Here is a 56706-nt window from a genome sequence, read left to right as displayed (position 1 = left end):
CGTGGGGGGTGGGCTCGGGGCCGTCGGTCAGCCTGCCGATGAGCACGCCCGTGAACAGCACGGCGAGGAGGCAGGTCAGCACGCCCAGACGGCTCCGGCGCTGAAGGCCGCGCTGGGTTTGCCGGGTGTGAGAGTTCCGCCACATACCGCCGCTAACGATAGAGATGTCTGGTCCTGAGAAAGAAGGGGTCCCAGGGAAACGAAATCGAACCGTTCTACGTCAGGTAGACTCAGCCAGGGTTACCGGTCTTTTGACCTGCACGCCTCCGGGCGGGTAGCTTAGGTTCGTTGTGTGCATAGGTCCAGCGTGACCAATGCGCGGCGCGTCCGGCGTCATCTCCCGTGGTGAGGGAGACGGAAGGTCCGGGCCGTCGTGTGCCCGCACCGACCGACCAATGTAGCTGTCGCATCCGACAGCGCCGAAGACGCGAGCATAAAGAAGGCTACGACCGTGCGCACGTACTCACCGAAGCCCGCCGACGTCCAGCGTCAGTGGTACGTCATCGACGCGACCGATGTCGTGCTGGGCCGGCTGGCCAGCCACGTCGCGATCCTGCTCCGCGGCAAGCACAAGCCGATCTTCGCCAACCACGTCGACACCGGTGACTTCGTCATCGTCATCAACGCGGACAAGATCGCGCTCAGTGGCAACAAGCTTGAGCAGAAGAAGGCCTACCGCCACTCGGGCTACCCGGGCGGTCTGCGTTCCGTCACCTATGGCGAGCTCATGGAGAAGCGGCCGGACAAGGCAGTCGAGAAGGCCGTCAAGGGCATGCTGCCGAAGAACTCCCTCGGTCGGAAGATGGCCAAGAAGCTGAAGGTCTACGCGGGTTCCGAGCACCCGCACCAGGCTCAGCAGCCGGTGCCGTTCCAGATCACCCAGATCGCCCAGTAGTAGTTCGAAAGAGTTAGAGGAGAACCGTGGCTGAGCCCACCGGTGTCGAGACGGCCGTCGAGGCCGAGCTGGAGGAGTACTCCGGCGAGGACTTCCCGTCCGAGTACACCACCGAGTCCGCCGCCAGCGCCGACGCTCCCGTGCGCAAGCCCGTCACCACGGGCAACTCGTACGGCACCGGCCGCCGTAAGGAGGCGATCGCCCGCGTGCGCATCGTCCCTGGCACCGGCAAGTGGACGATCAACGGTCGTTCGCTGGACGTCTACTTCCCGAACAAGGTCCACCAGCAGATCGTCAACGAGCCCTTCGTGGTGCTCGGTGCCGAGGAGGCCTTCGACATCATCGCCCGCATCGACGGCGGCGGCGTCACCGGCCAGGCCGGCGCGCTGCGCATGGGCCTGTCCCGGGCCCTGGCGATCCTGGACGTCGAGGTCAACCGCCCGCCGCTGAAGAAGGCCGGCTTCCTGACCCGTGACGCCCGCGCCACGGAGCGGAAGAAGTACGGCCTCAAGAAGGCCCGCAAGGCTCCGCAGTACAGCAAGCGCTAAGTTGGCGCGCCTTTTCGGCACCGACGGGGTACGTGGGGTCGCGGGCCGCGACCTCACGGCGGAGCTCGCCATGGATCTTTCCGTGGCGGCTGCTCACGTCCTCGGCGATGCAGGCGCGTTCGCCGCCACCGGACGTCGTCCGGTGGCGGTCGTGGGCCGGGACCCGCGTGCCTCGGGAGAGTTTCTCGAGGCCGCCGTGGTCGCCGGCCTCGCGGCGTCTGGAGTGGATGTGCTGCGCCTCGGCGTGCTGCCCACCCCGGCCGTCGCCCACCTCACCGCCGCGCTCGGCGCCGATCTCGGCGTCATGCTGTCGGCCTCGCACAATCCCGCGCCGGACAACGGCATCAAGTTCCTGGCGCGTGGCGGCTTCAAGTTGTCCGACGCGGTCGAGGACGAGATCGAGCGGCGGCTCGGTGAGGACTGGAGCTTCCCCGTCGGCTCCGGCGTCGGGCGCGTGCGCGACGCGTACGGGGAGGCGGACCGCTACATCTCGCACGTGCTGACCACGATGAGCGCGCCGCTCGACGGGCTGAGCATCGTGGTCGACTGCGCCCACGGGGCCGCGCACATGGTGGCGCCGGAGGCGCTGCTGCGCGCGGGTGCGCGGGTCGAGGCCATCGGCGCCCGTCCCGACGGGCTCAACATCAACGCCGGCCACGGCTCGACCCACCTGGACAAGCTGCGTCAGGTGGTCATCTCGCGCGGTGCCGACCTGGGCGTGGCCTACGACGGCGACGCCGACCGCTGCCTGGCGGTCGACCACACGGGCGCGGTCATCGACGGCGACCACATCATGGCGATCCTCGCCGCCGCCATGCACGGTGAGGGCCTGCTGGCCCACGACACCGTGGTCGCGACCGTGATGTCCAACCTGGGCTTCAAGCTCGCCATGCGTGACGCCGGGATCAACGTGGTGGAGACCTCGGTGGGCGACCGCTACGTGCTGGAGCGGATGAAGTCCGACGGCTTCAACCTGGGCGGCGAGCAGTCGGGGCACGTCATCATGCTCGACCACGCCACCACCGGCGACGGGCTGCTCACCTCGCTCCACCTGCTGGGCGTGATGGCCAAGTCGGGGGTGCCGCTCAAGGAGCTGGCCGCGGTGATGACGCCGCTGCCGCAGATCCTGATCAACGTCAAGGACGTGGACAAGGGCAAGGCGTCGGTGCCCGAGCTCGTCGCGGCCGTCGCCGAGGCGGAGGCGGAGCTCGGGGAGACCGGCCGGGTGCTGATCCGGCCGAGCGGCACCGAGCCCATGATCCGGGTCATGGTGGAGGCGGCCTCCGAGGAGCACGCCACCCAGGTGGCGGGCCGGCTGGCCGACGTCGTGCGCGTCGCCTGCGTCTGAACACCTTCGCCGTACGGCCCGCGAGCATGCTCGCGGGCCGTACGCGTGCGGTCATTCGTCGCCGGTGAGCGAGAAGACGCGCAGGCGCTGACCGGCCCAGAAGACGGCCGCGACGGTGACCACGAGCAGGGCGGGGACGGCGAAGCCGAGGGCGACGTCCGCCTCCAGGAAGGGCGATGCGGAGATCTGGTCGGCGATCGACTGCCCCCAGCTCTGGATCGAGAACCTGCGGGCCCCGGCGATCAGGTTGCCCACCAGGCTCTCCCAGACCAGGGCGTAGATGATGCCGATCGTGACGGCGTGCCGGGTGACGACTCCGAGCAGCAGGAACACGGCGGCGTACGCGATGCCGGCCACCAGCGAGCCGGTGGCGAATCCGACGGCGATGTCGTCCTCGTTGCCCACCAGGATGAAGGCCGCCACGTACGTCGGCAGGGCCGCGAAGACGGCCAGCATCGTGACCGCGACCAGGAACTTCGTCTGGGCGATGACCGGGCGGGAGATCGGCTTGGACAGCAGGTGGATGATGGTGCCGTCGTCGATCTCGGGGGCGATGACGCCGGTGCCGGCGATGAGGCCGAGCAGCGGCAGCATGGTGCCGATCGCGAAGCTCTTCATCAGCTCCACGGCGGTGGCCTGGTCGGCGGCGCCGAACGCGCGCAGCAGCACGGCCAGGCCGATCAGGGCCACGGGGAGCAGCAGGAGCAGGACGATCCGCCGGCGGCCGAGCAGGGCGCGGTAGGTGATGCCGGCAACGACTGTGTTCATCTCACGAGCTCCTGTTGATGAGGTACGAGAACACGCTCTCCAGGTCCTCGTCCGCCGGGGAGACCTCGTGCAGGCGTACGCCCTCCGCCTTGGCCACCCGGGGCAGCAGGCGGGCGAACCGGCGGAACTCGGTGGCCTGGACCTCCATGCCGTCGGCGCGCAGCGTGATGCCGCCGGTCGAGTCGTCGCGGACCAGGGCGGCGGCGAGCCGCCTGTCGTCGCTGGAACGGATCATGAACAGGTGGGGCCGGTCGGTCATCAGCCGCCTGATCTCGCGGAAGTTGCCCGACGCCGCGTGCCGGCCCGAGACCAGCACCTCGATCTGCTGGGCGACCCGCTCGACCTCCTCCAGGATGTGGGAGCTGAACAGGATCGTCTTCCCGCTCGCGCCCATGTTCCTGACGAGGTCCATCAGGTGCAGGCGCTGGCGCGGGTCCATGCCGTTGAACGGCTCGTCGAGCAGCAGCACGGCCGGGTCGTGGACGAGGGCCGCGGCGACCTTGACGCGCTGGCGCATGCCCTTCGAGTACGTCTCGACCCGCCGGTCCTTCGGCTCCTCCATCTCGACCGTGGCCAGGGCCTTGCGGGCGGCCTCCTCCGGGTCGGGCAGGCCGTGCAGGCGGGCGGCGGACAGCACGAACTGCCAGCCGGTCAGGAAGCCGTAGACGCCCTCCCGCTCCGGGACCAGGCCGATGTTCCGGTAGATCTGGTGGTTCTTCCAGACGGGGGTGCCGTCGAGGGTGACCGTGCCGCCCGACGGGGCGAGGAAGCCGGACATCATGTGCAGCAGCGTCGACTTGCCCGCGCCGTTCGGGCCGAGCAGGCCCGTGACGCCGGGACCGATGGTCATCGTGACGTCGTTGACCGCGACCACGTTGCCGTACCAGCGGGAGACCTGTGAGAGCTCGATCCTCATTGCGCGGCCGCCTTCCGGTAACGCAGGGCCAGGGCGGCCACGGCGGCGCCGATCAGCACCACCAGGATCGCCGCCGAGGCGGGCCCGCTCGGGTAGCCGCCCTCGATGGAGTGCGGCGGGGTGCCGAACAGCCAGCTCTGCACCGAGTCGACCAGCCAGAACGGGTTCATCAGCCAGGCCCAGGCGGCGGCCTCCTCGTTGCCCGTCACGGCCATCGAGGCGTAGATGATCGGGACCGACGCGGAGGCGAGCAGGTACACGGTGATGACCGAGGCCACGCCGAGGCCGCGGCGCGGCGTGAACGAGGCCAGCGCCAGCCCGAACGCCGACAGCAGCAGGGCCAGCAGCAGCGCGGTGACCATGGACCCGAGGTATTCGCCGGTGGCCGGGGGGCCGGGCAGGTCCACCACCAGTTCGCCGACGTACATCACGGTCAGCGGGGTGGCGACCAGGGCGAAGACCGCCACGGTCATCGCCGTGACCTTGGCGCCGACGTACTCGGCGATCGAGACGGGCCGCGACAGGTAGAGCGGCAGGACGCGGTAGCGCAGGTCGGGCGCGACCACGGTGGGCGCCTGCGCGGCCAGGAAGATGGCGATCACGGCCTGCATGATGACCGCGAACCCGCTGTACGGGATGCCGGGCTGCCTGGCCAGGGCCATGATGGCGATGCTCACGACGGCGGGCACGAGCATGATGGTCGCCAGGGCGAACGGCACGATCTTGCTGCGGGCCGGGCGGCCGAGGCCGAAGACGCCGCGCAGGCTGTGTACGGCCAGCGCCCTGGTCGAGTAGCCGCGGCCGAGCCGGGGGCCGTCGTAGTGGCGGTAGCCGATGTCGTAGATCTCAGACATGCGCCGCCTCCTCCCTGAAGACGTCCTCGATGCGGTGGCGGCCCTGTTCGAGGCGGATGAGGGCCAGGTCGAGGTCTGCCGTGGCGTCGCGGATGGCGTCGTACGTCTCGGGCCCCCGCACCTCGACGACCAGCAGGCGGCCCTGCCGCGAGACGGTCTGCCCGTCGCCGGACAGCCGGGCGGCCAGCTCGTCGAGCCCTTCGTCCACCTCGACCGCGACGGTCTCGGTGGTCTGGGTGAACTCGCCGATCGCGGACGAGCGCAGCAGCCGCCCGCCGTCGATGACGATCACGTGGTCGCAGATGCGCTCCAGCTCGCCCAGCAGGTGGGAGGTGACCAGCACGCTGATGCCGAACTCGGTGCCGATGCGCCTGATCAGCGTGAGCATCTCGTCGCGTCCGCGCGGGTCGAGGCCGTTGGTGGGTTCGTCGAGGAAGATCAGTTTCGGGTCGTGGACCAGCGCCTGGGCCAGTTTGACCCGCTGTTTCATGCCGGTGGAGTAGCCCCCGACCGGGCGATAGCGCTCTTCGGCCAGGCCGACGTGACGCAGGACGTCGGCGGCGCGCTCGCGGGCGGCGGTGCGGGGCAGGCCGGACATCCGGGCAAGGTGGACGACCAGCTCGGTGGCGGAGACGTCGGGGGGCAGGCATTCGTGCTCGGGCATGTAGCCGACGAGCTTGCGGATCTCGGCGCCCTTCGTGGTGACGTCCAGGTCCAGCACGCGCGCGCCGCCGCCGGACGGCGGCAGCAGGCCGAGCAGGATCTTGATCAGCGTCGACTTTCCGGCGCCGTTCGCCCCCACCAGGCCCGTGATGCCGGGACCCACGGTGACCGTGAGCCGATCGATCGCGGTGACCGTGGTGAATTGTTTGGTCAGCCCCTCGGTGGCGAGGATGTGCATGTGCCGGAATCTACTAGCCCCACCGGCGCCGGTACCTCAGTCAAACGGATGAACGCCGTCCTACTTGAGGCCAGAATCTCCGCTGGATCACGAGCGTCGTGGTGCCCGCGATGACCATGCCCACGATGTTGATCGCGAGCTGCGCGACCGACGGGGCGACCTCCCGCCAGTCCGACAGCGCCGCCGCGACGGCCACGTAGCCGGCGGCCGGCACCGTGGTGACCGAGATGAAGACGCCGACCAGGGCCGACGACTTGCCCGCCGTGACCGACAGCACCCCGGCCGCGCCCGCCAGCAGCGCGACGATGAACGACCAGCGGTCGGGCTTGACGATGAACCGGACCTCCTCGTTCGAGGTGAGGTTGCCGATGTCGATCCAGCCCCACCAGTGGGAGACGAGCGCGCACGCGTACGTGATGGCGATCGCCACGGTGAAGCCGATGACCAGCGTGCGCAGCGCGGTCACGACCAGGTGCCAGCGGCGGCGCAGCAGGCCGAAGCAGATGGCCGCGACCGCGCCGAACTCGGGGCCGAGCACCATCGCGCCGACGATCAGGATCGGGGAGTTCTGCAGCACGCCGATGCCCGCGAGCTGGGTGGCGATGGCGAGGAAGGCGATGTATGCCCAGGTCAGGCGGGATTCGGCGTGGACCTTCTGGGCCAGTTGCTCCCAGATGACGGCGTCGTCGGGCTCGCCGGGAGCCTGTTCGACGGCCTCCTCCGCGGCCTTGGACAGCGACAGATCGACCTGCTCGGCGGCGATGGAGCCCTCGGTCTCCAGCCATTTGAGCCGGCCGAGCACCTCGTTGGCCGACTCCCTGGCCGCGTCGCAGAGGACGACGTCGCCCCGCGGCTCCCGGCCCGCGCCCGGGAGCACGACGATGTTGGTGACGCCGGGGGAGTCCTCCAGCACCGCCGTGGCCTCTTCGGTGCGCGCGGCCGGGACGATCAGTCGGAGATGAAGCACGGGCTCATTGTCGTCGATCGGACCTTGACGATGTGTTGATAGGCATACGCGAGGCTCCCTCACATGATCTGGTTCTGGTGCCACGACCACGGTGAGGAGTGCTGGTTCGCCGGCATCGACGATCAGGAGTGCGCCGGCAGGTTCGCGCGCTACCTGTACGAGGAGGCGTTCAGGTCTGGCGGAGGCGTACCCGCCGTACGGAGTGGTCGGCGCCCTTCTTGAGGACGAGGTCGGCTCGTCCTCTGGTGGGGGCGATGTTCTCGATGAGGTTGCGTTCGTTGATGTCCCGCCAGACGTTGCGGGCGAAGTCGGTGGCCTCGTCGTAGGATAGTTCGGCTATGTGCCGGAAGTACGACTTCGGGTCCTCGAAGGCGGTGCGGCGGAGCTTGTGGAAGCGGTCGACGTACCAGGCGCGGATGTCCTCGACCTTGGCGTCCACGTAGATGGAGAAGTCGAAGTAGTCGTTGACCGCGAGGGACGTGGGCGGGGCGGGCTGCAGGACGTTGAGCCCCTCGATGATGAGGATGTCGGGGTTCTTCACGGTCTGGGCGGCGCCGGGGACGATGTCGTATTCGAGGTGGCTGTAGACGGGCGCCTTGACCTCCGCGGCCCCCGCCTTCACCTCTGCCACGAACCTGACCAGCCCCCGCCGGTCGTAGCTCTCGGGGAAGCCCTTGCGATGCATGATCTTCTTGGACTCCAGCACCGCGTTGGGGTGCAGGAAGCTGTCGGTGGTGATCAGCTCCACGTGCGGGTGCTCCGGCCAGCGGGCCAGGAGGGTGTGCAGCAGCCGCGCCGTGGTCGACTTGCCGACCGCGACGCTGCCCGCGATGCCCAGGATGTACGGGACGCGCTGCTCGGGGTGGCCGAGGAACGCGCTCAGCACGCTGCTGCGCTGCTTGGACCCGGTGAAGTGCAGGTTGAGCAGCCGGGTGAGTGGGAGGTAGATGTCGGTCACTTCGGTGAGGTCGATGGGATCATCGAGGCCGCGTAGCTCTTCCAGCTCTGCTGCGGTGAGAGTCAAGGGCGTGTTCTTGCGGAGCTCGCTCCACTGCTCCCTGCTCAGTTCCACGTAGCCGTTGTTCACCTTGGCAGCGTAGCGATGTGCGACATACCGGATCTCGGCCGGGGCTGTCCCTGGGGATCCACAGCCTGTGGACAACGGCGTGGGATTACCAAGACCCAGTTCAGGGAACGGATGTGTGTCTTGCCGAATCCGGCGTGTGGCGGGCGGACGGCGGCTACTGTCCCGACGGGAGGTATTCCGTGGACCGTCGTCGCTTCATCTCCGCCGTCGTCGCCGGGATCGCCGGGCCCTTCGCGGGGGTCGCGTGCGCCGGGGCGAAGGGCGCGGCCGAACCCGTACGCGGGTACGGGCCGCTGCGTCCCGTACCCGATCTGCGCGACGGAAAGGTACGGCTGCACCTGCCGGACGGCTTCGCCTACCGCTCCTTCAGCGTGGCCGGAGACGCCTACGACGACGGCTCCACGGTGCCGGGCCGGCACGACGGCATGGCCGCCTTCTCCGGCCCGAAGGGCAGCGCCGTCCTCATCCGCAACCACGAGGTCGCCGGCCCCGTGGGCGCCTTCGGCGACAGGACCAGGGCGTACGACCCGATGGCCGGCGGCGGCACCTCGACGATCCAGGTCACCCGGTACGGCGAGGTGATCAGCAGCGCCCCCTCGCTCAACGGCACGATGATGAACTGCTCGGGTGGCCCCATGGCCTGGCGTGCCTGGGTGAGCTGCGAGGAGACGGTCAACGGCCCCGACGTGGGCGACGACCACACCGGCGCCGACAACTCCACGCTCACCCGCAAGCACGGCTACATCTTCGAGGTGCCGGTCGGCCGCGCCGCCACGGCCCGGCCGATCCGCGCGGCCGGACGCTTCCCGCACGAGTCCGCCGCCTTCGACCCCTCGACCGGGGCCGTCTACCTCACCGAGGACAACTTCTCCTTCCCCTCCGGCTTCTACCGCTACCTGCCGCCCCGGCACCCCGTCCTGGCCGGGCGGCTGCTCGACGGCGGCAGGCTGCAGATGCTCGCCGTGGACGGCGTCGCCCGCAAGAACCTGTCGGTGGGCCAGGAGCCCGGCAGCACGTACCCGGTCACCTGGGTGGACATCGACGACCCCGACCCCGGGTTCACCGGCCTGCCCTCCTACGACGACGCCGCCCAGGCCGTGGGCAGGCAGGGCCGGGTCAAGGGCGGGGCGATCTTCGCCCGGCTGGAGGGCGCGGTGCACCACAACGGCACCGTCTACTTCGTCTCCACCCAGGGCGGGGCCGCCGCGCCGGGCGAGCCGGCGCCCGACGGGTTCGGCGACGGTCGCGGGCAGGTGTGGGCGTACGAGCTGTGGAGCCGGCGGCTCAAGCTCGTCTACGAGTCGCCGCGCTCGTCGGTGCTGGACCTGCCCGACAACGTGACGGCCAGCAGGCGCGGCACCCTCGTGCTGTGCGAGGACGGCGACGGCGACAACTTCCTGCGCGGCCTGACCAGGACGGGCGAGATCTTCGACTTCGCCAGGCTGCAGCCGATCGCGGGCGACGAAGGGGCGGAGTTCGCGGGCACCACGTTCGGGCCCGCCGGCCACACGCTCTACGTCAACCTCCAGGCCGAGCAGGGCATGTCGATCGCGATCTGGGGGCCGTGGGAGCGCGGTCCGTTCTGATCCGAGCGGCCTGCCATACCCTTGGACGATGATCCTGGGTATCGGCGTGGACGTCGTGGACATCGCCCGCTTCGAGGCCGCGCTGGAGCGTACCCCGCAGCTCAAGGACCGGCTGTTCACCGACGTCGAGCGGTCGCTGCCGACACAGTCGCTGGCCGCCAGGTTCGCCGCCAAGGAGGCCGTGGCCAAGGCGCTCGGCGCGCCCAGGGGCCTGGGGCACCTGGAGGCCGAGGTGCGCTGCGACGAGCTCGGCAAGCCCGAACTGCACGTCTCCGGCAAGGTGGCCGAGGCCGCGTACGGGCTCGGGGTCAAGCGCTGGCACATTTCGCTGAGCCACGACGCGGGCGTCGCCGTGGCCTACGTGATCGCGGAGGGATAGCTTCGGATCATGCGCACTGCCTACACCGCCGACCAGATCCGGGGCGCCGAGCACGCGCTCATGGCGCGGCTGCCCGAGGGCACGCTGATGCAGCGGGCGGCCACCGGCCTCGCCGCCGTCTGCGCCGGCCTGCTGGGCGGCGTCTACGGCAGACGCGTGGTGCTGCTCGTCGGCAGCGGCGACAACGGCGGCGACGCCCTGTACGCGGGTGAGCGGCTGGCCAGGCGCGGAGCCCGGGTGGAGGTGGTGCCGGCCGGGTCCAGGTCCCACGAGGCGGGGCTGCGCGCGCTGCTCGACGCCGGCGGCCGGGTCGCCGGCGGGTCCGCGATCGAGGAGGCCGACCTGATCATCGACGGGCTCGTCGGCATCGGGGCCTCCGGGGCGCTGCGCGAGCCGTACGCGGGGCTCACGCAGCGGGCCGCCGCCGCCCCCGGCGTGGTCGTGGCGGTCGACGTGCCCAGCGGGGTCGACGCGAGCAGCGGCGAGGTGGCGGGGGCGGCCGTCCGGGCCCAGGTGACCGTGACCATGGGGGCGTACAAGACGGGGCTGCTGGTCGACCCCGGCGCGTCCTTCACGGGTGCGGTCGAGCTGGTGGACATCGGGCTGGGGCCCTACCTGCCCGACCCCGACGTCGCCGCGCTCACCGGCCCCGACGTGGACGACCTGATGCCGCGTCCCGGCAACGAGTCGGACAAGTACCGCAGGGGAGTGCTGGGCGTCGCCGCGGGCGGCGACCTGTTCACCGGCGCGGCCGTGCTGGCCGTGGGCGGCGCGCTGCGGGGCGGCGCGGGCCTGGTCCGGTACGCCGGCCGGGAGGCCCCGGTCGCCCAGGTGCGCGCCCACTGGCCGGAGGCCGTGGTCACGCTCCTCGACGAGCCCTCGATCGAGCATGTGGGGCGGGTGCAGGCGTGGGTGCTCGGCCCGGGGCTCGGCACCGACGGCTGGGCGCACGAGCTGGCCGCCAGGGTGCTGGCCACCGACGTGCCCGTGCTGATCGACGCCGACGGGCTGACCCTGGTGGCCGCCGACCGCGGGCTGCTGCGGCGCGCCGCGCCGGTGCTGATCACGCCGCACGCGGGGGAGCTGGCCAGGCTCCTGCGCGCCGACCGCGCCGACGTCGAGGCGGCCAGGCTGGCGCACGTCCGCCGCGCGGCGGCCGAGCTGTGCGTGACCGTGCTGCTCAAGGGCTCGACCACGGTGGTGGCCGCCGACTCGCGGCCGGTGCGGGTGAACGTCACCGGCACGCCCTGGCTGGCCAGCGGCGGCACGGGCGACGTGCTGTCCGGGGTCGCGGGCGCGCTGCTCGCCCAGGGGCTGAGCTGCTACGACGCCGCCGCGTGCGGCGCCTACCTGCACGGCGTCGCCGGACGGCTGGCCGCCGACGGCGCCCCCTTGACCGCGGCCGACGTGGCCGGCGCGATCCCGGCCGCCATCCGGGCCGTGACCAGCGCCGGTTCGTGAGCGGCCCCCGGCGGGAACCGGACCCGGCAGTCCGCGCGAGCTGACACACTAGAAGGATGTACTCTCCAGTGGCCACGCCCGCCGAGGCACGCGTCGATCTGGCCGCCGTCAGGCACAACGTGGCCCTGCTCAAGGAGCGGGCCGGCGGCGCGGAGCTGATGGGCGCGGTCAAGGCCGACGCCTACGGGCACGGGCTGGCGCCCACGTCGCGGGCGGTGCTGGAGGGCGGGGCAAGCCGGCTCGGCACGGCGTTCATCGGCGAGGCCCTCGATCTGCGCGCGGCCGGCGTGACCGCGCCGATCCTGTCCTGGCTGATCACCCCCGGCGAGCCGCTCGACGAGGCGCTGGCCGCGGGCGTCGAGCTGTCGGCCGCCGATGTGCGGCTGCTCGACGAGATCGCCGCCGCCGCCCGGCGGGCGGGCCGTCCCGCCCAGGTGCACCTGGAGGCCGACACCGGCATGAGCAGGGGCGGCGCGCCGCTCGCGGCCTGGCCGGAGCTGCTGACCAGGGCGCGTGAGCTGCGCGCCGAGGGCGTCGTCGAGGTCGTCGGGCTGTGGTCCCACTTCGCCTGCGCCGACATCCCCGGGCACCCGTCGATCGACCGGCAGTTGGAGACATATCGCACGGCGCTGAAGCTGGCCGAGCAGGCGGGGCTGGCCGGCTCCCACGTGATCAGGCACCTCGCCAACTCCGCCGCCGCCATGACCCTGCCCGACGCCCGCTTCGACCTGGTCAGGTGCGGCATCGCGATGTACGGCCTGAGCCCCATCCCCGAGCAGGGCGACTTCGGTCTCAGGCCGGCCATGACGCTGGTGGCCCGGATCGCCCAGGCCAAGCGCGTCACCGAGAGCTCGGGGGTCTCCTACGGGCACCTCTACGTCACCGATCGCGAGACCACGCTCGGCCTCGTCCCCCTCGGGTACGCCGACGGCATCCTCCGGCACGCGACCGGGCGGGCCGAGGTCCTGGCGGGCGGCCGCCGCAGGGTGATCGCCGGCCGGGTGTGCATGGACCAGTTCGTGATCGACATGGGCGACGACCCGCTGGCGGCGGGCGACGAGGTCGTGCTGTTCGGACCGGGCGACAGGGGCGAGCCGACCGCGCAGGAATGGGCGGATACCCTCGGCACGATCACGCATGAGATCGTGACGAGAATCGGCGCGCGCGTGCCCCGGGTTCACCAGAACGTGACGCAGGGCATTTCGCAGCGGGCATGAGCGGAGAAGGATCGGGGACATGACGACGCCGACAGCACGGCGCAGGGCAGGGATCGCCGGCGCGCTCGTCGGCGCGGCTTCGGCCGGTGTCGCCGCGGCGGCACTGGCCAAACGGTACGCGGTCGGCCGGATCAGGCTGCGCCCCGACACCGAGGCGAGCGAGCCGTTCGGCGAACTGCGCGGCAGGGAGCGCACGCTCGTCACCTCCGACGGTTACGCGCTGCACGTCGAGATCGACGGCCCCGAGGACGCCCCGCTGACCGTCGTACTCTGCCACGGCTACTGCCTCAGCCAGGAGTCCTGGCACTACCAGCGCAAGGACCTGCGCGAGAACTACCGGGTCGTGCTGTGGGACCAGCGCTCCCACGGTCGTTCCCAGCGCGCCGACGCCGCGGACTGCACGATCGACCGGCTCGGCGACGACCTGGCCGAGGTGCTGGAGAAGTTCGTGCCCGGCCCGTGCGTGCTGGTCGGCCACTCCATGGGCGGCATGACCATGATGGCGCTGGCCGACCGCCGCCCTGAGCTGTTCGGTGACAGGATCCGGGCGGCGGCGCTGATCGCCACCTCGGCGGGCAAGCTGGCCGAGCTGACGCTGGGCCTGCCCGCGGTGCTGTCCAAGGTGGTGCACAAGGTGGCCCCCGGCACGGTGTCGCTGCTGGGCAAGCGGGGCACGCTGATCGACCGGACCCGCCACGCGGGCAGCGACATCGCCTTCCTGATCACCCGCCTGATCGGCTTCGGCGACCCCAGGAACGTCAGCCCCACCGTGGTCGACTTCGCCGAGTCGATGATCAGGGCCACCCCGACCGAGGTGGTCGCCAACTTCTACCCGGCCCTGATGAACCACGACAAGCTCTCCGCCCTGCACGTGCTCGACCCGGTGCCCACCGCGATCCTGGTCGGCGACACCGACTGGCTGACCCCGCCCGACCACAGCAGGGCCATCGCCGCTGCGCTGCCGAAGGCGCAGCTCACCGAGGTGCCCGACACCTCGCACCTGATCCAGCTCGAACGTCCCGGCGTCGTCAACGACGCGCTGCGTGACCTGCTGAAGAGAGTGGAGCTCTAGTGCGGCTCGCGACACCCGACGACATGCGGGCCTACGGCGCCCGCCTGGCCGCCCGCCTGCGCCCCGGCGACCTGCTCGTCCTGTCGGGCCCGCTCGGGGCCGGCAAGACCACGCTGGTGCAGGGCATCGCCGAAGGGCTCAAGGTGCGCGGCCCGATCACCTCGCCCACGTTCGTGATCGCCAGGGTGCATCCGTCGCTGCGGCAGGGGCCGCCGCTCGTGCACGTGGACGCCTACCGGCTGGGCGGCGACCTGGAGGTGGACGATCTCGACCTCGACGCCTCGCTGGAGGAGTCGGTCACCGTCGTCGAGTGGGGCGAGGGGCTGGTCGAGGGGCTGGCCGACGACCGCCTGGAGGTTCACATCGACCGCGAGGGGGGCGACGAGGCCCGCCTCGTGACCCTGCGCGGCGTGGGCCGCCGATGGGCCGACACGCCGTCTGATCCGCCACAAGTCTGAAACCCACGTCAAACACCGGTAAAGCTGGCACCCTTGACGTACCGGGCCGACGCTATGAATCATGATCGTTGGTCAGGGATTCACCCGGAAATTCTGGGTATCAGGACGAGCGAGTTCCACGGTTTTGGTGGATGCTGGGGTGCAAGACGGCGGAGTGGGGTGCGGCCGGTGCTCAGGGTCAGGCGAATCGCATGCGCGGGAGCCATCGTCGTGGTCGGTCTGACCGGCTGCTCGGCTTCGGCGGAGAGCGATCCAACAACCACGCCCACACCGACGGCCTCGGGGAGCGGCAGCCCGGCCGCCTCGGATGGCGCGCGCCCGACGGCGACCACCACCCGGCAGACCATCATGGTCCAGCTCAACCCCGACCGCGTCACCGCCGGTGAGACGTCCACGGTCTGGATCCTGGCCAACTGCCCGGTCCCGAGCGGCGGCCCCGCCCACACCGGCACCGCCACGTCCAGGGCGTTCGTCAACGGCGTCACGCTCAACTCGGTGCCCGCGGCCTCGCTCAGCCCGTCGCCCACCGCCGGCACGGGGTCGGCGTGGGTGCGCGGCGAGGCGCAGGTCTCCGGCACCGTCCGGCGCGGGAACTACCGCGTCGACGTCAAGTGCGACGGCACCAACGACCTCGGCCGGGCCACCCTCAAGATCGTCTCGGACGAGGCGGAGCCGAGCACCACCGTGCCCACCAGGGCGCCCAGGGCGGGCGGCGGGGGCGCGTACGCGCAGGACGCCTCCGACGACTCCGCCATCCCGTTCGGCCCCGCCGGCGTGCTGATCGGGCTGGCCCTGGTCGCGGGCGTCGGTTTCGCGGTCAAGCGGCGCACCCGGGCGTAGGGACGCATGGCCCGCCCCGGACGGGTGGTGCTCGCCGGAGCCATCACCGGTCTGGTACTGGTCGTGTTCGGCAGAGGCATGCAGACCGAGACCGCCACGACGCCCGTCGCGAACGTCGTGCCCAAGAGCATCGACATCCCCTCGATCGACGTCGAGGCCCCGCTGATGAAGCTCAACCTGCAGAAGAACGGCGAGGTCGAGCTGCCGCCGTACGAGAAGCCGAAGACGGCCGGCTGGTACACCGGCAGCGTGGTGCCTGGCGAGAAGGGCGCCTCGGTGATCATCGGCCACGTCGACACCAAGACCGCGCCCGCCGTCTTCTACAAGCTCAGGGAGTTACGCAAGGGCGAGACCGTCAAGGTGGAGCGCAGCGACGGCAAGGTCGTGGAGTTCAGGGTGGACTCGATCGAGCAGGTGCACAAGGACAGCTTCCCCGCCCAGCGCGTCTACGTGGAGGACGGCCTCAAGCTGGTGACCTGCGGCGGCAAGTTCGACTACGCCAAGGGCGAATACCTCGACAACATCATCGTGTACGCCTCCCAGGTCTGAGGGCCCGAGGTCACGGGAGCGGCGGAAGCGGCCGGGTCTGAGCCGCGCGGCGGGTAGGCTAAACAGTCGTGCTGGTCCTGGCCTTTGATACCGCGACGCCCGCCGTCACCGCCGCGCTCCACGACGGGGAGCGCGTGCTCGCCGAGTCGACCACGATCGACGCCCGGCGCCACGGTGAGCTGCTCGTGCCCACCATCGAGGTCGTGCTGAGCGAGGCCGGTGTGCGCCTGCGCGAGGTGACGGCCATCGTGGCGGGCAGCGGCCCCGGCCCCTACACCGGCCTGCGCGTCGGCCTGATGACCGCGCAGGGCCTGGCCACGACGCTGGGCGTGCCCGCGTACGGCATCTGCACGCTCGACGCCGTCGCCTACGGCAGCGGCCTGTCCGAGCCCTTCCTGGCGGCCACCGACGCGCGGCGCAAGGAGGTCTTCTGGGCGCGCTACGCCGATCGCCGCACCCGCGTCGAGGGGCCCTTCGTCGACCGGCCCGCCGACGTGCCCGTGCGGGGGCTGCCGGTCGTGGGCGCGGGCGCGCAGCTCTACCCCGACCTCCTGGGCGGCGGGCCCGACCTGCCGCCCTACCCCTACGCGGGGGCGCTGGCCGCGCTGGCGGCCGAGCGGCTCGGCGAGGGCGTCCCGCTCGACCCGCCCCGCCCCATCTACCTGCGCAGACCCGACGCGGTGGTGCCGGGCGCGCCCAAGCGGGTGACGGCGTGAAGCTGCGGCCGATGACCGAGGCCGACCTGCCCGCGGTCATGGCGATCGAGCGGGCCACGTTCCCGCTCGACGCGTGGAGCGAGGGCATGATGCGCGGCGAACTGGCCGAGATGCCGCGCACCCGCCACTACGTGGTGGTCCTGGTCGACGACCGGATCGTCGCCTACGCCGGGCTGGCCGCCGCCGCCGACCAGGCCGACGTGCAGACCATCGCGGTCCTGGACAAACACCAGGGCACCGGCATCGGCAGCGCGATGCTGACCGAGCTGCTGGGCGAGGCCCGTCGCAGGGGCGCGCGCGAGGTCTTCCTGGAAGTGCGCGCCGACAACCCGCGGGCGCAGGTGGTCTACCGGCATTTCGGGTTCGAGGAGATCGGCACCCGCCGCCGCTACTACGACGACGGCACCGACGCGATCATGATGAGAAGGAAGCTAGGTGACTGACGCACCCCTGGTCCTGGGCATCGAGACGTCCTGCGACGAGACCGGCATCGGCATCGTCAGGGGTCACACGCTGCTGGCCAACACGATCGCCTCCAGCATGGACGAGCACGCCAGATTCGGCGGCGTCGTGCCCGAGGTCGCCTCGCGCGCCCATCTGGAGGCCATGACGCCGACCGTGGAGGCCGCGCTGGCCGCGGCCGGGCTGAAGTTCTCCGACATCGACGCCATCGCGGTGACCGCCGGCCCCGGGCTCGCGGGAGCGCTGCTGGTGGGCGTGGCCGCGGCCAAGTCGTACGCGCTCGGCCTCGGCGTCCCGCTCTACGGCGTCAACCACCTGGCCGCCCACGTCGCCGTCGACCAGTTGGAGCACGGGCCGCTGCCCAAGCCGTGCGTCGCCCTGCTGGTCTCGGGCGGCCACTCCTCGCTGTTGCTCGTGCCCGACGTGGCCGCCGACGTCATCTCGCTCGGCTCCACCGTCGACGACGCGGCGGGTGAGGCGTTCGACAAGGTCGCCAGGGTGCTCGGGCTGCCGTTCCCGGGCGGCCCGTACATCGACAAGGCCGCCCGCGACGGGTCGGGCACGGCGATCGGGTTCCCGCGCGGCAAGATCGACGACGGCACGCTCGACTTCTCCTTCTCCGGGCTCAAGACGGCCGTGGCGCGCTGGGTCGAGGCGCGGCAGGCGTCAGGGGCGTCCGTGCACGTGCCGGACGTGGCGGCCTCCTTCCAGGAGGCCGTGGTCGACGTGCTGACCCGCAAGGCGCTGCAGGCGTGCCGGAAGTACGACGTGCACGACCTGCTGATCGGCGGCGGCGTGGCGGCCAACTCGCGGCTGCGCGCGCTGGCGCAGGAGCGCTGCGACGCGGCCGGAGTGCGGCTGCGCGTGCCCAGGCCGGGGTTGTGCACCGACAACGGGGCCATGGTCGCCGCCCTCGGCTCCGACCTGGTGGCGGCCGGGATCACACCCTCGTCGCTGGAGATCCCGGCCGACTCGTCGCTGCCGATCACGACCGTGCACGTGTGAGCGCGCGGCCCCGGTAGAGCGTCCGCAGGCGCAGCGCCAGGGCCGCGGCGGCGAGCACCGAGAACAGGCCGAGCTGCCACCAGGTGTCGTCGTCGCCGCCCAGGTGCCGGTCCAGCACGTGGTTCACGACGTGGAAGGTGTTGGTGAACACGTATCCGGCCAGCACCACCGAGATCACGTCGCGCCACCACAGGGCGCACACCATCATCATGCCGATGCCGATCTGGAAGACGCCGGCGTCGTGCAGGAAGTGCACGTGGTTGGGCCAGCCGGCCCACGCGGCGAAGCTCGCCGGGTCGATCCGCATCCACACGCCGGTGACCAGCATCGTCGCCGCGGCCACCACTACTGTGATCTTGATGAACATCCGTCCGTCCCTCTCCTCGGGTTCGGGGAAGGGACGGCGGTGACCGCACGGATGTGACAACGGGCGGTGTGAGCCGCCGCACAAGCGCGGGCCGGGTTCAGGCCGAAGTTCAGTCCTTGCCTCTCGTCGGGCGCAGCAGCGCCTCGGCCAGGGCCAGCATGGTCTCCTCCAGCGCGCCCAGCCGCTTGGTGAGGTCTTCGGCCGCGGGCTCGACGATGCCGGACACCGTGCCGGCCAACTCGTCGGCGTCGGGGCGGGACCTGACCAGCTCGGTGAGCGCGTCGGTGGCCGCGGTCAGGCGTTCGGCCTGCTCGCCCACGTGCGACTGGAGCAGCTCGCCGACCTGCTCGGGGATGGCGAGGGCGGCGGGGAGCCGGCCCACGCTCTCGGTGACGGAGCCGATGCGCTCGTCCATCGACTCCAGGTGCTCGCCGGCCTGCTCGGCGCGGGTGGCCAGGCCGTTGAGGTGGGTGTCGAAGCCGCGCAGGCGGGTGTCGAGGCCGCCGAAGTGGCCGTCGAGGCCGTCGAGGCGGCTGCTCATGTGCTCCTCGGCCTCGACCAGGCGTTCGTCGATGGCGTCCATCTGGTTGTCGAGCTTGTTGAAGCGGGCCTCGCCGCGGGTGGCGATCTCGGTGGCGTGCTGGTCGGCGGCCGAGACGCGCTCGTCGAGCGAGGCGAAGCGGGCGTCGACGCGCACGTCGAGGGCGTCGAAGCGGTCGTCGTGGCGGCCCAGGTGGCCGTCGAGGGTGCCCAGCCGCTTGTCCACCGAGCCGAGCTGGCCGTCCACGGAGACCAGGCGCTTGTCCACGCCGCTCATCCGGCCGTCGAGACCGTCGATCCTGGTGTCGATGTCGGCCAGGCACTCGTCGGCCGACTCCAGGCGGCTGTCGAACCCGGTCAGCCGCGAGTCGAGCGCCGCGAGCCGGCCCTCGGCCCGGTCGAGCCGGGCGTCGACGCCGCTGAGCCGGGCCGTCAGGCGCTGCTCGCTCTCGCCGAGCTGCACGGCGAGGTGCTGGTCGGCCTCGTCGAGCCGGGTGGTCAGGCGCTGCTCGACGGCGGCCAGCCGGCCGGTGAGCTGCTCGTCGGCCTCCCTGAGCCGGCCCACGAGGCGCTCGTCGGCCTCCAGGAGCGCCGTGGCCAGGCGCTGGTCGGTCTCGTCGAGCCGGGTGCCGAGACGCTGGTCGGTGTCGTTCAGGCGGGTGCTCAGCCGCTCGTCGGTCTCGCCGAGCCGGGTGCTCAGCCGCTCCTCGGTCTCGTCGAGGCGGGCGCCGAGGCGCTGGTCGGCGTCGTCGAGCCGGGCGGACGTGCGCTGCTCGGCGGCCTCGACCTTGCCCGCGAGCTGCTCGACCGTGCCCGCCAGGCGCTCGGTGACGCTCTCGGACAGGTCGTTGACGACGTCCTCGACGCGGTCGGTGCGGCTGGTCAGCTCGGCCATCGACTTGTCGAGCCGGGTGAAGCGGCTGGCCGCGGCCTCCATGCTGGAGTTGAGGCCGGCCAGCAGGGCCGCGAAGTCGGACATGCCCTTGGTGATGCCGTCGGTGGTGTCGAGCACCGACTGCAGGCGGCTGAGCGCCTCCTCCACGCTCTCGCCCACCGTGCCGAGGTCGGCCCACAGGCTCGGCAGCTCGGCCACCGGGGTGACGCGGGCGTCCACGTGGTTGATCCGCTCGCCGACGGCGTCGACGTGGTCGCGTACCGCCTCGACGTGCTGCGCCAGGCCCTCCGCCCACATCGGCGGCTTGGCGGAGATCTCGTCGAGGCGTCCGCTGACCGTCTCCAGCGTGCCGCTCAGACCGCCCAGCTCGCGCTCGCGGACCTCGCGCAGCAGCCACTCCATGCCCTCGAGCCGCTGCCGGATCTCGTCGAGCACCGCGCCCTGGGTGCGTTGCTCGTAGACGTGGTCCTGGGCGGCACGAGCGAGCAGGTCTCGCATCCTCTTGGGGACGGCGTCGTAGCCGTTTGGAAGAAGGGCGGAGTGGTTGGAATGGTCCACCGAAAGCTCCTTCGCTCGCCGACGGTCTGCCGCGCAGCGGTGGGATAGGTCCGGTTCGTAGGGAAAGGTGAGAGCGCGGTCAACCGCAATAGGGCGGAGAACTCCTCGCCCGCCCACCTTAGCCTTTCGATCAAGGTCCGTCAGGGCTGAATTGAAAGATCGCGGTTAACGTACGGATGGCCGAGTTTGGCGATTCAGGCAGGTGGGATGGGCTTGCAGAGGATGACTGAGGGTTTGTCGGCAATTCTGGTCAGGATGATGACCAGGGATTTGTCGCCGTTCAGCCGCAAATCGGAACGAAGGCGTTCGATGTCGATCGCGGAGCCGCGCTTTTTGATGGTGACATTGCCGATCCCGCGCTCGCGGAGCGTGGCGCGGAGCTTTTTCAGAGAAAACGGAAGAATGTCCGCCACTTCGTATCCGGCGGCCCACGGGGTGCGCACCAGGACGTCGGACGTGATGTAGGCGATCATCGGGTCGAGCAGCCTGCCGCCGGCCAGTTCGGCCACCTCGCCGACGAGGTGGGCGCGGATGGCGGCGCCGTCGGGCTCGTAGACGTAGCGCCCCGGCGGGCCGGTGGGGGCCAGGACGCCGGCGGCGGTCAGCGTGTGGCCGCCGGGCAGCAGGGTCGCCCGCCTGCCCGCCGCCCGCCCCGTCCACAGCGTGGCCTCCTTGACCTCCCCCTTGTACGAGATCCACTCGGCTTCCGCGCCCTCGGGGATGAACTCGTACGGGATGCCGGGGGCGACCTTGAGGCAGGCCAGGCGGGCCCGGGAGACCAGGTCGAGCACCGTGGGCCAGGGCGGGGAGTAGGCCATGGGGTCGAACGTCCGGCCCCTGCTCGTCCGCCGGGCCGGATCGGCGAACAGCACGTCGTAGTCCTCCGGCCGGACCCGCGCCGCGTCCGCTACCGTCACCGTGACCCGGCCGTCCACCCCGAACGCCTCCACGTTGGCCCTGGCCACGGCCACGGTCAGCGGGTCGGTGTCCACGGCGTCGACGGTGCAGCCGGCGCGGGCCAGCGCGAGCAGGTCGCCGCCGACGCCGCAGCAGGCGTCGGCGACGTGCGGCGCGGCCCCGCCGTGCAGGGCGAGCAGGCGGCGGGCGCGGTGCCCGGCGACCTCCGCCCTCGTGGACTGCTCCAGGCCGTGCGGGGTGAAGAACATCCGCCCGGCGTCCGCGCCGAACTTGGCTCTGGCCCGTTCCCTGAGCCCGGCCTGGGTGAGCGCCGCCGAGGTGAGCCCCGCGTCGTACGTCCTGCGCATGGCGGTGGCGGCGGCGACGGGGTCGCCGCCGGTCAGTTCCTCGGCCTCCGCCAGGGCGCGCCTGCCGCGCGGGGTCAGCAACTCGGTGAAGGCGTCGAGGTCCACGTGACCCGACGTTAGCGCCACGCCGGGGCGGGACGGACGTCCGGGCGGCGCGGGACACGCGCCCGGCCCGCCACGTCGTCAGGGAGGTTCGCGCACGTGAAAGACTGGACGGGCTTCGGGGCCTGTCAGGGTGGCGTCAAGGTGTCTGATCGCTCTCAGCAGACGCGTTCGTGTTGACTGTCAAGCCCCTCTTGCATATGTTTCCTGTTGGCACTCTCCCCTTGAGAGTGCCAACGTGCGACGAGGCAGGTCTGACACCCGCGACGGCAGGCCCCGCTGGTCGCCTCTTCTAGATCATTCAAATCTGAAGGGGAGGTCCGATCGTGACGACCGCCACCAAGGTTCCCGTTAAGCCGCTCGGCGACCGCATCGTGGTTCAGCCGCTTGAGGCCGAGCAGACCACCGCTTCCGGCCTGGTCATCCCTGACACCGCCAAGGAGAAGCCGCAAGAGGGCAAGGTCCTCGCGGTGGGCCCGGGCAACTGGGACGAGGACGGCGACAAGCGGATTCCGCTCGACGTCTCTGAGGGCGACATCGTCCTCTACAGCAAGTACGGCGGCACCGAGGTCAAGTACGGCGGCGAGGAGTACCTCGTGCTCTCCGCCCGCGACGTTCTCGCGATCATCGAGAAGTAAGCCGGATGTGTCGAGCCCCGGGCGCTCTTGAGGGCGGCCGGGGCTTTCGACGCTAGGAGAGGACTTTCAGCAATGGCGAAGATCCTGGAGTTCGACGAGGACGCCCGCCGCGCGCTCGAGCGCGGTGTCAACGCCCTCGCGGACGCCGTGAAGGTAACCCTCGGCCCGCGAGGCCGCAACGTCGTCATCGACAAGAAGTTCGGTGCGCCGACGATCACGAACGATGGTGTCACCATCGCCCGTGAGATCGAGCTGGAGGAGCGCTACGAGAACCTCGGCGCCCAGCTCGCCAAGGAAGTGGCCACCAAGACCAACGACATCGCGGGCGACGGCACCACCACCGCGACCGTCCTGGCCCAGGCCATGGTCCGTGAGGGCCTGCGCAACGTGGCGGCCGGCGCCTCGCCGCTGTCGCTCAAGCGCGGCATCGACAAGGCCGCCAAGGCCGTCAGCGACAAGCTGCTCGCCAGCGCCCGTGAGGTCGGCGACAAGAAGGAGATCGCCAACGTCGCGACGATCTCCGCGCAGGACGCCCAGATCGGCGGCCTGATCGCCGAGGCGTTCGACAAGGTGGGCAAGGACGGTGTGCTCACCGTCGAAGAGTCCAACGCCATGGGCATGGAGCTCGAGTTCACCGAGGGCATGCAGTTCGACAAGGGCTACCTGTCGGCCTACATGGTGACCGACCCCGAGCGGATGGAGTCCGTCCTCGAGGACGCCTACATCCTGCTCACCCAGGGCAAGATCGCCTCCATCGCGGACTTCCTGCCGCTGCTGGAGCAGATCGCCCAGACCAAGAAGCCGCTGCTCGTGGTCGCCGAGGACGTCGAGGGCGAGGCCCTGGCCGTCCTGGTCACCAACAAGATCCGCGGCACCTTCACCTCCGTGGCCGTCAAGGCCCCGGGCTTCGGTGACCGCCGCAAGGCGATGCTCCAGGACATGGCCATCCTCACCGGCGCGCAGGTCGTCAGCGAGGAGGTCGGCCTCAAGCTGGAGCACGTCGGTCTCGAGGTGCTCGGCACGGCCCGCCGTGTCGTCGTCACCAAGGACAACACGACGATCGTCGACGGCGCCGGTGACGCGCAGGCCATCGAGGACCGCGTCAAGGAGATCAAGATTGCCATCGAGCAGTCCGACTCCGACTGGGACCGCGAGAAGCTGCAGGAGCGCCTGGCCAAGCTCGCCGGCGGTGTGTGCGTGCTGCGTGTCGGCGCCGCCACCGAGGTGGAGCTGAAGGAGAAGAAGCACCGCCTCGAGGACGCGATCTCCGCGACGCGCGCCGCGATCGAGGAGGGCATCGTCTCCGGCGGTGGCTCCGCGCTCATCCACATCTCGAAGGACCTCGACGACATCGGCCTGACGGGCGACGAGGCCACCGGTGTCGGCATCGTCCGGCGCGCGCTGGTCGAGCCGGCCCGCTGGATCGCCGAGAACGCCGGTCTCGAGGGCTACGTGGTGACGCACAAGGTCGCCGAGCTGGAGGCCGGGCACGGCCTCAACGCCGCCACCGGCGAGTACGGCAACCTGCTCGACCAGGGTGTCATCGACCCGGTCAAGGTCACCCGCTCGGCCGTGCAGAACGCGGCTTCGATCGCGGGCATGCTGCTCACCACCGAGGCGCTCGTGGTGGACAAGCCCGAGGAGGAGGCCCCCGCCGCCGGCGGCGGGCACGGTCACGGTCACGGCCACTGACCGCTTCTCCCGTTTCCGTACGGCCCGCACCCTTCGGGGTGCGGGCCGTACGGCTTTTCTGGGGGTGTCCTGGGCCTTGGGGGCGCCTGGCCTACGCTGGGGCTCGGGAGGCGGTGCAGCATGCGGTACGCGCGCGCGGTGGAGCGGCTGAGGATGCTGGCGCGGGAATGCGAGGAGACCAGGCGGCTGCCGGCGGAGGAGCCGTTCCTGCGCGCGGCGTACGTGTTCGGCGACCTGCCGGCGGGTGCCGACCCCCTCGACGAGATCGAGGTCGCGCTGGTGCTGAACCTGCCGCCGGAGGAGGTGGCCTGGGGCACGCATCCGCCCGGCACGGCCTGGCTGGTCGACTTCCTGCGGCTGGACCAGGGCGGCATCGCCTACTGGTGGCGGTCGTCCGGCGAGCCGGTGGCCAATCACCGCATTCGCGAGCCGGTGCTGTTCTGGTCGCTGGACGGGGTCGAGAGCGGCGTGCTGGAGGCGCTGCGGGAGCGGCGGTTCGAGGCGCTGCGCGGCGTCGAGCCCGTCACCGGCGAGGAGCGGGCGGCTCGGGCGGCGGGGGAGCTGGAGGCGGCGCTGCGGCACCTGCGAGCCGTGCAGGGGGCGTACTGGGACCGGCAGTGGCGGCGCGAGCATCGGGGGTTGCGGCGGTATCCCGAGCACCATCTGTGGGAGGCGGTTCAGGGCTATCTGGAACTTCTGGACGCGCGGGACGAATGAGTGATGGGGTGATCTGAGGGCTGCCGGTGGCGTGTCCGGCGGTGAGCGGGTTGGGGGGAACTGGGGGAAAAGGTGGCTTATTGAAGTAAACCTGGAGTGTGAGATAAGCGTCCGGAGGTCTGACAATTGTCGCGCATTCCGGGTTATCGCCTGAAACATAATGTCAGTATTAAGGCTTAGTGTGGTCGGTTGATTACTGCTCGTTATCGTCGCTCCAATGTGACCAATCCGTAGCCGTTCCCCATGACGACAGGCCGGATCAGTGCGGGCATCATGCCTATCGTGAGCGAGGGAAGCGTCGCCGACGCCAAAATTGGGGTAAGGCTCGCGTCGAGACTTCCGGCACGGACGGATGACTCCGACCTAAGAGAACTGACGAGCCTCGCCGTGCAGGGAGATCGCAGCGCGATCGAATCCCTGCTCCGCGAGTTGCGTCCGATGGTGGTGCGGTATTGCCGCGCCAGGCTGGGCCGGGTTTCAGGGCAATATCACATTGCCGATGACGTGGCCCAGGAGGTGTGCATCGCGGTGCTGTCCGCGCTGCCGCGATACCGGGACATGGGGCGGCCGTTCGCGTCGTTCGTGTTCGGGATCGCCTCGCACAAGGTGGCCGACGCGCTGCGGAGTTCGGTGCGTTCCGCGGTGCCCACCCAGGACCTGCCCGACGGGCCCGACGACGGGCCGGGCCCGGAGGAGACGGTGGTCCGCTACATCGAGGTCGAGCACGCCCGGCGGCTGCTGGCCCGGCTGCCCGACAACCAGCGGGAGTTGCTGCTGTTGCGGGTGGTGTCGGGGTTGTCGGCCGAGGAGACCGGTAATGTACTCGGTATGTCACCGGGTGCGGTCCGCGTCGCCCAGCATCGGGCGCTGGCCAGGTTGCGGCAGATGGCCGAGCTGGAGTCGGCTTGACGCCTGAGCAGGAGACCGATGCGCTGCTCGACGCGCTCGGTCGTGGAGAGACGCCCGGTCCGGGCGATCCGGCGGTGCGGTTGCTGGCCGTACTGCTCGATGACGTCGGTCAGCGGCGCTCCTCCGTGTCGATGACACCGTCGACGTAGCCTCTGGCGTAGTCCCAGCTCACGTAGTCGGCGGGGTCGGGATGGAAGGCCGGCTCGTGCACCTGCGGCTGGCCTTTCTCGATCATCTGTTTCAGGTTGCCGCGCAGCAGCTCCCAGTCGAAGAAGTGCTGCTCGCCGCATTCCGGGCAGTCGAGCACGAGCCCCAGCACCCCCTGCGGTTCGAGCAGGGAGCGGAAGACCTCGACGTCGGCGAGGTCGGTGATGGCCTCGTCGCGCTCGGCCGCGGTGAGTGGCTCGGCGTCGTCGAGCGCGCCCATCGCCGAGGAAGGGTCGTTCGGGTCGTCCGCGAACGGATCGCGGGGGACGTCTTCCAGCACCTTCCCACCATATGACCGAAGCGGCCCGCGCGGTGGGGATTACCTCAGCCATCCGCGTCTGGCTGCTTCGACGCCCGCGTGAAAGCGGGACTGAGCGCCCAACTCGGTCATGGCGTCGGCGAACCTCGCGCGTACGGTGCGGACCGACACGCCGAGCCGGCGGGCGATCGAGTCGTCGCACATGCCCTGCGCGGCCAGCCGCAGCACCTGGACCATGCCGTCGCCCCTGCGGTCGGGCAGCAGCGGCACGGCGCGGGCCCACAGCTCGCGGAAGAGCGAGCCCAGCACTCCCACCACCACGGAGGTGCGGACGAGATAGAAGTTGTAGGCGTGGTCGGGCAGGTTGCCGCCCCAGTGGGCGGGCAGGCCGGCCATCTCGGGGCCCGCGGTCATGAACCAGCTCGGCACCCTGTCCAGGGAGCGCACCTGGCCGCCGGACTCGATGAGACTGGTGAGCTGGGCGCGTACGCCGGGAAGCGCGAGAGTGGTGACCGGAACGATCACTTGAACGGTGAGCAGGTTTCGTTTTTGCGCGTCAATCCAAAGATCCGCAAATTTACGCGCGAAATCTGTCATGGTCCGTTCATCGGGAACCGTGGTGAGTAAAGTCATCGGTGGCGTCTGACATTGCACGGCGATGCCCACCACGCTCTCGTAGAGGATGTCCGCGCCGCTGGCCATCTCCACAGTGAACGGGCCGTCGCGATAGTCGCGGCCGGCGTCGTAGTCGCGGATCAGCCCGCGTATCGAACCGAGCGCCGAGTCGATCCTGCGGCTCTCCTCGGCCAGCCGGTCGAGGCGTTCCGCGATCACCCGCCCGAGTGCCGCCGCGGGGTGTCTGGCCAGGTATTGTCCTGATTGTTCGTCGACCACGCCGAGTTTGACGAGATCGTCGAGTTGGCGGCCGACCTTCTCGACCGGGCCGTCCATGGCCTGCGCCAGATCGGAACGGGTCGCTTTGTGCAGGCGCAGCACCGCGGAGTAGAGCGCGGTCTGGGCCGGGTCGAGGCCCAGCGTCTCGAACGGATCCGACATGGTGTGGGGCTCGTTGCGCATGGGGGGCGGCTCCGTTGGGGGGACACGGGCGTGCCGTGAGGATAACGCCGCATTCCACCGGTGTCCGCGTGTTGCGCTGACTGCATTCGTGCCGCATGCAACTTCGTGCAATTGCACGTTTTCACATTGCGTTGTGCCGTTGAGTGACGCAGGCTTTACCCAGCGTCGGCATCCAGCCAAGGGCGCGGCAGCGTCGGCCATCAGGACGCGGAGGGGGGTTCGGTGGCCAGTGGCGCCGCCGCGGCCCGGGTGCCGGTGGCCGGAGGATGGGACGGGACACCGACCGTCTCATCCCCCGGCACTCTTCCGTGAAGCCGGGAGTACGACGGGCCGTGGGGGTCATCGTGCTCCCGGCTTCAGCTCGTTTTGGTGTCAGGGCCTAGACTTAGGCAATCAAAGCGAGGCAGGAGGGGGCCGCGGCATGTCCAAGTTCACCGAGATGGGTTTGACCTTCGATGATGTGCTGCTGGTGCCGGGATACTCCGACCTGCAGCCAGGGGAGGCCGACACCCGTTCTCGCCTGTCCAAGGGCATCACGCTGTCCATCCCGCTGATCTCCGCCGCCATGGACACCGTCACCGAGGCCCGCATGGCGGTCGCCATGGCCAGGCAGGGCGGCATCGGCATCCTGCACCGCAACCTGCCGGTCGAGGAGCAGGCCCAGCAGGTCGATCTCGTCAAGCGGTCCGAGGCCGGCATGGTCACCAACCCCGTGACCTGCAGTCCCGACGACACGCTGGCCGACGTCGAGCGGCTGTGCGCCACGTACCGGATCTCCGGGGTGCCCGTGACCGACTCCGCCGGCACGCTCGTCGGCATCGTGACCAACCGCGACATGCGCTTCGAGACCGACCAGGAGCGGCTCGTCCGCGCCGTCATGACCAAGATGCCGCTGGTCACCGCACCGGTCGGGGTGTCGCGTGACGACGCGTTCGCGCTGCTTCGGCAGAACAAGATCGAGAAGCTGCCCCTCGTCGACGCCGACGGCCGGCTGCGCGGCCTGATCACGGTCAAGGACTTCACCAAGAGCGAGCAGTACCCGCTGTCCACCAAGGACGAAGGCGGCCGGCTGATCGTCGGCGCGGCCGTGGGCGTCGGCGGCGACGCGGAACTGCGGGCCAAGACCCTGATCGAGGCCGGGGTCGACGTCGTGGTGGTCGACGTCGCCCACGGTCACTCCAAGGGGCTGGCCGAGATGATCGCCAAGATCAAGGCCAACACCAAGGTCCAGGTCATCGGCGGCAACATCGCGACCAGGGCCGGTGCCCAGATGCTGGTCGACGCGGGCGCCGACGCGGTCAAGGTGGGCGTCGGCCCCGGCTCCATCTGCACCACCCGCGTGGTCGCCGGAGTCGGCGCGCCGCAGGTCACGGCCATCCACGAGGCGTCCAAGGCGTGCGCGCCGGCCGGCGTGCCGGTGATCGGCGACGGCGGCCTGCAGTACTCCGGCGACATCGTCAAGGCCATCGCGGCCGGCGCCGACGCGGTCATGCTGGGCTCGCTGCTGGCCGGGTGCGAGGAGTCGCCCGGTGAGCTGATCTTCATCAACGGCAAGCAGTTCAAGTCGTACCGGGGCATGGGCTCGCTCGGCGCGGTGCGCAACCGGGAGCGCGGCGGCGCCTCCTTCAGCAAGGACCGCTACGCGCAGGCCGATGTCGGCGGCGAGGACAAGTACATCCCCGAGGGCATCGAGGGCCAGGTCCCCTACCGCGGCCCGGTCGCCGCCGTCGCCCACCAGCTCGTCGGCGGCCTGCGCCAGGGCATGTGGTACGCCGGCTGCCGCACGATCGGCCAGATGCACACCGACTGCGAGCTCATGCCGATCACGGCAGCGGGCCTCAAGGAGAGCCACCCCCACGACATCCAGATGACCGTGGAAGCTCCGAACTATCACAGAAGGTAAGTTCATGACTCAGCAGGTGGAGATCGGCCGGGGTAAGACCGGGCGGCGGGCGTACTCACTTGACGAGATCGGCCTGGTGCCCTCGCGGCGCACCCGCGACCCGGAGGAGGTCTCGATCGCCTGGCAGATCGACGCCTACCGGTTCGAGCTGCCCGTGGTCGTCGCTCCCATGGACAGCGTGGTCTCGCCGGCCACCGCCATCGAGATCGGGCGGCTCGGCGGCCTGGCGCCGCTCGACCTCGAAGGGTTGTGGACGCGCTACGAGGACCCGCTGCCGCTGCTGGAGGAGTGCGCCGCCCTCGACCAGGAGGCGGCCACCAGGAGGCTGCAGGAGATCTACGCCGCGCCGATCAAGGAAGAGCTGATCGGCCGCCGCATCGAGGAGATCCGCGCCTCCGGGGTGACCACCGCCGTGCGGCTGTCGCCGCAGCGTACGGTCCAGTACCACAAGGCCGTGATCGACGCGGGCGTGGACATCTTCGTCATCCGTGGCACGACCGTCTCCGCCGAGCACGTCTCCGGACGGGCCGAGCCGCTCAACCTCAAGCAGTTCATCTACGAGCTGGACGTGCCGGTCATCGTGGGCGGCTGCGCCACCTACACCGCCGCCCTGCACCTGATGCGCACCGGCGCCGCGGGCGTGCTGGTGGGCTTCGGCGGCGGCGCTTCGCACACCACGCGCAACGTGCTCGGCGTGGCCGTGCCGATGGCCACCGCGATCTCCGACGTGGCGGCGGCGCGGCGCGACTACCTCGACGAGTCCGGCGGGCGCTACGTGCACGTGATCGCCGACGGCGGCATGGGCACCTCCGGCGACATCGCCAAGGCCATCGCCTGCGGCACCGACGCCGTGATGGTGGGCTCGCCGCTGGCGCGCGCGGTGGAGGCGCCCGGCCACGGGTTCCACTGGGGCTCGGAGGCGCACCACCCCGACCTGCCGCGCGGGCGGCGGGTCGAGTTCGGCACGGTGGGCACGCTGGAGCAGATCCTGCACGGGCCGTCCAGTGTGGCCGACGGTTCCATGAACCTCATGGGCGCGCTCAAGCGGACCATGGCCTCGACCGGTTACTCCGACATCAAGGAGTTCCAGCGGGTCGAGGTCGTGGTGGCGCCGATCCAGCGCTGATCCCGGTTCGGCCGCCGTCGCCTGCCGTGGCGGCGGCCGACGTAGGGTTCGGGCCATGGAAGAACCCGTTGAGGACAGAATCGCCCGGCTCGAACAGCAGGTGGCGGCGCTCCAGCGTTATCTCGGCGTCGATCTCTCGGCCGGTGACGGGTCCCGATTCTCGCCGGAGTTCCACGAGGCGCTGCGGCAGGGCAAGACCCTCAGGGCCATCGCGATCTACCGCAAGGAGACCGGGGCCTCGCTGCGCGACGCCAAGACCGCGGTGGAGAACATGCAGCGGCGGGCCGGTCACGTCTCATAGGCGGATTCCGCGACACGCGCCGCCACGCCCGCGTTCCCCGGCCGGCGCGGCGATGAAGCCCTCCGACGGCCGGTGACCTGCGCCGTTGGGCGGCCCGTGGCCTAACATGCGGCACATGACCGATCTTCGGCACACGCACGAGATCACCTACGACGGCGACCGCGTCGTCAAGCGTTATCTCGACAGCAAGCCGGGCGCGGCCGAGCGGGAATGGCGGGCGCTGACGCTGCTGGCCGAGCACGCCCCCGGACTCGCGCCCGAGCCGATCACGCTCGACGGCGGCGTGGTGACCATGTCGAGGCTCGACGGGGTGCCGCTGCGCGGCCTGTTCGCGCGGGCCAAGCACGTCGGGGCGATGGCCGAGGCCCTTTCCCAGGTGCACGCCGCCGTGCCCGGCCACGTGCTGCGGACCGTCCCGGTGCGCCCGTGGGGGCGTGAGGCCATCGTCGACTGGATCACCCGCCGGTGCACGGCCTGGGAGCCGCGGGAGTCGCTGGCGGACCGGGCCGTCAAGGAGGGGCTGCGGTGGGTGGAGAGCTGGTCGCCCGGCGACGCGGGCGTCCGTCCGGCGTTCGGGACGGGTGACGGCAACCTGGCCAACTTCCTGTGGGACGGCACCCGCGTGCGCGTCGTCGACTTCGAGGACTCCGGGCGCAGCGACGTGGCGTTCGAGGTGGCGGAGCTGGCCGAGCACGTGTCGATGTGGGTGGACGGGGACGTGGAGGTCGCCCACCGGTTCGAGCTGAGCCCGCAGGAGGACCGGCGGATGCGCGACTGCCGCAAGGCGCTCTCGCTGGCCTGGCTGTTCCTGCTCTCCCACGAGCACCCGCGCAACCCGCCGGGCACGTTCCTGCGGCAGGCCGAGCGGGCGCTGGCGACCCTGGGCGCCTGAGCCCGCCTCCGGCGGGGGCTCAGGCGCCCAGGGGATGGCGGAGGGTCCAGCCCGCGAGCGCCCCCGGGAGGGGTCAGCCCGCCAGTACGCCCAGGAGGTGGCTGACCTCGCGGGCCACCGCGTCACGGCCGGCCTTGAGGTACTTGCGTGAGTCGACCACCCGCTCGTCGTGGACCAGGTAGTCGCGTACCGCCCCGGTGAACGCCTTGTTCAGGTGGGTCGCGATGTTGATCTTCTTCATGCCCTGCCGGACGGCCTCGCGCAGCACGTCGTCGGGCACCCCGGAGGAGCCGTGCAGCACCAGCGGCACCGGCACGGTCGCGCGCAGCTCGGCGATCAGCTCCAGGTCGAGGACCGCGTCCTTGGTCGTCATGGCGTGCGAGGTGCCCACGGCCACGGCCAGCGCGTCCACGCCGGTCCTGCTCACGTAGTCGGCCGCCTCGTGCGGCTTGGTGCGGGCGCCGGGGGCGTGCACGCCGTCCTTGCCGCCGACCTCGCCGAGTTCGGCCTCCACCCACACGCCGCGCTCGTGGCACCAGGCCGCCACCTCGCCCGTGCTGGCGACGTTCTCGTCGTCGGGCAGGGCCGAGGCGTCGTACATGACCGAGCCCAGCCCCAGCGTCACCGCCTCCTCGACGAGTGCCCGGTCGGTGGCGTGGTCGAGGTGCACCGCGACCGGCACCTCCGCCCGCCGGGCCACCGCGAGCGCGGCCAGCGCGATCGGCTCAAGAGCGCCGTGGTAACGCACGCAGTTCTCGCTGATCTGCAGCACGACCGGCAGGCCGAGGGCCTCGGCGCCGGCCACGATGGCGGTGGCGTGCTCCAACTGGATCACGTTGAACGCGCCCACCCCCGCAGGGGACCGGTGGACGACGTCGCCGATGGGGGCGAGGGGCATGGTGGGCTCCTTACGTGATGATGATCTGGGGGTGGATGTCGGCGTACACGCCGGGGTCGAACTCGCCGGCCACCGGGGTGGCCACGGCCGCCGCGCCGAGTGCGGCGGCCCGCCTGAGCCGCTCGGGCCACGGGCCGGGCTCGACCAGGCCGAGCGCCAGCCCCGCGACCAGCGAGTCCCCGGCTCCCGTCGGATTGCCCCGCACGGTGTACGGCATCCGCGCCGCGAACGTGCCCTCCCCGGTGACGGCGAGCAGCCCGTCGGCCCCCATGGACACCACGACCGCGTCCGCGCCCCGGCCGCGCAGCGCCTGCGCGCCCTCGGCCGGGGTGCCGCCGGGCACGGCCCTGGCCAGCTCCTCCGCGTTGGGCTTGAGGATGGCGGGCCGGCCCTCGGGGGCGTGGCGCAGGGCGTCGCCGTCGGCGTCCACGATGGCCGGGACGCCGCGCCCGGCCGCGACGGCGGCCAGCGTGGCGTAGGCGTCGGCGGGCAGGCCGCGCGGCAGGCTGCCGGACAGGACGACCGCGTCGGCCCCGGTCAGCAGCGAGTCGTAGTGGCCGAGGAAGCCGGCCAGTTCGGCGGGCGTCACCTCGGGGCCCGGCTCGTTGAACAGCGCCGTACGCCGTGATGCGGAGGTGTCGGAGACGGCGAGGGTGGTGCGGGACTCGCCCGCGATGGCGTACAGCTCGGCGGGCAGCCGGGCCGCCGCCAGATCGGCCTCGATCGCGCGCCCGGTCGGGCCGCCGGCCAGGCCCGTGACCAGCACGTCCCGGCCGAGCGCGGCCAGCACCCTGGCCACGTTGACGCCCTTACCGCCCGCGCGCCTGTGCACCGCGCCGACCCGGTTGACTCCGTCCCAGTGCACGCCGGGCACCTGGTAGGTCACGTCGAGGGCGAGGTTGAGCGTCACCGTGATGATCAATCAGGGCTCCGTGATCCAGACGCCGTCCTTCAGCACGCCGTCCACTTCCAGCGAGTCGGAGAGCACCACCAGGTCGGCGGCCTTGCCGACGGCGATCGAGCCGATCCGGTCGGCCAGGCCCAGCAGCCGGGCGGGCGTCAGCGAGGTCACCTGCACCGCGTCGGGCAGCGACAGGCCGAGTTCCTGGACGGCGCGCCGGAACGCGGCGTCCATGGTGAGGGTGGAGCCCGCGATGGAGCCGCCCTCGACCAGCCGGGCCACGCCGTCGTCCACGTGCACCGCCATGGTGCCCAGCACGTAGTCGCCGTCGCCGAGGCCGGTGGCCGACATCGCGTCGGTGATCAGGGCGGTCCGGCCGGGCCCGGCCACCTCGTACGCCAGCCGCAGCATGGCCGGGTGCACGTGCACGCCGTCGTTGACCAGCTCGACCGTCACCCGCTCGTCGTCGAGGAGCGCCGCCACGGGCCCGGGAGCGCGGTGGCCGAGCGGCGACATCGCGTTGTACAGGTGGGTGGCCACGCTCGCGCCCGCCTCGATGCCCTCGATCGCCTGCTCGTAGCCGGCGGCGGTGTGCCCGACGGCGGCCAGCACGCCTTCCGCGACGGCCATCCTGATCAGGTCGAGCGCGCCGGGCAACTCGGGCGCGACGGTCAGCATGCGCACGTGCCCGCGCCCGGCCTTCACCAGCCCCGCGAACTCCCGCGTCGAGGGCTCACGCAACAGCGCCGGGTCGTGGGCGCCGCAGCGGGACCTGGCGATGTACGGGCCCTCGAAATGGATGCCCGCCAGCAGCCCTTCGTCACACAGTTCGGCCAGCGCCGACGCCGCCCTGGTCAATCCCTCGATCGAGTCGGTGACCAGGCTCGCCATGGTGGTCGTGGTGCCGTGGCGCCGGTGCAGCGCCACGGCGTCACGTGCCTGGCCAAGGTCGCCGGTGGGGAAGGAACCGCCCGCGCCGCCATGGTTGTGCACGTCCACGAAACCCGGCACGACGTGCCGCCCGCCCAGTTTCAGGCCGGGGCCCGGCGCGGATCCGGAGCCGACATGCGTGATGCGGCCGTCTTCGATGGTCAGCCACCCCTCGTGCACGCCCTCGGGCGTCACGATCCTGGCGTCGGCAAGAGTAAGGCTCATGAAGAAAGGATCACAGATCGCGTGAGGTGCATGGGTTCGTCGGGGTCGAGACCCCGCGCGAAGGCCCGCGCCACCGCGACCCGCTGGGCGCGGATCAGTTCGGCCATGGGGTCGAGCCCCGTCTCGAAGAAGGTGCCGCCGGTCTCCTCGACCTGCGCGCGCAGCCCTTCGGGGGCGGCGCCGAGCATCCACGTCACGCGTCCGGGGGCGGCGATGCTGATCGGGCCGTGCCGGTACTCCATCGCCGGGTACGCCTCCGTCCAGGAGCGGGACGCCTCGCGCATCTTCAGCGCGGCCTCCTGGGCCAGGCCGACCGACCAGCCGGCGCCGAGGAAGCTGAACTGCTCGGCCTTGACCAGCGGGTCGGGCAGCGGCTCGGCCACGGCCTGCTCGGCGTCGGCGATGACCTGGGTGAGGTCCTCGCCGAGGGCCGCGCGCAGCATGGCGAGTTGCGTGGTGGCGAACCTGGTCTGCACGACGGACTTCTCGTCGGCGTAGTCGAGCACGACGACCTCGCCGGCGGCCGACATGATCGGGGTGTCGGGGTCGGCGGTGATGGCCGTGCTTCTCGTCGTGGTCCTGGCCAGCAGGTCGAGGACCTCGGTCGTGGTGCCCGAGCGTGACAGCGCCAGCACGCGGTCGTAGCCGCGTCCCTCGGGGAACTCGGAGGCGGCGAACGCGTCGGTCTCGCCGTGGCCGGCCCGCTCGCGCAGCGTCGCGTACGCCATCGCGATGAACCACGACGTCCCGCAGCCGACGACGGCGACCCGCTCGCCCCGGCGCGGCAGCGCGTCAGCGGGCACGTCCGCGACGGCGCGGCGCCAGCAGGACGGCTGGGACGCGATCTCGGCCTCGGTGTGGGTGCTCACCCCTTGCCTCCCAAAATTGATTGTTTGTGCTTTGTTTATAGCAGGAAGGAGCAAAAACGAACACCGGTGGCCGTAGCGTCATGGTTGTGCCACGCTTGCTCCTGTTCCCCATCCCCTAGGGAGGCCGCCGTGTCCCGCTACGACCGCTGGAACGCCATCCTCGAGCTGCTGGCACAGGAGGGCAGGCTGTCGGTGGAGGAGGCGGCCCAGTCGCTCGACGTGTCCACGGCGACGATCCGGCGGGACTTCGATCAGCTCGCCCAGCAGCAGATGCTCATGCGCACGCGGGGCGGGGCGGTGGCGCAGAGCGTCAGCTATGACCTGCCGCTGCGCTACAAGACGGCCAGGCACGCCGACGAGAAACACCGCATCGCGATGGCCGCGGCCGGGCTCGTCACCCCCGGGGCCGTGGTCGGGCTCAACGGGGGCACCACCACCTCCGAGCTGGCCCGTACCCTCGCCACGCTGCCCTCGCTGGAGAGCGGGTTCACGATCGTCACCAACGCGCTCAACATCGCGGCGGAGCTGACCGTACGGCAGCACGTCAAGATCGTGGTGACGGGCGGGGTGGCGCGGCAGCAGTCGTACGAGCTGATCGGGCCGCTGGCCGGCGGGGTGCTGGAGCAGGTCACCCTCGACGTGGCCTTCCTCGGCGTGGACGGCCTCGACGTCGGGCTCGGCGCGTCGGCCCATCACGAGGGGGAGGCGAGCGTCAACAACCTGCTGATCAGCCGGGCGGCGCAGGTCGTGGTGGTGGCCGACTCGTCGAAGATCGGCAAGCGGGCCTTCTCCCGGATCTGCCCGATCGGCCAGATCGACACGCTGGTCACCGACGCGCTGCTCTCCGACGCGCTGTCCGGGCAGCTCACGGACGCCGGGGTGAAGGTCGTACGCGCCTGAGCGCCGGGGCGTTACAGAGCGCGGTATGGGCGGGTAGGTATGGAACGCACGGACGGTGGCGTTCCAGGGGGAAATATGACGTCGGGAAGGAGCGCGGCCCGGCTCGGGCCCGCTGAGCGGGCGGAGGCGCTGGAGTGTATGGCGTCCCAGGAGCTCGACGTGGTCGTGGTCGGCGGCGGCGTCGTCGGGGCGGGGGTCGCGCTCGACGCCGTGACCCGCGGCCTCGACGTGGCCCTGGTCGAGGCGCGTGACTTCGCCTCGGGCACCTCCTCGCGTTCGTCGAAGCTGATCCACGGCGGCCTGCGCTACCTGGAGCAGCTCAACTTCGAGCTGGTGCGCGAGGCACTCCAGGAGCGGGCGCTGCTGTTGCAGCGCATCGCGCCGCACCTGGTGCGGCCGGTGCCGTTCCTGTTCCCGCTGACGCACTTCGGCTGGGAACGCCCCTACGTGGGCGCGGGCGTGGCGCTCTACGACACGCTGGGCGTCGCGACCGGCGTGGCCCGCGGTGTGCCGGGGCACCGGCACCTGTCCAGGTCGCGGGCGCTGCGGCTGGCCCCGGCGCTGAAGAAGACCGCCTTCACCGGCGCGGTCCAGTACTGGGACGCGCAGGTGGACGACGCCCGCTACGTGATGACCACGCTGCGCACCGCGGCCACGTACGGCGCGCACATCGCGCCCAGGGCGCAGGTGGTGGGGTTCCTGCGGGAGGGCGAGCGGGTCACCGGCGTGCGGGTGCGCGACCTGGAGCTCGGCGAGGAGTTCGAGGTGCGGGCCCGGCAGGTGGTCAACGCCACCGGCGTCTGGACCGACGACATCCAGGAACTGGTGGGCGGGCGGGGCCAGATCCACGTGCGCGCCTCCAAGGGCATCCACCTCGTCGTGCCCCGCGACCGGATCCACTCGCTGACCGGCATCATCCTGCGTACGGAGAAGTCGGTGCTGTTCGTGATCCCCTGGGGCCGGCACTGGATCATCGGCACCACCGACACGGAGTGGACGCTCGACAAGAGCCACCCGGCCGCCTCCCGGACCGACATCGACTACCTGCTCGACCACGTCAACGCGGTCCTGTCGGTGCCGCTGACCCGCGACGACGTCGAGGGCGTCTACGCGGGGCTGCGTCCGCTGTTGTCGGGCGAGTCCGACGAGACCTCCAAGCTGTCCAGGGAGCACGTGGTGGCGCATCCCGTGCCGGGGCTCGTGATGATCGCAGGGGGGAAGTACACGACGTACCGGGTGATGGCCCGCGACGCGGTGGACGCCGTGGTGCACGGCCTCGACCAGCGGGTGCCGCGCTCGTGCACCGACCGCATCCCGCTCGTCGGCGCCGAGGGCTACCAGGCGCTGTGGAACTCCCGCTACCGCATCGCCCACGAGTCCGGCCTGCACGTGGCCAGAATCGAGCACCTGCTGCAGCGTTACGGCGCGCTGATCGACGAGGTGCTGGAGCTGATCGAGCGCGACCCGTCGCTCGGCCGGCCGCTGTCGGGGGCCGACGACTACCTGCGGGCCGAGATCGTCTACGCCGCCACCCACGAGGGCGCCCGGCATCTCAACGACGTGCTGACCCGGCGCACGCGCATCTCGATCGAGACCTTCCACCGCGGGGTGGCCGTGGCGCAGGAGTCCGCCGAGTTGCTGGCCGAGCCGCTCGACTGGGACGGCGAGCAGGTCAAGCGGGAGGTGGAGTACTACACGAAGCGGGTGGAGTCCGAACGCCGATCGCAGGAGCAGGACTCCGATCACGAGGCGGACGCGATCAGGCTCGGCGCGCCCGAGATCGTCCCCGTCGTCATGCCGGAGGACAACTGAGCGAGCCGAGCCTTTCGGTCAGGAGGGGCGGCCCGCGGCGCTGCGGGGTCCGCGGACCGCCCGTTCCAGGGGTGGATCTACCGCGCGATCGTCACGACGGGGGGTAGACCGTGGCGTCGTGCACGTCGAGCAGCGGCTCCTTGACGCCGTCACCCGACTCGTCGGTCCAGTTGGAGTTGCCGGACGAGATCAGCGTGCTGCGCACGGCCAGCGAGCCCGCCCGGGTTGTGGGCTTGTGGGTGCCGGAGGTGAGCAGGCCGGCCGCGCCCGCCACGTGCGGGCTGGCCATGGAGGTGCCGCTGATCGTGGCGTAGCCGCCGCTCATGTAGGTGGAGTAGATGCAGGTGCCCGGCGCCGTGATCTCCACGGTGGCTCCGTAGTTGGAGTAGAACGCCGAGGTGTCGTCCGCGTCGATCTCGCTGCGGCAGGACAGGGTGCTGCCGCCGAGGCCGCCGGCCAGGCCGTCGTTGTCGGTCAGCGCGGAGACGGTGACCACGTCGGGGTGGTTGGCCGGGAAGAACGACGAGGTGTTCGAGCTGCTGTTGCCCGCGGCCACGACGACGACGATGCCGGCGTTGACCGCGTTGGTGATCGCCGTGCTGATCGCGCTGCTGGTGCAGCCGCTGCAGCCCAGGCTGAGGTTGATGACCTCGATGGTGGAGGCGCGCGCCACCACCCAGTTGATGCCGGCGGCGATGCCGGCCAGGGTGCCGGAGCCGGCCGAGTTGAGCACCTTGACGCCGTGGATGCGGGCGCCGGGCGCGACGCCCACCGGGCCGATGGTGTTGTCGAGGGCGCCGACGGTGCCGGCGACGTGGGAGCCGTGGCCGTTGTCGTCGGTGCCGGAGTTGTTGACGCAGGCCCCGGTCACGCAGTTGGCCCGCGCGACCACGTTCAGGTCGGGGTGGGTGTTGTCGACACCGGTGTCGACGACGGCGACGTCCACGTCGATGCGCACGTCGTCGACGCCGTCGATGTCGAGGTTCGGGTTGCTGGGACCGAAGATGCGTCGCACGCCGGTGGGCACGGTCTGCACGAAGGCGTGCACCTCAGCGTCGGGCTCCACGCTGACGACGTTCGGGTTGCTCTTGAGCGCTTCGGCCGCGCTCGCGCTCAGGCGGGCGGTGTAGCCCTTGAACGCGGACTCGTAGACGCCGATGAGCTGGCCGCCGAGCTCGGACACCTGGTCCTGCGCGGCGCCGCGCGGCGCCCGCATGGACGGGTCGAGCTGGACGATGTACGTGCCCTCGGCGGCGGCTGCCGCCGAGACGGGGGCTGCTGAGACGGGCAGCGGTGCGGCGAATAACGCCAGCGCGCTGACGAGCGATGCGAGCAGGGGGGTGCGTGTTCGCATGGCAGCGTGGGCCCTTTCTGATCTTGGGACCGGCCCTTGTTGTGACACTGAAGCAGCCGGTCCGACTCTAGGGTGTAAGCAAAGTTTTCATCATTAGTCGGGATAAGTCCATAAAAAAAGTGCCGGTTCGCTACGAACCGGCACCTCTTGATCACTTAACGAAGCGGTATCCAGGCTTGTGAGGCCAGCGTGCCGGCATCGTTGACCTGGACGCCTTCGTACGAGAGCGTCCACAGCGAGTCCCCGATGACCATGGAACGCTGGATGCCCGGTTCGTAGGTGTAACCACCCTCCTGACGCTGGGCCGGGTGCTTGATCAACCCCAGTTCCTTCACCCCGGAGTCATCGATCTTGAGGACGAGCGCGCCCGACTCGTTCTGCTTCGTCAGCGGGAGCACCGACAGGCCGGTCTTCGGCCAGTACAGGAACGCGTGCGGATCCCACTCGGCCCCGGAGCCCGAGTCCTTCTGGAAGAACTGCGACAGCCGGCGCGGCGCGGCCGGGTCGCTCACGTCGAACAGCGAGACCTGCGTGCCCAGCGTTCGGCCCTTCTCGCTGGCCTCCTGGCCGATGCCGATGAGCCGGCCCTGCTCGCCGGGGTGCAGGTACGCCGAGTAGCCGGTGATCTTCAGCTCGCCCGTCACCTTCGGCGCGGCCGGGTCGCGCAGGTCGAGCGTGTACAGCGGGTCCACCTGGCGGAACGTGACGCAGTAGCCGATTGGGCCGACGAACCTGACCGAGTAGATGCGCTCGCCCTTGCCCAGGCCGCCGACCTGGCCGGTCCTGGCCATGGTGGCGGCGTCGAGCACGTACACGGTGCTGGAACTGGCCTGCTCGTCGCCGGAGTTGTCGGTGGTGGCCAGGCGGAGGTGGCCGTCGTACTCCGACAGCGAGTACTGGTTCAGCAGCCGTCCCGGCACCTTGCCCGAGGCCACGTACGAGGGGGCGCCGGGACGGCTGATGTCGAACCGGTGCACCTCCGTCTCCTCCGGCGGCACGGTCGGCGTGGGCCGCGGGCGCGGCTCGGGCGGCACCGAGGCCGACGGATCGGCGGGGGGCGTCGCGGGGGCGGAGGCCGTTCCCGACGCCGGGACAGAGGCCGTGACGGCGGGGTCGGCCGGGGTGGGCTCCTCCGCGGGCGCGACGGCGTTCGACGACGTCGTGTCGGCCGGGGGCTCCACCACCGGCAGCGGGCGCACGATCGGCGACCACCAGCGCGGGTTGCTGGCCACGTACAGGCTCTGGCCGGTGCCGTACACCACGTCGCCGTCGGCGGCCAGGCCGATCGGGTCGGTGCCCGCCGCCGTGACGCCCTGCGCCAGGTCGATCGTGTGCACGGTCAGCATCGAGGTGCCGGTGTAGTCGGCGGGGTGGCTGACCCGCTCGCACTTGACGGTGTCCGTCCTGGTCGCGCCGGACGCGTCGGTGATCTCGATCTTCGGCAGCCAGGCCGTCACCGGCGCGCGGCCCACCGCGGCCTGGTTCTCCTTGAGCAGGTCGGCCTCCGTGGCGTTCGGCCGGGGCTCGGGGAAGGCGATGTCGGGCTGGCTGCGGGTGACGAGGCGAACGGTGGAGCCGATCAGCCGGGCGTCCACGTACGAGCCCTGCGGCCGGATCGTGCTCAGCACCTTGGGCCGGCCCGCCAGGTCGACCACCACGTACCGGGTGTCGCCGGACGGCATCATCGAGCGCGCCTTGTACATGATCTCGCCGCCGCGCATGAGCACCAGCGCGCGGTCACCCGAGACCAGCAGGTCGCCGGGGACACCGGGGCCGGCGTCGCCCTCGGTCAGCTTGAGCGAGGCGGTGACCTTCCTGGTGGCCGTGTCGATGATCCGCAGGGTGCCGTCGGAGACCGTGATGACCCGGTTGCCGTCGGTCTTGACCAGGTCGGGCTCGTCCACGCCGGCCTCGTGCACGTTCGTCGTGGAGTGCTCGGGGGCGGCGGTGTCCGACCTGGCCTTGGTCTGGGCCGCCGCGTCCTCGGCGATCGCGAAGGGCATGACGCCGCCGAAGCCGTAGGCGGTGACGTTCTTCGCGGCCTGCTCCCGCAGCCCGGCCAGCGCGTCCTCGCAGCCGTTGTAGGCCACCAGGCGGACGGCGCCGAGGGTGGTCGTCCTCGGCGGCGGCCGGTCGGAGGCGTCCCCCGTCGAAGAGGTGCAGGCGGCCGTGACCGTCGCGAGCGCGGCGGCGGTCACGGCCGTGCGGATCAGCGTCTTCATGCCCCCATCACGGCTGCGCGGGCCGGATGGTTCAGGAGCCCTTGGCCGGGTTGGCGGTGAAGACCGGGCTGAAGTTGATGTCGTCGGGCACTTCCAGCATCCTGCGCAGCAGCCGTCCGTTGAAGTCGAGCACCTGGACCTCGTCGTTGGCGGCGTTGTCCTGCTCCCAGCAGTACAGGTGCTCCTCGTCGTAGAAGCCGAGCACCTTGTCGCAGTCGGAGGAGAACTTGCGCACCTGGTCGCCCGTCGTGCTGTCCCAGATGCAGTGGTCGCCGTCGCCGCCGTTCGGGCAGTTGGTGACGAACGTCTTCCCCGACGGGGAGAAGATGTCCTGGGTGCCGGCCGACAGGGTGCCGATGCCCGGCAGGGAGCGGACGGCCTTGCCCTCGGTGTCGAAGAAGCGCAGGCCGCGGTTCTTCTCGTTGCCGTAGACGTTGACCACGCCCTCTTCGGCGCCGTCGAAGCCGAAGGCGGTCTCGCGGATCGAGGTGTCGTCCACGTTGATCACGTCGGCGCTCTTCCCGGCCACGTCGACGATGACGAAGCCCAGGTACTGCCAGTTGTCGCCGGTCTTCTTCTCGACGTTCAGCAGGATCTTCGAGCCGTCTCTCGACCAGGCCCTGATGCTGCTGATCAGCGGGTCCTTGACGGTCTTGATCGTGGTGCGCGCGCCGGTGTCGCGGTCGGTGATGACGATGAAGTCGAAGTCGTCGGAGCTGTAGCTCCTGCCCCTGGCGGCCAGGAGCTTCCCGTCGGGGGAGACCCGCGACTCCCAGTTCTGCGGGAGCTTCGTGAACGTGCCGTGCAGCGAGTTCCTGGCGTAGTCGATCCAGTCGTCCTTGGGCTTGTCGAAGACCTCGTAGGAGGTCAGGACGAGGGCATCGGCGGGGTTCTCGTACAGGGAGATCTTGCCGCCGGGCAGTGACCGCTTGACGCCGGTGGGCGGCACGGCCGGCTGCGTCGCCGTCGGGTCGGCGGTGGGCGAGCCGGTCCTGAGCGCCACCGACGTCGACGACCGGTCGATCTGGATGATCACGATCACGCCGGCGAGCAGGAGCAGCGCGAGCCCCACCGTCACGCCGGCGATCAGCGGGGCCTTGCCGCTCCTGCGCGCCGGGGCGGGCGGGTGCGGGCCGGACTGCGCGTAGGGATGCGGCCAGGACTGCTGCGGGTGCGGATGCTGCGGGTACTGGGCGCCGGTCGCGTACGGCAGGTTGCCGGAGACCGGCCCGGAGGGGGAGGTGAACGGCGGCATCGAGTGCCCCCCGAACGACGGCCCGGCCGGGCCCGTGCCGGGGCCGTGCTGCTGCGCCGGAGCGGCCTCGGCCGCGCCGCGCGCGAGCATGCCGGGGTTCGGCGCCGGCTGGTGCAGCAGGCGCATGATCACCTGCTCGGCGGTGGGCCGCTGCGCCGGATCCTTGTTCAGGCACGCGACCACCACGTCACGCAGCGGTCCCTCGGGGATCGAGCCGAGGTCGGGCTGCTGGTTGAGCACGCGGTTGATCACGGCGGGCATCGTGTCGCTGCCGAACGGCGCTCGCCCGGAGGCGGCGTAGACCATCGCGCTGGCCCACGAGAACATGTCGGCGGCGGGCCCGACGGTGTGGCCCATGATCTGCTCGGGCGGCATGTACGACGGCGTGCCCACGACCATGCTGCTGATCGTGGAGGTGGCGTTCAGCGCCCGCGCGATGCCGAAGTCGATCACCCGCGGCCCGTCGGCCCCGATGATCACGTTGGCCGGCTTGAAGTCGCGGTGCACGATGCCCGCCTGGTGGATGGCGGCCAGCGCCGTGGCGGTGCCGATGGCCAGCCGGTGCAGGACGGAGCCCGCCCGCGGCCCCTCCTCCTGCACCACCTGGTGTAACGAGGGACCCTCGATGAACTCGCTGATGATGTACGGCCGGTCCTGCTCGACCCCGGTCCCCAGCACGGTGGCGGTGCAGAAGGGCGCGACCTGCTGGGCCACCTGGACCTCGCGCAGGAACCGTTCCACGCTCACCCGGTCGCCCGACAGGTCGGGCCGCAGCCACTTGACGGCCACCCTCTGGTCGGAGTGGTCGGAGGCGAGGTAGACGACGCCCTGACCGCCCTCGCCGAGCCGGCCGAGGAGCTCGAAGCCCCCCAGCCGTTGCGGATCTCCGGGGCGGAGGGGAGCGAAGGATGCCATGAGGGGATTCTGTCCCTATGCCACCCATCCGTAAAAACTACCCGCGGGTAGGGCCGCGGAATATCCTGCTGACATGCAGGTGACGTCCAGTGGTAGGACCCAGTGCATCATTTCTCCTTTCACCGGAGAAACCATCGCTGAACTGCCCATTTCCAGCACTGATGACGTACGCGCGGCGTTCGGCGAGGCCCGCGCCGCCCAGCTCGGATGGGCGGGCAGAACGCCCGCCGAAAGAGCCAGGCCCTTCCTCCGCCTGCACGACGCCATCCTCGACCGGCGGGACGAGATCCTCGACATCGTCCAGGACGAGACCGGCAAGGCCCGCAAGCACGCCTTCGAGGAGGTGCTCGACGTCGCGGGCTGCGCCCTCCACTACGCCCGCAGGGCGCCCCGGCTGCTCGCGCCGCGCGCCCGCAAGGGCATCTTCCCGGTCGCCACCCGCGTGACGGAGCTGCGCCGGCCCAAGGGCGTGGTCGCGCTGATCAGCCCGTGGAACTACCCGCTCGCGCTGGGCGTCACCGACGCGGTGCCCGCGCTGCTGGCCGGCAACGCGATCGTCCACAAGCCGGACACCCAGACCGCCCGGTCCACCCTGTGGACCATCGACCTGCTGGCCGAACTGGGCATGCCGCGCGAGATCTGGCAGGTCGTGCTGGGCGAGCCGGCCGACATCGGCGACGCGCTGCTCGGCCACGCCGACTACGTCGGCTTCACCGGCTCCACCCGCGGCGGCAGGAAGATCGCCGAGGCGGCGGCCGGCCGGCTCATCGGCTGCTCGCTGGAGCTCGGCGGCAAGAACCCGATGATCGTGCTCGACGACGCCGACCTCGACGTGGCCGTACGGGGGGCCGTGCGCGCCTGCTTCACCAACGCGGGCCAGCTCTGCCTGTCCGTCGAGCGCCTGTACGTGCACGCCTCCGTCTTCGACGACTTCGCCGGACGTCTCGTCCGCGAGGCCGAGGCGCTCAAGCTCGGCCCCGGCCACGACTGGACGGTGCAGATGGGCTCGCTCACCTCCCGCCGCCAGCTCGACGCCGTCACCGCGCACGTGGACGACGCCGTGGCCAAGGGCGCGACCGTGCTCACCGGCGGCCGGGCCAGGCCCGACCTCGGCCCGCTGTTCTACGAGCCGACCGTGCTCACCGGCGTCGGGCCGGACATGGCGCTGTGCCGCGAGGAGACGTTCGGGCCCGTGGTGGCGCTCTACCCGTTCGCCACCGACGACGAGGCGATCGAGCTGGCCAACGACACCGACTACGGCCTCAACGCCTCCGTCTGGAGCGCCGCCCTGCCACGGGCCCGCCGCCTGGCCGCCCGCGTCCACGCCGGGACGGTCAACGTCAACGAGGGGTACGCCGCCGCGTACGCGTCCTACGACGCGCCCATGGGCGGGGTGAAGGCGTCCGGGCTCGGCCGCCGGCACGGGGTCGAGGGGCTGCTGCGCTACACCGAGGCCCAGACGGTGGCCTCGCAGGCGACGTGGCTAGGCTTCGAGCCGCCGGCCGGGATGCCGTACGAGAGGTGGGCCGGGCTGCTGGCGGGCACGCTGAAGGCGATGCGCCGGCTACGGCTCAAGTGACGCCGGCGACGGGCGTTCAGGTCAGGGTGTGGCTGACCCAGACGTTCGGCTCCACGTAGACGGCGTGGTCGTGGGGCACGTCGCAGTGCACCGGGGTCAGCGCGCCCGGCACCTCCACCGGCCCCGAACGGTCGAAGGGCAGGCCCGTCCAGCCGCGCCACTCCGCCAGCGTGCCCGCCACCACCATCGACCGGGGGGCCACCTTGACGATCTTTCCGCCCGCCCGCACGTGCACCCGGAGCCAGGCGTCGTGGGGCAGGCCGTCGGAGCGCGTCCGGAAGGCGTACTCGGACATGGGGGTGTGGGGTTCGAGGTGCTTGCGGTTGGGGCGGACCGGGGCGACCAGCTCGTGGTGGCCGAGGCGGGCGGCGTGCTCGCGCAGCGCGGCCACCATCAGCGCCGACAGCCCGGTGCCGAGCAGGTCGCGGCGGACGGTGATCTCCAGGGCGGAGATCGCGTCGGTGTCCGCCCCGCGTTCGCGCGCCAGCCAGCCGGACCTGATCACGCCGTCCCAGCCGTCGTCGGGCAGCGGGCCGCCGTTCGCGGCGAACGGGATCATGCACGCCCGCGCCGCCAGCCGCCCCGGCTCGGCGTCGTCGTCGGCCACGAGCACGTAGTCCTGGTACGTGGTCGTGACACGGGCGTAGAACAGGTCGGCGATGGGATCGTTCAGCACGAACTCGTGCCAGGTGTGGTCCATGTCCCACAACGAGGAGGCGAACTCGGGGCGTTCGGCGAGCGTGGTGACGCGCAGCGGCATGAGCCTCATCCTGCCCGCCGCCACCGGGGGCTCGCGCGCCATTTATCGGCACTTAATGCCGCCCCGCAGGTGCGCTAGCGTCGGCCGCATGACTGAACTTGACGCCAGGCTGCGAGCCGTCACCGATCTGATCGTGGCCGAGGCGCGTGAGGGCGGCGGTCGCCACGAGTACGACGGCAGGATCCAGGACCTGTCGCCCGACGGCGTACGGGCCGGGCTCGACCGGCTCGGCCAGGGGCCCGCGCCCGACGACGCGCATGACGCCAGGCACCTACAGGTGTTCGAGGCGAGTCTGCGTTACCAGCTCGGCGAGCTGGAACTGCACCGGAAGAACCCGCTGCTCCACCTCTCCAACCTCGACCTGGCCTGCTACGACCGCGACTACGGCCCCGAGGACGAGCGCGTCGCGGCCAAGGCGGCGCACCTCGCGCTCTGGCCCGAGGCCGTGGAGCACGCCGTCACCGCGCTCGACCAGGTGCCGGCCCCCGTCGCGAAGTCCCTGCTCGGGGCGGTCAAGGGCCTGGCCGCGGGCGTCACGGACGAGACCGCGCTGCGGGCGCACGCCCGGCTCGTCGCCCACGTCGAGCGGGCCGCCGACGAGGGCGACCCCGACGCGGCGCTCGGCGGCGCGGCGCTGGCCACGCTGATGGGCACCGCGGAAGGGCTGCCCGTCGATCTCGGCAGGCTGGCCGAGCGGGCCGACGCCGAACGCGACCGGCTCATGACGCTGCTCGCCGAGTCCTGCGCCAAGCTGGGGGAGAAGGACCGGCCGCCGCTCGACGTCGTACGCGAACTGGTCAAGGACCACCCCGACCCCGACGGCGTGATCGAGGCGGCCCGGATCGGCACCGAGAAGGCCATCGCGTTCACCCGCGAGAAGGATCTCGTGCCCTACCACGACGGCGAGTGCCTGGTCGGGCCGGCGCCCGAGTCGCGCCGCTGGGCGATGGCCATGATGGCGTGGAACTCGCCGGGCGAGCCCGACGGCCCGTCCTGGTATCACATCACCCCGCCCGACCCGTCCTGGCCGCGGCAGGAGCAGGAGGAGTGGCTGGAGGTCTTCAGCAGCGCGACCCTGCCCGCGATCAACGTCCACGAGGTCGCGCCCGGCCACTTCTCGCACGCCAGGGCACTGCGGCGGGCCCCGTCCGAGGTGCGGCGGCTGCTGCAGTCGATGGCGTTCGTCGAGGGCTGGGCGCACTACGCCGAGGAGCTGTGCGTCGAGGAGGGCTTCGAGTCCGGCGACCCGCGCTTCGAGATCGGCGTGTGGGTGGAGGCGCTGATCCGGGTCACCCGGCTGGCCGTCGCGATCGGCGTGCACACCGGCCAGATGACGGTCGAGGAGGGCGCCAGGCGGTTCGAGTCCGACTCGCACCTGGTGGGTCCGGCGGCGCTGTCGGAGGCGCGCAGGGCCTCCTTCGACCCGACGTACGGCCGTTACACGTGGGGCAAGCTGCTCATCCTCGACCTGCGCGAGCGGGCCCGCCGGGAGTGGGGCGACGGCTTCACCGTGCAGCGCTTCCACAGGTCCCTGCTCGACCTCGGCTCACCGCCCCTCGGCCTGATCGACGCCGCCCTCTGACCCCTTTCGGGCCCCTTGGGGTGCTTCGCGCCCTTGCCCGGGGAGATCGGGTAGCGTCTCTCACGCTGATCGGGGAACGTCCTATGGCGTCGATTCGCTTGGGAGGAACGTTCGTGCGCGAGCTCTCCGGCAAGGTCGCGGTGGTGACGGGTGCGGCGAGCGGCATCGGGCGGGCGCTGGCCCTCCGGTTCGCGGCCGAGGGGATGACGCTCATGCTCGCCGACGTCGACCACGGCGAGCTCGCGCGGACCGCCGCGCTGGCCGGTGACGCCGAGGTGCTCACGCAGATCACCGACGTGTCCGACGCCTCGGCCGTGCGGCACCTCGCCAATCGCTGCTTCGGGGAACTCGGGGCCGTCCACGTGCTCTGCAACAACGCCGGCGTCTTCCAGGGCGGCCACATGTGGACCCGCGACGAGGACGACTTCGCCTGGCTGCTCGGCGTGAACCTGTGGGGCGTGCTGCACGGCATCCACGAGTTCGTGCCCCGCATGATCGAGCAGGACACCGAGGGGCACATCGTCAACACCGTCTCCGTCGCGGGCCTGTTCGCCTCACCGGGCACCGGCGGGTACGCGGTGACCAAGTACGCCGCACTGGCGGCCTCCCTCGCCCTGGCCCAGGACCTGGCCGCCACGGGTGCCAAGCTGCGGGTGAGCGCGCTGTGCCCCGGGGCGGTCAGGACGCGCATCGGCGACTCCGACCGGACCCGCCCGTCCAGCCTGTCCATCACCCCCACCCCCGACGAGGTGGAGTCACGGGAGTGGGCCGGGCGGGCGGCCGAGCACGGCATCGAGCCGTCCGAGGTGGCCGACCTGGTCGTGTCGGGCATCCACGACGAGCGCTTCCTGCTGCTGACCGACCCCAGGTACGAGGCCAGGCTGCGCGCGCAGACCGAGGCCCTGCTCACCGGGAGCCTGCCCGGCTACCAGTGACGGTCGTGCACCAGCACCCGTACGACCGTGGTGCTACGCGGCCTGACCAGCACCCGTACGGAGTCGCCTGGCAGTACGTCCTGGTACAGCCCCTGCTCGACCTCGAACGCCGTGGCCCTGCGCGAGCTGCCGTCGTGCAGGGCGATGAAGTAGCGGTCGGTGTCCGTCCAGCGCTTGACGACGTGCCCGGTGACCTCCTGCCGGCGCGGGAGCGGCCTGGCGGGCTCGATCTCGCCGCTGTGCCAGCCGCTGCCCGTGAAGATCCACTCCTGGCCGGTCACGGCCGGGCCCGCCGCCGCGACCCGGCGGCCACGTTCCGTCAGCACGAACCCCCGGCCGCCCATGAGCAGCCCGATCCCCGCCACGAACGACACCGCCGTGGCGATGATCCCCGGCCACGACACCCCGGACGCCACGACGGTGACGTACCAGGGGACGGCGAGCCCCGCCGCGAGCAACACCGGCACCAGCAGGCTGGGCCAGCGCCGCCGCGCCAGACCCAGATCAATGGCATGCCGGCGGACGAGCGGGACGAACACCCGGTCCAGCTCGTCCGCCTCGGGCATCAGGTCGATCACCGCGGCCTCGTCCGCGTCGCCCACGCGGGCGCGCACCCGGTCCAGGGCCCACCGCTCGTACGCGGGCGGCGGCTCCTCCAGGGGAGCCCCGAGCGACAGCCGATCACCCTCGACCGTCACCCAGCCACGCCCGGCGAGCTCGAACAACGTCGTGTGGAAGACCTCCTGGGCCCGCGTGCCGCGTAAGAGATCGGCCACGGGGGCGGGCGTCGGCTCGTCCGCCGCCGGTGGCTCCAGGCCGCCGCGGCGGGACACCTTGAAGGCGGTGGCCAGCGCGGCGACCCAGAGCGCCCACGCCGCCGCCGGCCAGACAAGATCCATTGTTCTGTGTTAGCACGTCGGCCCGAGCCAGACCAGGTGTAGTCCAGGTGTAAGACGCGGGGCCGATACACTGTGGTCACCGCATATCGCCTTTGGGGGGTTCTCACGGTGTCTGAATTCGACACAGTGCTGGTGGTCGACTTCGGCGCACAGTACGCGCAGCTCATCGCCCGACGGGTGCGTGAGTGCCACGTCTACTCGGAGATCGTGCCGTCGAGCATGCCGGTCGAGGAGATGATGGCGAAGAACCCGAAGGCGATCATCCTGTCCGGCGGCCCTTCCTCGGTCTACGCCGAAGGTGCGCCGCCTGTGCCGCACGGGCTTTTCGAGACGGGTGTGCCCACGTTCGGCATCTGTTACGGCTTCCAGGCCATGGCCCGGGCGCTGGGCGGCGAGGTGGCCCGCACCGGCGTCGCCGAGTACGGCGGCACCGCGCTGGAGGTGCTCGACGAGGGCGTCATCTTCGCCGGCCTGCCGGCCAGCCAGACCGTGTGGATGTCCCACGGCGACAGCGTGGCCGCCGCCCCCGAGGGCTTCACGGTGACCGCCTCCACCCGCGAGACACCGGTCGCCGCCTTCGAGAGCGTCGCACGCGGCCTGTACGGCGTGCAGTTCCACCCCGAGGTGCTGCACAGCGAGCACGGCCAGGCCGTGCTCAAGCACTTCCTGGAGGCGGCCGGCTGCCGCCCGTCATGGACGATGCTCAACATCGTCGAAGACTCCGTCCAGGCCGTCCGTAGCCAGGTCGGCGACGGCCGCGCCATCTGCGCGCTGTCGGGCGGGGTCGACTCCGCCGTGGCCGCCGCGCTCGTCCAGCGGGCCATCGGCGACCGCCTGACCTGCGTCTTCGTCGACCACGGCCTGCTGCGCAAGGGTGAGGCCGAGCAGGTCGAGCGCGACTTCGTGGCCGCCACCGGCGTCAAGCTCCGCGTGGTCGACGCCTCCGAGCGCTTCCTGAAGGCGCTCGAAGGCGTCACCGACCCGGAGGAGAAGCGCAAGATCATCGGCCGCGAGTTCATCCGCGTCTTCGAGGACGAACAGCGCGCCATCATGGCCGACGGCCCCGTGGAGTACCTGGTCCAGGGCACGCTCTACCCCGACGTGGTCGAGTCGGGCGGCGGCACCGGCACCGCCAACATCAAGTCCCACCACAACGTCGGCGGCCTGCCGGAAGACCTGCAGTTCCGGCTGGTGGAGCCGCTGCGGACGCTGTTCAAGGACGAAGTGCGCCGGGCCGGCGAAGAGCTGGGCCTGCCGTCCGCGATGGTCTGGCGCCAGCCGTTCCCCGGCCCCGGGCTCGGCATCCGCATCGTCGGCGAGGTCACCCGCGACCGGCTGGCCCTCCTGCGCGAGGCCGACGCCATCGCCCGCGAGGAGCTGTCACGGGCCGGGCTGGACCGCCAGATCTGGCAGTGCCCGGTGGTGCTGCTGGCCGACGTCCGGTCGGTGGGGGTTCAGGGCGACGGGCGCACCTACGGGCATCCCGTGGTGCTGCGTCCGGTGACGTCCGAGGACGCGATGACGGCCGACTGGGCGCGGGTGCCGTACGACGTGCTGTCCCGCATCTCCACCCGCATCACCAACGAGGTACGCGACGTCAACCGGGTGGTCCTGGACGTCACCAGCAAGCCCCCGGGCACCATCGAGTGGGAGTGACCCCCACGGGAGCTTCTCGGCGAGGGTGCTGAGCCCTCGCCTCGCCCGTCCGGCCTCAGATGCCGATGAGCCGGACCTGACGGCCGCACAGCCGGGCCATGTCATCGACGTCCGAGGTGAGCATGGCGACAGGGCCGGGCTGCCGGAGCGCCATTTCGGCGACCGTCGCGTCGATCGCGTGCTTGTGGCCGTGTAAACCCGCCGTTCTGAGCAGATCGGCGGACGCCTTCGCCGCGCGTTCGGTCACGGGCTCGATCTTGACGCGGGAGAGCACCCACCGCAGCCGAGGCGCGTTCACGCGCTGGTGGCTGACCTCCACGATGGTGTTGGCGCCGATCACCAGATCGGCGCCCATGGTGTGGAAGACGTGAAACATCGCAAGGACTTCGCGGTCCTGCGCGATCCAGGCGGAGAGCCCCTGGGAATCCAGGACGACCGTTTCGACGTGCTCGATCACGCCGCTCCCGCCGAACCGCCGGGGTTCGCCGCGCCGAAGATCCGGGTGTGGGCCTCGATCAGCTCCTCGTCGGTGAACTCCCCATGCTCCTCCTGGTGACGCATCAGCTCAGCGCCGAGAAGCTGGTGCCGTAGCTGGCGCGCCACCGCCTCGGCGACATAGCCGGAGATGTTGTCGGTGAGCTTCCTGAGCTCGGCGACCTGGTCGTTGGGCAGGGTCACCGTGATACGCGTGGTATCCGCCATGAGGCAAGCATACTGCGGTATGCGCAGGGTGGGCGGGAGTGCCGGACGTTCGCGGTCAGTGGGGCGTGTCCTGTTCGAGGGGCTCGGCTCTGGATGACACGACGGGCTCTTCCGCGCGTTCGGGTACGTCCAGCGGCAAGGCGGGCCTTCGGCGTAGCCGGTGCCACAGGGCGGCGGTGAGGCGGGCGAGCAGCCGGCCCACGCTGCCCAGGAGGAGCGGCACCAGCAGTGCGCCCACGAAGATCGGCGCGGCCAGGTAGCGGAAGTCCTGTGCCGAGATGTTGGCCAGGACGGCGAGCTGCTGCCCGGCCACCACCGCCGCCACCGCGAGCGCGTACCGGTTGCGCAGTGCCCACGCCGCCAACCCGGCCGCCAGGTACGACACGTACGCCCACGAGGCCCCGCGCCACAGTGCCCAGTCCCAGGCGGGCGCGAGCGACCCGGTCAGCCACGGGTCGGCCACCCGGTACAGCTCGATCGACAGCGGGCGCAGCGAGAACACCCAGCGTCCGGGGAAGTCGGCCACCTTGCCCGGCCCCACGTACGTGTCGGCGTTGGGCCGCCGCGAGAGCCGGTACGTCGTCCCCCCGGTCGCCGTCTCGTCCTGGGCCGGCCGCCACGCGATCGACCCCCGGCACAGGCGCGCGCCGATGACCGTGCCCGGCTCGGTGACCAGCAGCCGCCGCCACAGCCCCAGCAGTTCGGTGGCGTGCAGGTCGGCCTGGGCCCAGTCGAAGTCCGCGCGCCAGATCAGCGGGTTGATCGTGTGGCAGGTGCCGCCCTCCCACCAGCGCGTGAGCGGCGCGACGGACGTCATGAGGCTGACGTCCTCAGGGGTGAACCGGCCGGGGTGCTCGCGGTAGGCGACCGCGATGTCCCCGTACGCGGTGTGGTAGACGTACGTCCTCGACGGTGCCACGATACCGGCGTCCGGGAAGACGAGGTTCGTGAGCACGAGGGGGAGTGCGGCGGCGAGCGTGCCGGCGAGCAGCAGCCGCACCCGCGCGGTCCGGACGATCACCACGAGCGCGAGCACGGCGACGCCCGCGACGAGGAAGCCGTTCGCGCGGAACAGCCCGAGCGCCGCGAACAGCAGCGTGAACCCGAGCAGCGCGGGCAGGGTGACGGCCCGCCGGGCGGCGACGCGCGCGCACAGGCCCGCGACGGCCACGGCGCAGATCGTGAACGGCACGTCCTTCCACAACGTCACCGTGAACGCGCCCACCGGCGGCGCCAGCGGCATCAGCACGGCTACCACGGTGGTCGGCAGCCGTGGCGCGCCCAGCGCCTTGAGCGACTGCGCCAGGTAGGTCAGCGCCCCGGCCATGGCGGCGGTCTGGGCGAACGTGACCGCGCCGAGGTCGCCGGTCTGGGTGAAGCTCAGCCACACCAGCGCGTCGTAGGCCACCGAGTGGTCGCCCACCCAGGGCCCGACGACGGTGTGGCTGAGGTACAGGACGGAGTCGCGGCTGAACAGGCCGGGGTAGAACGCCGCCCACCAGCACCCGAGCACCGCCTGGACGATCAGGAAGATCGCCAGGGCGACCCACGGCCGGCGCCTGGTCTCGCTCCTCATGTGTCAATCCCGGGCTGAGGAGGAGCAGGTCAGAAGTAACTCTCCCCGGCCACCGGCCCCTTGCCGCCCACCAGCGTGGGCACCGTGACGAGGTGGTAGCCGCGCTTCTTGAGCTCAGTGAGGATCTCGGGCATGGCCGCGACCGTCTGCGGGACGACGTCGTGCATGAGGATCACGCCGTCGCGCTTGGCGAGCTTGAGCACGACGTCCTTGATCTTCTTGGTGTCGCGCAGGCTCCAGTCGAGCGTGGAGCCGGTCCACATGACCTGCGCCAGCTCGGTCTGGCCGGCCAGACCGAGCACCCGCTCGTCGGTGTGCCCGTACGGCGGGCGGTAGAGCCTGGGCTCTTTGCCCGTGACGTTCTTGATCAGGTTCTGGGTGACCTTGAGCTCGTCGAGGATCTCGTTGTCGGAGTAGGCCGGCAGCGAGGCGTGCGAGTAGGTGTGGTTGCCGATCGCGTGCCCCTGCGCGGCGAGCTGCTTGACCACCCCGGGCCGCTGCTCGACCCGCTTGCCCACGAGGAAGAACGTGGCCTTGGCACCCGCCTTGGACAGCGTCTTGAGCAGGGCACGGGTGTGCTCGCCCGGCCCGTCGTCGAACGTGAGCGCCAGGCACTTGACCTTGGCGCAGTCGACGGCGGCGGCCTGGGCTGCCGGCGCGGGCAGGAAGGCGAGAGTCAGCGTTGCCGCGAGGAGGGCGCGAATCACCACACGGCCAAGCCTAGGGCCTACCGCGGCCGGATCAGGTGAGTGCCGGTGTCTCGTTCTGGAACCGTCACCGCTGCAGGCGCGCCCGCAGGAACAGGCTCACGCCCTTGAACGACTTGACCGGCAGGTAACGCTCGGCGCGGACGACCGCCGAGAGCCCCGCGTTGACCAGGTGGGGCGTCCTGCGCAGGTCGCTGCCCCTGGAGCCGCGACGGTGCCGGGCCACGAGCGGGCGCAGGAGCACGTTCCAGCTCCAGACGCGGTCGATGGTCAGCCCGGCCTTCTCGACGACGACCGTGAGCGAGTCGCGGCCGTAACGGCGGACGTGGCCCACGGCGTCGTCGTGCGCGGACCACAGCGCCATGTCGCACGGCACCGCGATCAGCGCGTGCCCGCCGGGCGCCAGCACGCGGGCGATCTCCTCGGTGACCAGGTGGTCCTCGCGGATGTGCTCCAGCACGTCGAAAGCGGTCACCAGGTCCACGCTGCCCGTCTCGAACGGCAGCGCACGGGCGTCGGCGCGGACCGCCTTGATCCCGCGCCGTCTGGCCGTCTCCACCGCCGTCTGGGAGTGGTCGGCCGCGGTGGCGTCCCAGCCCGCCTCGACCAGCACCCTGGTGTTCCCGCCGCCCGCCGCGCCGATGTCCAGCGCCCGCCCGGGGCGGCCCAGCCGGCGCAGTTCCCCGCGCAGGATGGCCCGGCGCTCGCGATACCACCAGTGGGTGTCCTCAAGGGCGATCAGGCGGCGGATCTCAGTGGTTTCCATCATCAGTTCCTTGTCCGGGAGAAGACCCACCGCAGCAGGGTGAGCAGGCAGTACGTGACCGCGACCGCGCCGGACTCCGGCTCGGGGCCGTCGGGCACGCTGAGCACGACCGCGGTGGTGAGGGCGTAGAGCGCGGCGAAGCGCGTCGCGGTGCGGACGGCCGAGTGGCCGTGGGCGGTGAAGGTGACGAATCCGGCCAGGAGGATCGCGCCGAGGTTCGTCGCCGCGGGCGACCAGAACTCTCGTAACGGCAGGTACGCCAGCGCGTGCAGGGTCCCCGGGATCATCCAGACGAAGGCCGACACGTCGAGCGCCGGTGGGCCGAGCACCGCGTCCGGATGCGCGGGGGCCGGTTCCGGCCTGCGCAGTTCGACCCGCGCCCGGCCCGTCGACATCGACCAGGCCACCCTGGCCAGACCCTTCAGGTCGTCCACGGCCGTCCTGACCACCCGGACGCGGGAGTCGGCGTCCTCGATCCAGTCCACCGGCACCTCGTGCACCCGCAGCCCGTTGTGCTCGGCCAGCAGCAGCAACTCGGTGTCGAAGAACCAGGAGTCGTCCTCGATCTTGTTCATCAGCGGCCTGACGACGTCCGTCCTGGCGGCCTTGAACCCGCACTGCGCGTCGCTGAACCGGACCCCGAAGGCGAGTCTGAGCAGGCTGTTGTAGCCGCGTGAGACCACCTCGCGGCGGATCGAGCGGCGGGTGCGCGCGCCGGGCGCCAGCCGGGTGCCGATGGCGATCTCGGAGTGGCCGCTGGCCACCGCGGCGACCAGCGGGAACAGGGCGTCGAGGTCGGTGGACAGATCGACGTCCATGTACGCCACGATGTCGGCCGGGCTGTCCTGCCAGGCCGCGCGCAGCGCCGCGCCCCGGCCCCTGATGTCCAGCCGCCGGGCGTGCACCTGGGCGAACTCCCCGGCCAGCCCGGTGGCGACCGGCCAGGTGGCGTCGGTGCTGCCGTTGTCCACGATGGTGATCCGCCATGGCAGGGGGAATCCGCCGTCGAGGAAGCGGGCCAGCGTGCGGACGCAGCCGGGCAGCGCGCGTTCCTCGTTCAGCACGGGGATGACGATGTCCACGCTCGCGGGCCGGGCCGCGGGATCGAGGATGCGGGGGCTCGGCTCCATGGCGGCACGCGTGTCCATCGACTCCCCTGATCTCGCTCGTGGCCGTGGGTCCACGGAAATGGTGCTGGGGACGTCCAGCGGGGCGCGTGCGGGTTTCTCGTTACCTTTCCGAGAACCGGCGCGACCTTTACCTTCAGGGGGCGGCGGTACCTTCAGGGGAGGCGGTAGACGGAGGAGGTCGCGTTCCGGAACCGCAGGCTGGCAAATTTCCCTAGTTCCGGATTTATGCCAGTAAAGAGCCATTTGACGCCGTACTTTCGGCTCAGCTCCCGGACGTTCTCCGCCGTCGGACGCTCGAACACCGCGTCGTTCGCCGCCAGCAGCGCCGGATCCCCGAACGGCACCGCCAGATACGACCGCAGGAACGGCCGCGCCCGCGACAACGTGCTCTCGGCGTAGGCCCACCCTTCGACCAGCACCCGCCGCTCGCTGAACCCCGACACCCAGAAGTGCCTGCTGTCGCACACCCGCCACCAGTCGTACCGGCAGTGCAGATCCGTGGCCACCACGTCATCGGGCGAGGAGTGCGCGCGCAGCCACCGTCCCGCCTCCAGCGCCCCCCTCGGGATCAGCCGCTCCCGTCGCTCCGCAAGAGGCGTGACGTGCGCGGCCACGTCACGCCTCTTGCGGAGCGACGGGAGCGGCTGATCCCGAGG

Annotated in this window: 55 protein-coding genes; 28 read left to right on the top strand and 27 right to left on the bottom strand. The window is 71.2% G+C overall.

The annotated features are described in order from the left end of the window. Nucleotides 1-451: 451 nt before the first annotated feature. Genes rplM through glmM form a run of 3 tightly spaced genes read left to right on the top strand, consistent with a single transcriptional unit; the run spans nucleotide 452 to nucleotide 2791 of the window. A complete protein-coding gene (gene rplM / locus FAF44_RS15810; protein ID WP_237103907.1) occupies nucleotides 452-895 on the top strand; it encodes a 50S ribosomal protein L13 in 444 nt (147 codons plus the stop codon). Nucleotides 896-921: 26 nt separating this feature from the next. Beyond that, nucleotides 922-1443: a 30S ribosomal protein S9 gene (rpsI, locus tag FAF44_RS15805; protein WP_237103906.1), complete on the top strand. Its 522-nt coding sequence runs from the start codon at nucleotides 922-924 to the stop codon at nucleotides 1441-1443. A 1-nt stretch (nucleotide 1444) separates the two neighbouring features. After that, the gene (gene glmM / locus FAF44_RS15800) at nucleotides 1445-2791 is read left to right on the top strand and encodes a phosphoglucosamine mutase (protein WP_237103905.1); all 1347 of its coding nucleotides are present in this window, start codon (nucleotides 1445-1447) and stop codon (nucleotides 2789-2791) included. A 51-nt stretch (nucleotides 2792-2842) separates the two neighbouring features. Here the strand turns inward: glmM and FAF44_RS15795 are convergent, their stop codons facing one another. The 6 genes from FAF44_RS15795 to coaA all read right to left on the bottom strand — a co-directional run bounded on the left by FAF44_RS15795 (nucleotide 2843) and on the right by coaA (nucleotide 8269). After that, nucleotides 2843-3559, bottom strand: coding sequence for an ABC transporter permease subunit (locus FAF44_RS15795; protein WP_237103904.1), 717 nt, complete (start codon nucleotides 3557-3559; stop codon nucleotides 2843-2845). A gap of 1 nt (nucleotide 3560) precedes the next feature. After that, nucleotides 3561-4475, bottom strand: a complete 915-nt coding sequence (locus FAF44_RS15790; protein WP_237103903.1) for an ABC transporter ATP-binding protein — start codon at nucleotides 4473-4475, stop codon at nucleotides 3561-3563. Further along, on the bottom strand, nucleotides 4472-5329 hold the full coding sequence (locus FAF44_RS15785; protein WP_237103902.1) for an ABC transporter permease: 858 nt from the start codon (nucleotides 5327-5329) through the stop codon (nucleotides 4472-4474). Before FAF44_RS15785 ends, FAF44_RS15790 begins: the two co-directional genes overlap by 4 nt. Then, a complete protein-coding gene (locus tag FAF44_RS15780) occupies nucleotides 5322-6230 on the bottom strand; it encodes an ABC transporter ATP-binding protein (protein ID WP_237103901.1) in 909 nt (302 codons plus the stop codon). Before FAF44_RS15780 ends, FAF44_RS15785 begins: the two co-directional genes overlap by 8 nt. Nucleotides 6231-6270: 40 nt before the next feature. Then, entirely contained in the window at nucleotides 6271-7197 is a 927-nt protein-coding gene (locus FAF44_RS15775) for a DUF389 domain-containing protein (RefSeq protein ID WP_237103900.1), read from the bottom strand. Nucleotides 7198-7366: 169 nt separating this feature from the next. Then, on the bottom strand, nucleotides 7367-8269 hold the full coding sequence (coaA, locus tag FAF44_RS15770; RefSeq protein WP_237103913.1) for a type I pantothenate kinase: 903 nt from the start codon (nucleotides 8267-8269) through the stop codon (nucleotides 7367-7369). Nucleotides 8270-8463: 194 nt separating this feature from the next. Between coaA and FAF44_RS15765 the strand changes: the two genes are divergently transcribed. The 11 genes from FAF44_RS15765 (at nucleotide 8464) to tsaD (ending at nucleotide 18029) form a co-directional block, all read left to right on the top strand. Beyond that, entirely contained in the window at nucleotides 8464-9870 is a 1407-nt protein-coding gene (locus FAF44_RS15765) for a PhoX family phosphatase (protein ID WP_237103899.1), read from the top strand. A gap of 28 nt (nucleotides 9871-9898) precedes the next feature. Next, a complete protein-coding gene (locus FAF44_RS15760) occupies nucleotides 9899-10249 on the top strand; it encodes a holo-ACP synthase (RefSeq protein WP_237103898.1) in 351 nt (116 codons plus the stop codon). A gap of 9 nt (nucleotides 10250-10258) precedes the next feature. Then, nucleotides 10259-11710, top strand: a complete 1452-nt coding sequence (locus FAF44_RS15755) for an NAD(P)H-hydrate dehydratase (protein ID WP_237103897.1) — start codon at nucleotides 10259-10261, stop codon at nucleotides 11708-11710. 68 nt (nucleotides 11711-11778) lie between these two features. Further along, nucleotides 11779-12927 carry an alanine racemase gene (alr, locus tag FAF44_RS15750; RefSeq protein ID WP_237103912.1) on the top strand — a complete coding sequence of 383 codons (1149 nt, stop codon included), beginning with the start codon at nucleotides 11779-11781 and terminating at the stop codon, nucleotides 12925-12927. 19 nt (nucleotides 12928-12946) lie between these two features. Next, a complete protein-coding gene (locus FAF44_RS15745; RefSeq protein ID WP_237103896.1) occupies nucleotides 12947-13999 on the top strand; it encodes an alpha/beta fold hydrolase in 1053 nt (350 codons plus the stop codon). After that, the gene (gene tsaE, locus FAF44_RS15740) at nucleotides 13999-14457 is read left to right on the top strand and encodes a tRNA (adenosine(37)-N6)-threonylcarbamoyltransferase complex ATPase subunit type 1 TsaE (RefSeq protein ID WP_368857761.1); all 459 of its coding nucleotides are present in this window, start codon (nucleotides 13999-14001) and stop codon (nucleotides 14455-14457) included. The genes FAF44_RS15745 and tsaE overlap by 1 nt, the downstream gene beginning before the upstream one ends. Nucleotides 14458-14667: 210 nt before the next feature. After that, nucleotides 14668-15297 (top strand): hypothetical protein, encoded by a 630-nt coding sequence (locus FAF44_RS15735; protein ID WP_237103895.1) that lies wholly within the window; start codon nucleotides 14668-14670, stop codon nucleotides 15295-15297. A 6-nt stretch (nucleotides 15298-15303) separates the two neighbouring features. Beyond that, complete coding sequence (locus FAF44_RS15730; protein ID WP_237103894.1) at nucleotides 15304-15846, top strand: class F sortase; 543 nt, start codon at nucleotides 15304-15306, stop codon at nucleotides 15844-15846. 68 nt (nucleotides 15847-15914) lie between these two features. After that, nucleotides 15915-16562, top strand: coding sequence for a tRNA (adenosine(37)-N6)-threonylcarbamoyltransferase complex dimerization subunit type 1 TsaB (tsaB, locus tag FAF44_RS15725; protein ID WP_237103893.1), 648 nt, complete (start codon nucleotides 15915-15917; stop codon nucleotides 16560-16562). Nucleotides 16563-16573: 11 nt separating this feature from the next. Then, a complete protein-coding gene (gene rimI, locus FAF44_RS15720; protein ID WP_237103910.1) occupies nucleotides 16574-17005 on the top strand; it encodes a ribosomal protein S18-alanine N-acetyltransferase in 432 nt (143 codons plus the stop codon). Next, nucleotides 16998-18029: a tRNA (adenosine(37)-N6)-threonylcarbamoyltransferase complex transferase subunit TsaD gene (gene tsaD, locus FAF44_RS15715; RefSeq protein WP_237103892.1), complete on the top strand. Its 1032-nt coding sequence runs from the start codon at nucleotides 16998-17000 to the stop codon at nucleotides 18027-18029. The genes rimI and tsaD overlap by 8 nt, the downstream gene beginning before the upstream one ends. Here tsaD and FAF44_RS15710 read toward each other — a convergent pair. The 3 genes from FAF44_RS15710 to FAF44_RS15700 all read right to left on the bottom strand — a co-directional run bounded on the left by FAF44_RS15710 (nucleotide 18010) and on the right by FAF44_RS15700 (nucleotide 21759). Further along, a complete protein-coding gene (locus tag FAF44_RS15710) occupies nucleotides 18010-18396 on the bottom strand; it encodes a hypothetical protein (protein WP_237103891.1) in 387 nt (128 codons plus the stop codon). The genes tsaD and FAF44_RS15710 overlap by 20 nt on opposite strands. A gap of 109 nt (nucleotides 18397-18505) precedes the next feature. Beyond that, nucleotides 18506-20389, bottom strand: coding sequence for an apolipoprotein A1/A4/E domain-containing protein (locus FAF44_RS15705; RefSeq protein ID WP_237103890.1), 1884 nt, complete (start codon nucleotides 20387-20389; stop codon nucleotides 18506-18508). Nucleotides 20390-20583: 194 nt separating this feature from the next. Beyond that, on the bottom strand, nucleotides 20584-21759 hold the full coding sequence (locus FAF44_RS15700; protein WP_237103889.1) for a methyltransferase domain-containing protein: 1176 nt from the start codon (nucleotides 21757-21759) through the stop codon (nucleotides 20584-20586). 320 nt (nucleotides 21760-22079) lie between these two features. Between FAF44_RS15700 and groES the strand changes: the two genes are divergently transcribed. From groES to FAF44_RS15680, 4 genes are all read left to right on the top strand, one after another. Continuing rightward, nucleotides 22080-22394, top strand: coding sequence for a co-chaperone GroES (gene groES, locus FAF44_RS15695; protein ID WP_197093639.1), 315 nt, complete (start codon nucleotides 22080-22082; stop codon nucleotides 22392-22394). Nucleotides 22395-22466: 72 nt separating this feature from the next. Then, nucleotides 22467-24086 carry a chaperonin GroEL gene (groL, locus tag FAF44_RS15690; protein ID WP_237103888.1) on the top strand — a complete coding sequence of 540 codons (1620 nt, stop codon included), beginning with the start codon at nucleotides 22467-22469 and terminating at the stop codon, nucleotides 24084-24086. Nucleotides 24087-24206: 120 nt separating this feature from the next. Further along, nucleotides 24207-24803, top strand: a complete 597-nt coding sequence (locus FAF44_RS15685) for a hypothetical protein (RefSeq protein ID WP_237103887.1) — start codon at nucleotides 24207-24209, stop codon at nucleotides 24801-24803. A 273-nt stretch (nucleotides 24804-25076) separates the two neighbouring features. Further along, nucleotides 25077-25712, top strand: a complete 636-nt coding sequence (locus FAF44_RS15680; protein WP_237103909.1) for a sigma-70 family RNA polymerase sigma factor — start codon at nucleotides 25077-25079, stop codon at nucleotides 25710-25712. Nucleotides 25713-25821: 109 nt separating this feature from the next. On the opposite strand, the gene FAF44_RS15675 is transcribed toward FAF44_RS15680, so the two are convergent. Further along, nucleotides 25822-26199 (bottom strand): DUF5319 domain-containing protein, encoded by a 378-nt coding sequence (locus FAF44_RS15675; protein ID WP_080043188.1) that lies wholly within the window; start codon nucleotides 26197-26199, stop codon nucleotides 25822-25824. A 39-nt stretch (nucleotides 26200-26238) separates the two neighbouring features. After that, nucleotides 26239-27255 (bottom strand): LuxR family transcriptional regulator, encoded by a 1017-nt coding sequence (locus FAF44_RS15670; protein ID WP_237103886.1) that lies wholly within the window; start codon nucleotides 27253-27255, stop codon nucleotides 26239-26241. A 421-nt stretch (nucleotides 27256-27676) separates the two neighbouring features. Here FAF44_RS15670 and guaB point away from each other — a divergent pair, with 421 nt between their 5' ends. From guaB to FAF44_RS15650, 4 genes are all read left to right on the top strand, one after another. Beyond that, nucleotides 27677-29158 carry an IMP dehydrogenase gene (gene guaB / locus FAF44_RS15665; RefSeq protein ID WP_237103885.1) on the top strand — a complete coding sequence of 494 codons (1482 nt, stop codon included), beginning with the start codon at nucleotides 27677-27679 and terminating at the stop codon, nucleotides 29156-29158. Nucleotides 29159-29162: 4 nt separating this feature from the next. Beyond that, complete coding sequence (locus FAF44_RS15660) at nucleotides 29163-30284, top strand: GuaB3 family IMP dehydrogenase-related protein (protein ID WP_237103884.1); 1122 nt, start codon at nucleotides 29163-29165, stop codon at nucleotides 30282-30284. 55 nt (nucleotides 30285-30339) lie between these two features. Continuing rightward, nucleotides 30340-30585: a hypothetical protein gene (locus FAF44_RS15655; RefSeq protein WP_237103883.1), complete on the top strand. Its 246-nt coding sequence runs from the start codon at nucleotides 30340-30342 to the stop codon at nucleotides 30583-30585. Nucleotides 30586-30700: 115 nt separating this feature from the next. Then, entirely contained in the window at nucleotides 30701-31477 is a 777-nt protein-coding gene (locus FAF44_RS15650) for a phosphotransferase family protein (RefSeq protein WP_237103882.1), read from the top strand. A 73-nt stretch (nucleotides 31478-31550) separates the two neighbouring features. Here the strand turns inward: FAF44_RS15650 and FAF44_RS15645 are convergent, their stop codons facing one another. The 4 genes from FAF44_RS15645 to FAF44_RS15630 are packed head-to-tail and all read right to left on the bottom strand — an operon-like array spanning nucleotide 31551 to nucleotide 35300. After that, the gene (locus tag FAF44_RS15645) at nucleotides 31551-32375 is read right to left on the bottom strand and encodes a class II fructose-bisphosphate aldolase (RefSeq protein WP_237103881.1); all 825 of its coding nucleotides are present in this window, start codon (nucleotides 32373-32375) and stop codon (nucleotides 31551-31553) included. Between the two features lie 10 nt (nucleotides 32376-32385). Then, complete coding sequence (locus tag FAF44_RS15640; RefSeq protein ID WP_237103880.1) at nucleotides 32386-33297, bottom strand: 1-phosphofructokinase family hexose kinase; 912 nt, start codon at nucleotides 33295-33297, stop codon at nucleotides 32386-32388. After that, on the bottom strand, nucleotides 33298-34431 hold the full coding sequence (gene nagA, locus FAF44_RS15635; RefSeq protein WP_237103879.1) for an N-acetylglucosamine-6-phosphate deacetylase: 1134 nt from the start codon (nucleotides 34429-34431) through the stop codon (nucleotides 33298-33300). It lies immediately after the preceding gene. Beyond that, nucleotides 34428-35300, bottom strand: a complete 873-nt coding sequence (locus FAF44_RS15630; protein WP_237103878.1) for an SIS domain-containing protein — start codon at nucleotides 35298-35300, stop codon at nucleotides 34428-34430. The genes nagA and FAF44_RS15630 overlap by 4 nt, the downstream gene beginning before the upstream one ends. A gap of 129 nt (nucleotides 35301-35429) precedes the next feature. Here FAF44_RS15630 and FAF44_RS15625 point away from each other — a divergent pair, with 129 nt between their 5' ends. Next, nucleotides 35430-36200, top strand: coding sequence for a DeoR/GlpR family DNA-binding transcription regulator (locus FAF44_RS15625; RefSeq protein WP_237103877.1), 771 nt, complete (start codon nucleotides 35430-35432; stop codon nucleotides 36198-36200). A gap of 75 nt (nucleotides 36201-36275) precedes the next feature. Beyond that, nucleotides 36276-38012 carry a glycerol-3-phosphate dehydrogenase/oxidase gene (locus FAF44_RS15620; protein WP_237103876.1) on the top strand — a complete coding sequence of 579 codons (1737 nt, stop codon included), beginning with the start codon at nucleotides 36276-36278 and terminating at the stop codon, nucleotides 38010-38012. Nucleotides 38013-38103: 91 nt separating this feature from the next. Here FAF44_RS15620 and FAF44_RS15615 read toward each other — a convergent pair whose 3' ends face one another. The 3 genes from FAF44_RS15615 to FAF44_RS15605 form a co-directional block, all read right to left on the bottom strand. Next, nucleotides 38104-39366: a S8 family serine peptidase gene (locus tag FAF44_RS15615; RefSeq protein ID WP_237103875.1), complete on the bottom strand. Its 1263-nt coding sequence runs from the start codon at nucleotides 39364-39366 to the stop codon at nucleotides 38104-38106. 155 nt (nucleotides 39367-39521) lie between these two features. Beyond that, nucleotides 39522-41588: a beta-propeller domain-containing protein gene (locus FAF44_RS15610; RefSeq protein ID WP_237103874.1), complete on the bottom strand. Its 2067-nt coding sequence runs from the start codon at nucleotides 41586-41588 to the stop codon at nucleotides 39522-39524. Nucleotides 41589-41619: 31 nt separating this feature from the next. Continuing rightward, the gene (locus FAF44_RS15605; protein ID WP_237103873.1) at nucleotides 41620-43758 is read right to left on the bottom strand and encodes a WD40 repeat domain-containing serine/threonine protein kinase; all 2139 of its coding nucleotides are present in this window, start codon (nucleotides 43756-43758) and stop codon (nucleotides 41620-41622) included. Nucleotides 43759-43831: 73 nt separating this feature from the next. On the opposite strand from FAF44_RS15605, the gene FAF44_RS15600 reads away from it, so the two are divergent. Further along, nucleotides 43832-45337 (top strand): succinic semialdehyde dehydrogenase, encoded by a 1506-nt coding sequence (locus tag FAF44_RS15600; protein WP_237103872.1) that lies wholly within the window; start codon nucleotides 43832-43834, stop codon nucleotides 45335-45337. A gap of 16 nt (nucleotides 45338-45353) precedes the next feature. Here FAF44_RS15600 and FAF44_RS15595 read toward each other — a convergent pair whose 3' ends face one another. Further along, entirely contained in the window at nucleotides 45354-46139 is a 786-nt protein-coding gene (locus FAF44_RS15595) for an N-acetyltransferase (RefSeq protein WP_237103871.1), read from the bottom strand. 46 nt (nucleotides 46140-46185) lie between these two features. Here FAF44_RS15595 and FAF44_RS15590 point away from each other — a divergent pair, with 46 nt between their 5' ends. Next, nucleotides 46186-47679: a DUF885 family protein gene (locus FAF44_RS15590; protein ID WP_237103870.1), complete on the top strand. Its 1494-nt coding sequence runs from the start codon at nucleotides 46186-46188 to the stop codon at nucleotides 47677-47679. Nucleotides 47680-47792: 113 nt separating this feature from the next. Continuing rightward, the gene (locus tag FAF44_RS15585) at nucleotides 47793-48614 is read left to right on the top strand and encodes an SDR family NAD(P)-dependent oxidoreductase (protein WP_237103869.1); all 822 of its coding nucleotides are present in this window, start codon (nucleotides 47793-47795) and stop codon (nucleotides 48612-48614) included. On the opposite strand, the gene FAF44_RS15580 is transcribed toward FAF44_RS15585, so the two are convergent. Then, entirely contained in the window at nucleotides 48605-49513 is a 909-nt protein-coding gene (locus FAF44_RS15580) for a DUF2207 domain-containing protein (RefSeq protein WP_237103868.1), read from the bottom strand. The genes FAF44_RS15585 and FAF44_RS15580 overlap by 10 nt on opposite strands. Nucleotides 49514-49621: 108 nt before the next feature. On the opposite strand from FAF44_RS15580, the gene guaA reads away from it, so the two are divergent. Next, nucleotides 49622-51169, top strand: a complete 1548-nt coding sequence (gene guaA / locus FAF44_RS15575) for a glutamine-hydrolyzing GMP synthase (RefSeq protein WP_237103867.1) — start codon at nucleotides 49622-49624, stop codon at nucleotides 51167-51169. Between the two features lie 55 nt (nucleotides 51170-51224). Here guaA and FAF44_RS15570 read toward each other — a convergent pair whose 3' ends face one another. The 7 genes from FAF44_RS15570 to FAF44_RS15540 form a co-directional block, all read right to left on the bottom strand. Further along, nucleotides 51225-51626: a DNA-binding protein gene (locus FAF44_RS15570; RefSeq protein ID WP_237103866.1), complete on the bottom strand. Its 402-nt coding sequence runs from the start codon at nucleotides 51624-51626 to the stop codon at nucleotides 51225-51227. Next, nucleotides 51623-51871: a type II toxin-antitoxin system CcdA family antitoxin gene (locus FAF44_RS15565; RefSeq protein WP_237103865.1), complete on the bottom strand. Its 249-nt coding sequence runs from the start codon at nucleotides 51869-51871 to the stop codon at nucleotides 51623-51625. Before FAF44_RS15565 ends, FAF44_RS15570 begins: the two co-directional genes overlap by 4 nt. Nucleotides 51872-51926: 55 nt before the next feature. Then, nucleotides 51927-53447 (bottom strand): hypothetical protein, encoded by a 1521-nt coding sequence (locus tag FAF44_RS15560; RefSeq protein ID WP_237103864.1) that lies wholly within the window; start codon nucleotides 53445-53447, stop codon nucleotides 51927-51929. A gap of 29 nt (nucleotides 53448-53476) precedes the next feature. Beyond that, nucleotides 53477-54157, bottom strand: coding sequence for a polysaccharide deacetylase family protein (locus FAF44_RS15555; RefSeq protein ID WP_237103863.1), 681 nt, complete (start codon nucleotides 54155-54157; stop codon nucleotides 53477-53479). Between the two features lie 64 nt (nucleotides 54158-54221). Beyond that, entirely contained in the window at nucleotides 54222-54923 is a 702-nt protein-coding gene (locus FAF44_RS15550; protein ID WP_308193330.1) for a class I SAM-dependent methyltransferase, read from the bottom strand. Next, complete coding sequence (locus FAF44_RS15545) at nucleotides 54923-56068, bottom strand: glycosyltransferase (RefSeq protein WP_237103862.1); 1146 nt, start codon at nucleotides 56066-56068, stop codon at nucleotides 54923-54925. Before FAF44_RS15545 ends, FAF44_RS15550 begins: the two co-directional genes overlap by 1 nt. Nucleotides 56069-56202: 134 nt before the next feature. Beyond that, nucleotides 56203-56706, bottom strand: a 504-nt coding sequence (locus FAF44_RS15540) for a hypothetical protein (protein WP_237103861.1), incomplete at its 5' end; no start/stop codon positions are given.

This window comes from Nonomuraea sp. MG754425 (assembly GCF_021699195.1).
Taxonomy (GTDB): domain Bacteria; phylum Actinomycetota; class Actinomycetes; order Streptosporangiales; family Streptosporangiaceae; genus Nonomuraea.
This window is presented reverse-complemented; position numbering and strand designations above follow the sequence as displayed.

Bases quoted from the DNA above. Each gene is read 5' to 3' on its own strand.
- FAF44_RS15680 (WP_237103909.1), top strand. From the start codon at position 25,077: ATGCCTATCGTGAGCGAGGGAAGCGTCGCCGACGCCAAAATTGGGGTA.
- FAF44_RS15745 (WP_237103896.1), top strand. From the start codon at position 12,947: ATGACGACGCCGACAGCACGGCGCAGGGCAGGGATCGCCGGCGCGCTC.
- FAF44_RS15730 (WP_237103894.1), top strand. From the start codon at position 15,304: ATGGCCCGCCCCGGACGGGTGGTGCTCGCCGGAGCCATCACCGGTCTG.
- FAF44_RS15610 (WP_237103874.1), bottom strand. From the start codon at position 41,588: ATGAAGACGCTGATCCGCACGGCCGTGACCGCCGCCGCGCTCGCGACG.
- FAF44_RS15565 (WP_237103865.1), bottom strand. From the start codon at position 51,871: ATGGCGGATACCACGCGTATCACGGTGACCCTGCCCAACGACCAGGTC.
- FAF44_RS15785 (WP_237103902.1), bottom strand. From the start codon at position 5,329: ATGTCTGAGATCTACGACATCGGCTACCGCCACTACGACGGCCCCCGG.
- FAF44_RS15760 (WP_237103898.1), top strand. From the start codon at position 9,899: ATGATCCTGGGTATCGGCGTGGACGTCGTGGACATCGCCCGCTTCGAG.
- FAF44_RS15605 (WP_237103873.1), bottom strand. From the start codon at position 43,758: ATGGCATCCTTCGCTCCCCTCCGCCCCGGAGATCCGCAACGGCTGGGG.
- FAF44_RS15660 (WP_237103884.1), top strand. From the start codon at position 29,163: ATGACTCAGCAGGTGGAGATCGGCCGGGGTAAGACCGGGCGGCGGGCG.
- FAF44_RS15595 (WP_237103871.1), bottom strand. From the start codon at position 46,139: ATGGCGCGCGAGCCCCCGGTGGCGGCGGGCAGGATGAGGCTCATGCCG.
- guaB (WP_237103885.1), top strand. From the start codon at position 27,677: ATGTCCAAGTTCACCGAGATGGGTTTGACCTTCGATGATGTGCTGCTG.
- FAF44_RS15650 (WP_237103882.1), top strand. From the start codon at position 30,701: ATGACCGATCTTCGGCACACGCACGAGATCACCTACGACGGCGACCGC.
- FAF44_RS15580 (WP_237103868.1), bottom strand. From the start codon at position 49,513: ATGGATCTTGTCTGGCCGGCGGCGGCGTGGGCGCTCTGGGTCGCCGCG.
- FAF44_RS15545 (WP_237103862.1), bottom strand. From the start codon at position 56,068: ATGGACACGCGTGCCGCCATGGAGCCGAGCCCCCGCATCCTCGATCCC.
- FAF44_RS15685 (WP_237103887.1), top strand. From the start codon at position 24,207: ATGCGGTACGCGCGCGCGGTGGAGCGGCTGAGGATGCTGGCGCGGGAA.
- FAF44_RS15600 (WP_237103872.1), top strand. From the start codon at position 43,832: ATGCAGGTGACGTCCAGTGGTAGGACCCAGTGCATCATTTCTCCTTTC.
- FAF44_RS15590 (WP_237103870.1), top strand. From the start codon at position 46,186: ATGACTGAACTTGACGCCAGGCTGCGAGCCGTCACCGATCTGATCGTG.
- FAF44_RS15710 (WP_237103891.1), bottom strand. From the start codon at position 18,396: ATGTTCATCAAGATCACAGTAGTGGTGGCCGCGGCGACGATGCTGGTC.
- FAF44_RS15550 (WP_308193330.1), bottom strand. From the start codon at position 54,923: ATGATGGAAACCACTGAGATCCGCCGCCTGATCGCCCTTGAGGACACC.
- FAF44_RS15670 (WP_237103886.1), bottom strand. From the start codon at position 27,255: ATGCGCAACGAGCCCCACACCATGTCGGATCCGTTCGAGACGCTGGGC.
- FAF44_RS15655 (WP_237103883.1), top strand. From the start codon at position 30,340: ATGGAAGAACCCGTTGAGGACAGAATCGCCCGGCTCGAACAGCAGGTG.
- FAF44_RS15790 (WP_237103903.1), bottom strand. From the start codon at position 4,475: ATGAGGATCGAGCTCTCACAGGTCTCCCGCTGGTACGGCAACGTGGTC.
- FAF44_RS15755 (WP_237103897.1), top strand. From the start codon at position 10,259: ATGCGCACTGCCTACACCGCCGACCAGATCCGGGGCGCCGAGCACGCG.
- FAF44_RS15645 (WP_237103881.1), bottom strand. From the start codon at position 32,375: ATGCCCCTCGCCCCCATCGGCGACGTCGTCCACCGGTCCCCTGCGGGG.
- rimI (WP_237103910.1), top strand. From the start codon at position 16,574: ATGACCGAGGCCGACCTGCCCGCGGTCATGGCGATCGAGCGGGCCACG.
- FAF44_RS15780 (WP_237103901.1), bottom strand. From the start codon at position 6,230: ATGCACATCCTCGCCACCGAGGGGCTGACCAAACAATTCACCACGGTC.
- FAF44_RS15615 (WP_237103875.1), bottom strand. From the start codon at position 39,366: ATGCGAACACGCACCCCCCTGCTCGCATCGCTCGTCAGCGCGCTGGCG.
- groL (WP_237103888.1), top strand. From the start codon at position 22,467: ATGGCGAAGATCCTGGAGTTCGACGAGGACGCCCGCCGCGCGCTCGAG.
- FAF44_RS15560 (WP_237103864.1), bottom strand. From the start codon at position 53,447: ATGAGGAGCGAGACCAGGCGCCGGCCGTGGGTCGCCCTGGCGATCTTC.
- FAF44_RS15620 (WP_237103876.1), top strand. From the start codon at position 36,276: ATGACGTCGGGAAGGAGCGCGGCCCGGCTCGGGCCCGCTGAGCGGGCG.
- nagA (WP_237103879.1), bottom strand. From the start codon at position 34,431: ATGAGCCTTACTCTTGCCGACGCCAGGATCGTGACGCCCGAGGGCGTG.
- FAF44_RS15795 (WP_237103904.1), bottom strand. From the start codon at position 3,559: ATGAACACAGTCGTTGCCGGCATCACCTACCGCGCCCTGCTCGGCCGC.